Origin of the sequence: Kitasatospora sp. NPDC101447 (assembly GCF_044767225.1) — a bacterium.
GTDB lineage: Bacteria > Actinomycetota > Actinomycetes > Streptomycetales > Streptomycetaceae > Kitasatospora.
Genome location: NZ_JBIWNL010000011.1, coordinates 205,178 through 253,591, shown reverse-complemented (window position 1 = coordinate 253,591; position 48,414 = coordinate 205,178). Strand labels below are relative to the sequence as shown.

Annotated in this window: 45 protein-coding genes and 1 pseudogene (1 of these 46 running past the window's edge); 28 read left to right on the top strand and 18 right to left on the bottom strand. The window is 75.2% G+C overall.

All coding sequences use genetic code 11. The features are described from left to right. Positions 1–162: 162 nt before the first annotated feature. Complete coding sequence (locus ACIRST_RS18650) at positions 163–2,364, bottom strand: MMPL family transporter (RefSeq protein WP_402803157.1); 2,202 nt, start codon at positions 2,362–2,364, stop codon at positions 163–165. A 382-nt stretch (positions 2,365–2,746) separates the two neighbouring features. On the opposite strand from ACIRST_RS18650, the gene ACIRST_RS18645 reads away from it, so the two are divergent. From ACIRST_RS18645 to ACIRST_RS18635, 3 genes are read left to right on the top strand one after another with little or no spacing between them, the layout of a single operon-like run. Beyond that, the gene (locus ACIRST_RS18645) at positions 2,747–3,871 is read left to right on the top strand and encodes a DegT/DnrJ/EryC1/StrS family aminotransferase (RefSeq protein ID WP_350520863.1); all 1,125 of its coding nucleotides are present in this window, start codon (positions 2,747–2,749) and stop codon (positions 3,869–3,871) included. Positions 3,872–3,898: 27 nt separating this feature from the next. Next, positions 3,899–4,843 (top strand): NAD-dependent epimerase/dehydratase family protein, encoded by a 945-nt coding sequence (locus tag ACIRST_RS18640; protein WP_350520864.1) that lies wholly within the window; start codon positions 3,899–3,901, stop codon positions 4,841–4,843. 13 nt (positions 4,844–4,856) lie between these two features. Continuing rightward, the gene (locus ACIRST_RS18635; protein ID WP_402803155.1) at positions 4,857–5,948 is read left to right on the top strand and encodes a hypothetical protein; all 1,092 of its coding nucleotides are present in this window, start codon (positions 4,857–4,859) and stop codon (positions 5,946–5,948) included. 148 nt (positions 5,949–6,096) lie between these two features. Here ACIRST_RS18635 and ACIRST_RS18630 read toward each other — a convergent pair whose 3' ends face one another. The 5 genes from ACIRST_RS18630 to ACIRST_RS18610 form a co-directional block, all read right to left on the bottom strand. Further along, positions 6,097–6,834 carry a polysaccharide deacetylase family protein gene (locus ACIRST_RS18630; protein WP_402803154.1) on the bottom strand — a complete coding sequence of 246 codons (738 nt, stop codon included), beginning with the start codon at positions 6,832–6,834 and terminating at the stop codon, positions 6,097–6,099. Between the two features lie 7 nt (positions 6,835–6,841). Beyond that, positions 6,842–7,642, bottom strand: coding sequence for an SDR family NAD(P)-dependent oxidoreductase (locus tag ACIRST_RS18625; RefSeq protein WP_350520867.1), 801 nt, complete (start codon positions 7,640–7,642; stop codon positions 6,842–6,844). Positions 7,643–7,719: 77 nt separating this feature from the next. After that, positions 7,720–8,607 (bottom strand): DMT family transporter, encoded by an 888-nt coding sequence (locus tag ACIRST_RS18620; RefSeq protein ID WP_396546296.1) that lies wholly within the window; start codon positions 8,605–8,607, stop codon positions 7,720–7,722. A gap of 260 nt (positions 8,608–8,867) precedes the next feature. Further along, positions 8,868–9,788 (bottom strand): class A beta-lactamase, encoded by a 921-nt coding sequence (gene bla, locus ACIRST_RS18615; protein WP_350520869.1) that lies wholly within the window; start codon positions 9,786–9,788, stop codon positions 8,868–8,870. A 115-nt stretch (positions 9,789–9,903) separates the two neighbouring features. Beyond that, entirely contained in the window at positions 9,904–10,707 is an 804-nt protein-coding gene (locus ACIRST_RS18610) for an SAM-dependent methyltransferase (RefSeq protein ID WP_402803152.1), read from the bottom strand. Positions 10,708–10,943: 236 nt separating this feature from the next. On the opposite strand from ACIRST_RS18610, the gene ACIRST_RS18605 reads away from it, so the two are divergent. Next, on the top strand, positions 10,944–11,576 hold the full coding sequence (locus tag ACIRST_RS18605; protein ID WP_350520871.1) for a sigma-70 family RNA polymerase sigma factor: 633 nt from the start codon (positions 10,944–10,946) through the stop codon (positions 11,574–11,576). Between the two features lie 131 nt (positions 11,577–11,707). Then, a complete protein-coding gene (locus tag ACIRST_RS18600) occupies positions 11,708–12,373 on the top strand; it encodes a hypothetical protein (RefSeq protein ID WP_402803151.1) in 666 nt (221 codons plus the stop codon). A 74-nt stretch (positions 12,374–12,447) separates the two neighbouring features. On the opposite strand, the gene ACIRST_RS18595 is transcribed toward ACIRST_RS18600, so the two are convergent. The 5 genes from ACIRST_RS18595 to ACIRST_RS18575 all read right to left on the bottom strand — a co-directional run bounded on the left by ACIRST_RS18595 (position 12,448) and on the right by ACIRST_RS18575 (position 17,254). Then, the gene (locus ACIRST_RS18595; protein ID WP_402803150.1) at positions 12,448–14,103 is read right to left on the bottom strand and encodes a condensation domain-containing protein; all 1,656 of its coding nucleotides are present in this window, start codon (positions 14,101–14,103) and stop codon (positions 12,448–12,450) included. A 307-nt stretch (positions 14,104–14,410) separates the two neighbouring features. Further along, positions 14,411–15,100, bottom strand: coding sequence for a 4'-phosphopantetheinyl transferase family protein (locus tag ACIRST_RS18590; protein ID WP_402803149.1), 690 nt, complete (start codon positions 15,098–15,100; stop codon positions 14,411–14,413). After that, a complete protein-coding gene (locus ACIRST_RS18585) occupies positions 15,097–15,876 on the bottom strand; it encodes a hypothetical protein (RefSeq protein ID WP_402803148.1) in 780 nt (259 codons plus the stop codon). Before ACIRST_RS18585 ends, ACIRST_RS18590 begins: the two co-directional genes overlap by 4 nt. A 4-nt stretch (positions 15,877–15,880) precedes the next feature. Then, the gene (locus ACIRST_RS18580) at positions 15,881–16,171 is read right to left on the bottom strand and encodes a phosphopantetheine-binding protein (RefSeq protein WP_363573322.1); all 291 of its coding nucleotides are present in this window, start codon (positions 16,169–16,171) and stop codon (positions 15,881–15,883) included. Positions 16,172–16,321: 150 nt separating this feature from the next. Then, positions 16,322–17,254: a 3-oxoacyl-[acyl-carrier-protein] synthase III C-terminal domain-containing protein gene (locus ACIRST_RS18575; RefSeq protein WP_350520877.1), complete on the bottom strand. Its 933-nt coding sequence runs from the start codon at positions 17,252–17,254 to the stop codon at positions 16,322–16,324. Positions 17,255–17,423: 169 nt separating this feature from the next. On the opposite strand from ACIRST_RS18575, the gene ACIRST_RS18570 reads away from it, so the two are divergent. The 4 genes from ACIRST_RS18570 to ACIRST_RS18555 all read left to right on the top strand — a co-directional run bounded on the left by ACIRST_RS18570 (position 17,424) and on the right by ACIRST_RS18555 (position 20,841). Then, positions 17,424–17,723 carry a hypothetical protein gene (locus ACIRST_RS18570; protein ID WP_350520878.1) on the top strand — a complete coding sequence of 100 codons (300 nt, stop codon included), beginning with the start codon at positions 17,424–17,426 and terminating at the stop codon, positions 17,721–17,723. Next, on the top strand, positions 17,720–18,865 hold the full coding sequence (locus tag ACIRST_RS18565; RefSeq protein WP_402803147.1) for a glycosyltransferase: 1,146 nt from the start codon (positions 17,720–17,722) through the stop codon (positions 18,863–18,865). The genes ACIRST_RS18570 and ACIRST_RS18565 overlap by 4 nt, the downstream gene beginning before the upstream one ends. Before the next feature lie 175 nt (positions 18,866–19,040). Next, positions 19,041–20,036 (top strand): ATP-binding cassette domain-containing protein, encoded by a 996-nt coding sequence (locus ACIRST_RS18560; RefSeq protein WP_402803146.1) that lies wholly within the window; start codon positions 19,041–19,043, stop codon positions 20,034–20,036. A 40-nt stretch (positions 20,037–20,076) separates the two neighbouring features. Beyond that, the gene (locus tag ACIRST_RS18555; RefSeq protein ID WP_350520881.1) at positions 20,077–20,841 is read left to right on the top strand and encodes an ABC transporter permease; all 765 of its coding nucleotides are present in this window, start codon (positions 20,077–20,079) and stop codon (positions 20,839–20,841) included. A gap of 153 nt (positions 20,842–20,994) precedes the next feature. Here the strand turns inward: ACIRST_RS18555 and ACIRST_RS18550 are convergent, their stop codons facing one another. The 4 genes and pseudogenes from ACIRST_RS18550 to ACIRST_RS18535 form a co-directional block, all read right to left on the bottom strand. Continuing rightward, entirely contained in the window at positions 20,995–22,281 is a 1,287-nt protein-coding gene (locus ACIRST_RS18550; RefSeq protein WP_402803145.1) for a PLP-dependent aminotransferase family protein, read from the bottom strand. Next, positions 22,278–23,234: pseudogene (locus tag ACIRST_RS18545) on the bottom strand (alpha/beta hydrolase); the annotation flags it as partial. The pseudogene ACIRST_RS18545 and the gene ACIRST_RS18550, both read right to left, overlap by 4 nt. Before the next feature lie 79 nt (positions 23,235–23,313). Continuing rightward, complete coding sequence (locus ACIRST_RS18540) at positions 23,314–24,105, bottom strand: class I SAM-dependent methyltransferase (RefSeq protein ID WP_402803144.1); 792 nt, start codon at positions 24,103–24,105, stop codon at positions 23,314–23,316. Positions 24,106–24,149: 44 nt separating this feature from the next. Then, on the bottom strand, positions 24,150–25,244 hold the full coding sequence (locus ACIRST_RS18535) for an alpha-hydroxy acid oxidase (protein ID WP_402803143.1): 1,095 nt from the start codon (positions 25,242–25,244) through the stop codon (positions 24,150–24,152). Between the two features lie 184 nt (positions 25,245–25,428). Here ACIRST_RS18535 and ACIRST_RS18530 point away from each other — a divergent pair, with 184 nt between their 5' ends. The 12 genes from ACIRST_RS18530 (at position 25,429) to ACIRST_RS18475 (ending at position 37,339) form a co-directional block, all read left to right on the top strand. Beyond that, a complete protein-coding gene (locus tag ACIRST_RS18530) occupies positions 25,429–26,871 on the top strand; it encodes a class I adenylate-forming enzyme family protein (protein ID WP_402803142.1) in 1,443 nt (480 codons plus the stop codon). A gap of 62 nt (positions 26,872–26,933) precedes the next feature. Further along, positions 26,934–27,209, top strand: a complete 276-nt coding sequence (locus ACIRST_RS18525; RefSeq protein WP_350520887.1) for a phosphopantetheine-binding protein — start codon at positions 26,934–26,936, stop codon at positions 27,207–27,209. Continuing rightward, positions 27,206–27,562, top strand: a complete 357-nt coding sequence (locus ACIRST_RS18520; protein ID WP_402803141.1) for a hypothetical protein — start codon at positions 27,206–27,208, stop codon at positions 27,560–27,562. Before ACIRST_RS18525 ends, ACIRST_RS18520 begins: the two co-directional genes overlap by 4 nt. 53 nt (positions 27,563–27,615) lie before the next feature. Further along, positions 27,616–28,779 (top strand): beta-ketoacyl synthase N-terminal-like domain-containing protein, encoded by a 1,164-nt coding sequence (locus ACIRST_RS18515; protein ID WP_402803140.1) that lies wholly within the window; start codon positions 27,616–27,618, stop codon positions 28,777–28,779. Between the two features lie 13 nt (positions 28,780–28,792). Beyond that, the gene (locus ACIRST_RS18510) at positions 28,793–29,320 is read left to right on the top strand and encodes a hypothetical protein (RefSeq protein WP_402803139.1); all 528 of its coding nucleotides are present in this window, start codon (positions 28,793–28,795) and stop codon (positions 29,318–29,320) included. Between the two features lie 193 nt (positions 29,321–29,513). Continuing rightward, a complete protein-coding gene (locus ACIRST_RS18505) occupies positions 29,514–31,130 on the top strand; it encodes a class I adenylate-forming enzyme family protein (RefSeq protein WP_402803138.1) in 1,617 nt (538 codons plus the stop codon). Further along, positions 31,127–32,383 (top strand): beta-ketoacyl-[acyl-carrier-protein] synthase family protein, encoded by a 1,257-nt coding sequence (locus ACIRST_RS18500; protein ID WP_350520892.1) that lies wholly within the window; start codon positions 31,127–31,129, stop codon positions 32,381–32,383. The genes ACIRST_RS18505 and ACIRST_RS18500 overlap by 4 nt, the downstream gene beginning before the upstream one ends. Before the next feature lie 51 nt (positions 32,384–32,434). Further along, positions 32,435–33,421 (top strand): 4-hydroxyphenylpyruvate dioxygenase, encoded by a 987-nt coding sequence (gene hppD / locus ACIRST_RS18495; protein WP_402803137.1) that lies wholly within the window; start codon positions 32,435–32,437, stop codon positions 33,419–33,421. Between the two features lie 30 nt (positions 33,422–33,451). After that, on the top strand, positions 33,452–34,366 hold the full coding sequence (locus ACIRST_RS18490) for a phytanoyl-CoA dioxygenase family protein (protein ID WP_402803136.1): 915 nt from the start codon (positions 33,452–33,454) through the stop codon (positions 34,364–34,366). A 104-nt stretch (positions 34,367–34,470) separates the two neighbouring features. Further along, on the top strand, positions 34,471–35,538 hold the full coding sequence (locus tag ACIRST_RS18485) for a thiamine pyrophosphate-dependent dehydrogenase E1 component subunit alpha (RefSeq protein ID WP_402803163.1): 1,068 nt from the start codon (positions 34,471–34,473) through the stop codon (positions 35,536–35,538). Further along, positions 35,535–36,503 carry an alpha-ketoacid dehydrogenase subunit beta gene (locus tag ACIRST_RS18480; RefSeq protein ID WP_402803135.1) on the top strand — a complete coding sequence of 323 codons (969 nt, stop codon included), beginning with the start codon at positions 35,535–35,537 and terminating at the stop codon, positions 36,501–36,503. Before ACIRST_RS18485 ends, ACIRST_RS18480 begins: the two co-directional genes overlap by 4 nt. A 47-nt stretch (positions 36,504–36,550) precedes the next feature. Then, positions 36,551–37,339: a DUF3050 domain-containing protein gene (locus ACIRST_RS18475; RefSeq protein ID WP_402803134.1), complete on the top strand. Its 789-nt coding sequence runs from the start codon at positions 36,551–36,553 to the stop codon at positions 37,337–37,339. Positions 37,340–37,393: 54 nt separating this feature from the next. Here ACIRST_RS18475 and ACIRST_RS18470 read toward each other — a convergent pair whose 3' ends face one another. Continuing rightward, complete coding sequence (locus ACIRST_RS18470; RefSeq protein WP_402803133.1) at positions 37,394–38,743, bottom strand: acyltransferase; 1,350 nt, start codon at positions 38,741–38,743, stop codon at positions 37,394–37,396. Between the two features lie 173 nt (positions 38,744–38,916). Between ACIRST_RS18470 and ACIRST_RS18465 the strand changes: the two genes are divergently transcribed. The 5 genes from ACIRST_RS18465 (at position 38,917) to ACIRST_RS18445 (ending at position 44,049) form a co-directional block, all read left to right on the top strand. Further along, the gene (locus ACIRST_RS18465) at positions 38,917–41,283 is read left to right on the top strand and encodes an FHA domain-containing protein (RefSeq protein WP_350520898.1); all 2,367 of its coding nucleotides are present in this window, start codon (positions 38,917–38,919) and stop codon (positions 41,281–41,283) included. 141 nt (positions 41,284–41,424) lie between these two features. After that, the gene (locus ACIRST_RS18460; protein ID WP_350520899.1) at positions 41,425–42,039 is read left to right on the top strand and encodes a hypothetical protein; all 615 of its coding nucleotides are present in this window, start codon (positions 41,425–41,427) and stop codon (positions 42,037–42,039) included. Then, positions 42,036–43,103, top strand: a complete 1,068-nt coding sequence (locus tag ACIRST_RS18455) for a serine/threonine-protein kinase (protein ID WP_402803132.1) — start codon at positions 42,036–42,038, stop codon at positions 43,101–43,103. Before ACIRST_RS18460 ends, ACIRST_RS18455 begins: the two co-directional genes overlap by 4 nt. Next, positions 43,091–43,465 (top strand): DUF1304 domain-containing protein, encoded by a 375-nt coding sequence (locus tag ACIRST_RS18450; protein WP_350520901.1) that lies wholly within the window; start codon positions 43,091–43,093, stop codon positions 43,463–43,465. Before ACIRST_RS18455 ends, ACIRST_RS18450 begins: the two co-directional genes overlap by 13 nt. An 86-nt stretch (positions 43,466–43,551) precedes the next feature. Beyond that, on the top strand, positions 43,552–44,049 hold the full coding sequence (locus tag ACIRST_RS18445) for a hypothetical protein (RefSeq protein ID WP_350520902.1): 498 nt from the start codon (positions 43,552–43,554) through the stop codon (positions 44,047–44,049). 15 nt (positions 44,050–44,064) lie between these two features. On the opposite strand, the gene ACIRST_RS18440 is transcribed toward ACIRST_RS18445, so the two are convergent. Next, complete coding sequence (locus tag ACIRST_RS18440) at positions 44,065–45,417, bottom strand: streptophobe family protein (RefSeq protein WP_402803131.1); 1,353 nt, start codon at positions 45,415–45,417, stop codon at positions 44,065–44,067. A 201-nt stretch (positions 45,418–45,618) separates the two neighbouring features. Between ACIRST_RS18440 and ACIRST_RS18435 the strand changes: the two genes are divergently transcribed. Together ACIRST_RS18435 and ACIRST_RS18430 are read left to right on the top strand one after the other, a co-directional pair. Beyond that, positions 45,619–47,139: a DUF6777 domain-containing protein gene (locus ACIRST_RS18435; protein ID WP_402803130.1), complete on the top strand. Its 1,521-nt coding sequence runs from the start codon at positions 45,619–45,621 to the stop codon at positions 47,137–47,139. Positions 47,140–47,388: 249 nt separating this feature from the next. Beyond that, a complete protein-coding gene (locus tag ACIRST_RS18430) occupies positions 47,389–48,216 on the top strand; it encodes a nucleotidyltransferase domain-containing protein (protein ID WP_350520905.1) in 828 nt (275 codons plus the stop codon). A gap of 101 nt (positions 48,217–48,317) precedes the next feature. On the opposite strand, the gene ACIRST_RS18425 is transcribed toward ACIRST_RS18430, so the two are convergent. Next, positions 48,318–48,414: the final stretch of an LCP family protein gene (locus ACIRST_RS18425; protein WP_402803129.1), read on the bottom strand. 1,655 nt of this gene lie beyond the right edge of the window; the window shows 97 of its 1,752 coding nt (coding positions 1,656–1,752); the start codon falls outside the window, past its right edge; it ends in the stop codon at positions 48,318–48,320.

Below are 48,414 nucleotides of genomic sequence, written 5' to 3'. Positions count from 1 at the left end.
CGCCGCCCCCCACTCCCAATGGGGGGGGGGGGTCCCGGCGCAGGCGCTGCCGGGGGGGGTACTGGGTGGGGGTCGCGGGGGCGCGCGTCGGGGGCGGGGGGCGCGCGCGGCGCCGGCCCCTGACTGCAACGGTAATCGGTGGGCGTGCGGATCCCGGCCGGGCTAGACCGTGACCGACTCCCGGATCGGGGCCGCTTCGGCGGCGGGCGTCTGCAGCTTGCTGCCCTCGACGTCCACGTCCGGCACCAGGCGGTCGAGCCGGCGCGGCAGCCACCAGGCGCGGTGGCCGAGCAGGGCGAGGACGGCCGGGACGATGGTCATCCGGACCACGAAGGCGTCGAACGCGACGGCTGCGGCGAGCCCCAGCCCCATCATCTTGATCATCGGCTCGCTCATCCCGATGAAGCCCGCGAAGACGGCGATCATGATGAAGGCCGCGGCGGTGACCACCCGGGCGTTGTGCCGGAAGCCGGTGACGATCGCCTCGCCGGGCTGCTCGCCGTGGACGAAGCCCTCGCGGATCCGGGTGACCAGGAACACCTCGTAGTCCATGGCGAGGCCGAAGACCACGCCGATCATGAAGATCGGCATCATGCTCATCACCGGGCCGGTCTGCTCCACGCCGATCAGGTCGGCCAGCCAACCCCACTGGAAGACCGCGACCACGGCGCCCAGGGCGGCGGCCACCGAGAGCAGGAAGCCGAGTGCCGCCTTCAGCGGGACGAGCACGGAGCGGAAGACCACCAGCAGCAGCAGGACGGCGAGGCCGACGACCAGGGCGAGGTAGGGCACCAGGGCGTCCGTGAGCTTCTGCGAGACGTCGATGTTCATCGCCGTCGTGCCGCTGACCAGGACCGTCGCGCCGGTGGCCGACGTGAGGGAGGCCGCGTCACCGCGGATGGTGTGCACGAGGTCCTTGGTCGCGGCCTCGCTCGGGCCGGTCGCCGGTATCGCGTTGAGCAGGGCCGTGTCACCGGCCTTGTTGAACATCGGCGGCGTCACGGTGACGACGCCCTGCAGGCCCGAGAGCTTCTTGGACACCTCGTTCGCCGCGGCCTTCGGGTCGGCGACGCCCTTGGCGTCCACCAGGACGGTCAGCGGGCCGTTGAAGCCGGGCCCGAAGCCCTCGGACAGCAGGTCGTAGGCGCGGCGCTGGGTGGTAGAAGTGGGCTTGGCCTCGTCGCCGGGCAGGCCGAGCCGCAGGTCGAGCGCGGGGGCCGCGAGGACGCCCAGGCCGATCACGCCGCCGAGCAGCACCGCGAGCGGGCGGCGGAGCACGAACCGCGCCCAGCGGGAGCCGCCGTTCTCCTGGGTCGACGCCCGGTCGGCGTCGCCCCGGGCCTTGCGGACCTTGCGCGGCAGCACCTTGCGGCCGATGAAGCCGAGCAGCGCCGGGACCAGGGTGAGCGCGACCAGCACGGCGATGACGACCGTCCCGGCGGCGGCCATGCCCATCTTGGCCAGCATCGGGATGCCGACCACGGAGAGCCCGGCGAGGGCGATCACCACGGTGAGGCCGGCGAACACCACGGCGGAGCCGGCGGTGCCGACGGCCCGGCCGGCCGCCTCCTGCGGTGTCCGGCCCTCGGTCAGCTCGGCCCGGTAGCGGGAGACGATGAACACCGCGTAGTCGATGCCGACCGCGAGGCCGAGCATCATGGCGAGGGTGCCGGTGGTGGTGGACAGGCCGAGGACGCTGCCGAACGCGGTGATCAGCGCCATGCCGAGGCCGACGCCGACGACCGCCGTGAGCAGCGGCAGGCCGGCCGCGACCAGCGAGCCGAAGGTGATCACCAGGACGACGGCGGACAGCGCCATGCCGATCGCCTCGCTGCTGCCGCCCGCGTCGGGCTTGGCCATCAGCGCGTTGCCGCCGACCTCGACCTTGAGCCCGGCGTCCCGGCCGTGCTGGGCGGCCTGCTCCAGCGCGGTCGTGGCGCCCTTGGACAGCTCGCCCGCCTTGGCGGCGTAGCTGACCGTCGCGTAGGCGGTGGTGCCGTCCTTGGAGACCGCGCCCGCCGTGAACGGGCTGACCGCCCCGGTGACCTGCTCGGCGTGCGCGAGCTCGTCGACCGTCCGCTCGACCGCCTGCTGGTTGGGGGCGGCGGTGATCTTCTGACCGGAGGGCGCGACGAACACCAGCCGGGCCGAGGCGCCGTCGGCGTGGCCGCCGGGGAAGCGCTCGTTCATCAGGTCGAAGGCCTTCTGCGCTTCCGTGCCGGGCATCGAGAAGCCGTCGTCGGGCGCGGCGGGCGCCTTGGCCGCCAGGACTCCGACGGCCGCCAGCACGGCGACCCAGAGCAGGGTCACCAGCCGGCGCCGGACGAAGGCCCATCGGCCCAGACGGTAGAGGAACGTGGCCACGGGAGAGCGGACTCCTTCGGTGCGGTGCTCGGTACAGGGCGCGCCGCGGGCGGGCCGTACGCCCCCTGAGGGCGCGGTCCGCCGCAGCGTGACCAATCCTTGATCGGCGGGCCCTGCTCCGTCGTCGTCCCTGCGCAGGCCGTTTGCGTACTGCGGACGCAGTACGGCCCTCCCCCGTACGGAGGAGCGCACGCCCGGCGCCGGGAGTAGCCCTCCTACCTGCGGAGGAAGCAGTCGGGTTCACCCGTGCGGGCGGCGACGACGGGCCGTGACCCGGCCGGGCGAAGTAGCGTGATGTGCCTGGCCCGACCGCCGTCCGTGCGGTTCGGGACGACCCGACCTGATCGGTGCTGCCTGAGCAGCCAGCCGCCGGAGGTGCCCCATGGGCGTTCCAGCCGCCCGCATCGTGTTCGACGAGAGCGACCGCGCGGCCGTCGCCGAGGCGGTGACCGAGATGCTCACCACGGGCGCCCTCACCCTCGGTCCCTGGACCGAACGCTTCGAGCAGGCCTTCGCCGCCGAGCACGGCGCCTCGCACGCCGTCGCGGTGAGCACCGGCACCGCGGCGCTGGAGGTGATCCTGCGCACCGTCGACGTCCGGGGCCGCGACGTCGTCGTCCCCGCCGTCAGCTTCTACGCGACCGCCGGCGCGGTGGTCCACGCGGGCGGGCGCCCGGTGTTCGCCGACGTCGACCCGGCCACCCTCGCGCTGTCCCCCGACACCTTGGCGGCAGCCCTCACCCCGGACACCGCCGCCGTCGTCCTGGTGCACATCGGCGGCCTCGTCACCCCCCGGGTGGACGCCCTGCGCGCGCTCTGCGACCAGCGCGGCATCCCGCTGGTCGAGGACGCCGCGCACGCCCACGGCAGCAGTGTCGACGGGCGCGCCGCCGGGACCTTCGGGCTGGCCGGGGCCTTCTCCTTCTACCCGACGAAGGTCACCACCAGCGGCGAGGGCGGCATGATCCTCACCGAGTCGCCGGAGCTGCGCGACGAGGCCCGGATCTACCGCGACCAGGGCAAGGGCTCCTTCACCACCAACCACCACGTGCTGCTCGGCTACTCCTGGCGGATGAGCGAGCTCCACGCGGCGGTCGGCGCGGTGCACCTGCGCCGGCTCAAGGAGTTCATCGAGACCCGCCGGGCCGTCGCCCGCCGCTACGACGCGGCGCTGGCCGGGCTGGACGGCCTGGCACCGGTGCTCGAACCGCCGGGCTGCCGCGGCAACTACTACAAGTACGTGGCGCTGCTGCCGGCCGGCACCGACCGTGCGGCCTTCAAGCGGGCGGTCGCCGAGGAGCACGGCGTGCGGCTGTCCGGCGAGGTCTACGACCTGCCGCTGCACCTCCAGCCGGTGCTCGCCCCGTACCGGCGCGGGCCGCTGCCCGCCGCCGAGGACCTCTGCGCACGGCAGGTCTGCCTGCCGGTGCACTCCGACATGACGGAGGACGAGACGGAGCAGGTCATCGAGGCCGTCTCGACCGTGTACCGGCGGCTGGTCGGCTGAGCCGACCGGAGTGAAGGGAGCAAGAACGTGCGGATAGCCGTCACCGGGGGCTGCGGATTCATCGGCTCACACGTCGTGGACCACCTCATCGCGGCCGGCCACGAGGTCCTCGCGGTGGACATGACCGACCAGTACCTCAACCCCGACGCCGAGCACGCGCGGATCGACGTCCTCGACCTCAAGGCCCTCACCGCCGCGCTGGCGGGCAGCGAGGTGGTCTACCACCTCGCTGCGATGGCCGACGTCGAGCAGGTCTCCGCCGATCCGGTCCGCGCCGTGCGGACCAACATCGACGGCACCGAGGCCGTCCTGGAGGCCGCCCGGCGCAGCGGTCTCAGCCGGACGGTGCTCGCAAGCACCGTCTGGGTCTACGGCGCCGCCCTCGCCGGCGAGCAACTCGGCGGCGAGGAGCAGGAGTTGGACGAGCACGTACCGATCGAACTGGAGCACAGCGGCCACCTGTACGTGGCCACCAAGCTGGCCGCCGAGATGCTCGTGCACAGCTACCGCGAGCTGTACGGGCAGCACTTCACCATCCTGCGCTACGGCATCCCCTACGGGCCCCGCATGCGCGACGAACTGGTCGTCGCCCGGTTCGTCCAGGCCGCACTGGCCGGACGCCCGATCACCATCGCCGGCGACGGGCGGCAGAGCCGCAACTTCGTCTACGTCGAGGACCTCGCCGACGCCCACGTGCGCGCCCTCTCCCCCGCCGCCGAGGACCAGACCTTCGCCCTGGAGGGCTCGACCGCCGTCTCCGTGCGCGACATCGCCGACACCGTCGACGGCCTGCTCGGGCCCGTGAGCATCGAGCACATCGGCGGCCGCAAGGCCGACTACACCGGGCGGCGGATCTCCTCCGCCCAGGCCAAGCGGCTGCTCGGCTGGTCGCCTCGGACCAACTTCGCCGAGGGCGTCCGGCGGTACGCCGACTGGTACCGGGCCGCCACCGCCGCGTCCACCGCCACCTGACCGGGGCCGCCCGATGCCGCACGCCCTGCTGATCTCCGGCTCCCTCGGCCAGGGCCACGACGTGATGGCCCAGGCCTGCGCGGACACCCTGCGGGAACGCGGCTGGACCACCGACACGGTCGACGCGATGGCCCTGCTCGGCGAACGCTCCGGCGCGGCCGGCGAGGCCGTCTTCCGCCGGCTGCTCGACCTGCCCGGGGTGTACGACGCGTTCCACTTCTCGGCGCTGCGGACGGGCGCGCGGATCGCGCTGCTCGCGGACGCGGCCGCCCGCACCCGGCTCGTCCCGGCGCTGCGGAAGCTGGTCGAGGCGCAGCGGCCGCAGCTGGTGGTCTCGGTGTTCGCCACCGCGACCTCGGCGGTCAACCGGCTGCAGGAGTGGGGGCAGGGCCGGGAGTTCCGGCACTTCGTGTTCTGCACCGACGTCACGCCGCACCGGCTCTGGGTGCAGGAGGGCACGGACCTGTTCCTGGTCACCTCGGAGGTCGCCGCGTGCGCGGTGCGGCGCTACCGGCCGGACGCCGACATCGCCGTCGTGCCCGCGCCGCTGCGGCAGCCGTTCTACCGCCCGCCGGAACGGTCCGAGGCCCGCGCCGGGCTGGGCGTGCCGGCGGACGCCCGGTGCGTGCTGCTGATGTCCGGCTCCTGGGGGCTCGGGCCGCTCGCCCGCGCCGCCGTCTCCCTCGCCGCGGCCGGACCGCACGTGCTCGCGGTGGCCGGACACAACCGGGAACTGGAACGCCGCCTGCGCGCCGCCGCCCGCCGCGAACCCCGGCTGCACCCGTTCGGCCACACCGACCGGGTCCCCGCACTGATGACCGCCGCCGACCTCGTCGTCACCAGCTCCGGCGACACCTGCAGCGAGGCCCGCGCGCTCGGCCGGCGACTGCTGCTCCTCGACGTGGTCCAGGGGCACGGGCGCGACAACCTCCAGCACGAGCTCGAACTCGGCCACGCCGACGTCACCTCCGCCCACCCCGCCGAGGTCGTCCGCAACGCCCTCGCGGCGCTGAAGCGCCCCTCCCCGGCGCCCTCGCCCGGCGCCGACCCGGAGGGCTGGCGCGCCGGGTTCGGGGAGGCCCTGCGACGCGTGGGACTGGGGTAGCGGGCTCCGACCGAGCCGACCAGGGTCGGGTCCGGCCCGGTCAGGTCGGGTCCGGTCAGGTTGGGCCCGGTTAGGTCGGGTCCGGTCGGGTCCGGCCCGGTCGGGTCGGCTCCGCTTCAACGGCGTTGCTGCCGAAGGGCGTCGAGCCTCACCGCCGGTCCGTGCGGCCGGGCACCCCGTGGTCGCGGAGCGGGCCGAGGGTGAGGTGCCGGGCGCGGCAGTGGGCGGCGATCAGGGGCAGGGCGGCCAGGGTGGCGCGCCAGGAGTCGGGGGCGGAGGTGCAGTCGGAGTCGTGGAGCAGGAGGGTCGCGCCGCCGGCCAGGCCGGGGCGGGCGGTCGCGTAGACGGAGGCGCCGGTGGCATCCGCCGTCCAGTCGCGGCCCCAGGCGGTCCACAGCACGCTGCGCAGGCCGAGGCGGCGGGCGGCCAGGGCCGGACCGGCCGTCAGGACGCCGTACGGCGGGCGGTACCAGAGCGGGCGGGCGCCGCACAGGCCGGTCACCGCCTCCTCGGTGCGGCGCAGCTCGCGCAGGTCGCGCGCGGGGGCCGGGTACCACTGCTGCCGGTGGAACCAGCCGTGGACGGCGACCTCGTGGCCCCGCCGCACCAGCTCGCCGCCGAGCTCGGGGGCGCGTTCCAGCATCGCGCCGAGCAGGAAGAAGGTGGCGCGGACGCCGAGTTCGTCCAGCGCGTCGAGGACGTACGGGGTGCTGCGCGGATCGGGGCCGTCGTCGAAGGTCAGGGCTACGTGGCCCGGGGCGGTGCCGTGGCCGGCCATGCGGCGGGCGACGGTGCGGCGCAGCGGTGGGAGCCGGACGGCGGCGGGGGCGAGGTGCAGGAACTCCGCGGCGGCCGCGGCGGCGAGGGCTCCGGTCGCGATCCTCACCCCGGGCTCACCCGAAGCGGGAGGCCATCCGGCGGAACACGCCCGGCGCGACACCGTGGATGCGGGCCGGGAAGCCCAGCCAGTGCGGCACGTAGAGGCGGTCGCGCTCGGTGGTGATGCTCGCGACGACGGTGTCCGCGACCCGCTCCGCCGAGACGGGGCGCGGCCGTTCGCGCTGGTACGGCGTGCCGCGCCGGTCGAAGAACGGGGTGTCCACCGCGCCCGGGAGGACCAGGCGCACCCCCACGCCCGTTCCGCGCAGCTCGTACCAGAGGCTCTCCGCGAACATCGTCAGCCCGCCCTTGGTGGCCGCGTAGCCCGACTCGTCGCGCACGCCGACCTGACCGGCCATCGAGCCGAGCAGCACGATCCGGCCGTGGCGGCGCTCCAGCATGCCGGGCAGGAGGAGGCGGACCAGGCGCAGCGTGGCGGCGAAGTTGACCTCGATCATCCGGTCGAGGGTGTCGGAGGGGGTCTCCGCGAACGGGCCGCGCCAGCCGAGGCCGGCGCTCGCGACCAGGGCGTCCACCCGGCCGGCCTCGGCCAGGGCGGCCTCGGCGAGGCGGCGCGGACCGTCCGGCTTGCTCAGGTCCTCGGGCAGGGCCAGGCCGTCGGTGCGGTCGGCGAGCTCGTCGAGGCGGGCGCGGTCGGTGCCGGAGACCAGGGTCCGCCAGCCCGCACCGGCCAGCCGGAGGGCGGTGGCGAGGCCGATTCCGGAGGAGGCGCCGGTGATCAGCGCGACCGGGCGCTCGGTCGGCGCCGACCGCCGGGATCCGGGGTGGGGTTCCGATCGGGGGTCCTCCGCCATCGCGCACCTGCCGCTCTGAGGCCAGTCGCCGTCCGATTTGTCCGGCAAGTCACCTTCGCACGGCGGCGCCGACCGGGCTACCGGGGCGGGACCGCCTGCTCCGCCCCGGCGCCCGGGTGCGGCCTCACCAGCTCGGCCGACTCGCCCTCCAGTTCGCCGAAGCGGGAGAGGAGGAAGGTGCCGCCCACCGCCACCGCGAAGCCCGTCAGCGCGCACCACTCGAACCCGGGACGCGCGGCGTCGCCGAGCGCCACGACGCCGACCAGGGCCGGGCCGAAGGTCTCGGCCACCGTCCCGGCGGCGGTCGCGGCCGTCACGGTGCCCCGCTGCAGCGCCAGGGCGTACGCCAGGTAGCCGCCGAGACCACCGGCGACCAGGGCGTAGGTCGCCGGGTCGGTGAGGATCGCGAGCAGGCCGGAGGCGTCCATCACCCGCACCGCCAGGCTGGTCACCCCGAAACCGACCCCGGCCAGCAGGCCCAGCCCGGCGGCGGCCGCCGTGCCGTTCCGGCGCACCAGGACGAGCGTGGCCGGCAGCATGACGGCGGTGGTCGCGAGCAGCGCCCAGTGGAAGGCCTCCGGGGCGTGGTTGCGCCCCTCCTTGCCCGAGCCCAGCGCCAGCAGGGTCAGGCCGACGACGACGGCGAGGATGCCCGCGACGTCGCTCCGGTGCAGTCGCGCGCCCAGCAGCCAGACGGCGGCCAGCGCGGTGACGGCCAGACTGGCGTTGGTGACGGCCTGCACCAGGAACAGCGGGAGGCTGCGCAGGGCCACGATGCTCAGCACGAAACCGACGATGTCCACCAGCGTCCCGACCAGGAACTGCCACGACCGCACCAGCGCGGCCAGCAGCCCCGCCCGCACCCGGTCGGCCCGCGGGGCGGACCGCGCACCGCGGGCCTGGAAGACCGCCCCGAAGCCGAAGCAGACGGTCGCGACCAACGCGGTGGTGAGTCCCAGCAGCATGCGTCTCCCAGCGTCGCGGGGCAGCATCGGTCCACCACCAGTCTGTCCCCGGCGTGGCGGGGGCGCACGGGTGGGGCGGGACGGGCGTACGGGATCAGCCCGGCGGACGGCGGCGAGGCCGGGGCCGCGACGGCGCGCCGCCGGGGGAGGTCGAACCGGGAGGAGGAGCGGAGGGCTGGGAGGAGCGGCCTGTGCCGCACGGAACGGGGCGGCGGGGGCTCGTGGCCCGCCGCCGCCCCGGCACCTGCGGGCGGGTCGGGCTAGCCGAGCACGGAGGCGAGCAGCGCCGCGGTCTCGGCGACCACGGGCTCGTCCCGCACGGCGGCCTCGTCGGGCTTGGTGGTCAGCACGGCGAGGACGACGGGCGCGCCGGACGGGGTCCAGGCGATGCCGACGTCGTTGGCGGTTCCGTACCGGCCGGAGCCGGTCTTGTCGGCGAGGGCCCAGTCCGCCGGGAGGCCCTTGCGGAAGCGGTTCGTGCTGGTCGTGTTGCCGCGCAGCCAGGTGGTGAGCTGTTCGCGCTTGGCGGGCGGGAGGGCGTGGCCGAGGGCGAGCCGGCGGTAGGTGCGGGCGATGGCCCGCGGGGTGGTGGTGTCGGTGCCGCGGTCCGGTTCGGCGGAGTTGAGCTCGGGCTCCCAGCGGTCCAGGCGGGTGGTGCGGTCACCGATCGAGCGGCAGAAGTCGGTGACGGCGGTCGGGCCGCCGAGTTCCCGGAGCAGCAGGTTGGCGGCGGTGTTGTCGCTGTGGTCGATGGCCGCCTTGCAGAGCTCGGCGACGGTCATGCCGTCCGCCAGGTGGTCCTTGGTCACCGCCGCGCTCTCCTCGCCGCCGGACCGCGTGATGTCCTCGGCGGTGTAGTGGATCCGCCGGGCGAGGAACTCGCCGTTGCGGTCGAGGTCGCGCAGGACGGCGGAGGCCGCGAGGGTCTTGAAGACCGAGCACATCGGGAACGCCTCGTCCGCGCGGTAGCGGACCGTCCTGCCGGTCGAGACGTTCCGGGCGAACACGCCGAGGCGGACGCCGTGTTCCCGCTCCATCGCCGCGAGCAGGCGGTGGGTGTCGGGCCCGCTCTCCGCGTACGCCGCACCGCCGGTCGAGGCCGTGACGGCGACTGCTGCTCCGAAGCCGAGCCCCAGGACCGCGCGGCGGCTGTGACGGAATTCCGACGACTGTGTGGACATGGTCCCCCTCTATCCGGACATCGCGGCCGGAGCCGCTTCCTGAGTCACAGGACGCGCCGCACGCCTCGATGGTTCGTCAACGGCGGAAATCGGGGGCGGGAACGACCCGAACGGGTCAGGACCGGATGGCCACCGCCGCGTACGCGGATGCCTCCGGGGCGGAGACCGGCGGATCGTCGGGGGCCGGGCGCCACTGGGGAGTGGGGACGACGCCCGGGGCGAGGAGGGTCCAGCCGTCGAAGAAGCGGGCGAACTCGGAGCGGGTGCGGGCCTGGACGGCGGTGCCGGCGGACTCGTAGATGCGGACCAGGTCGGCGATGTCCGTGGGCGCGAAGTCGGGGGTGACGTGGGTCATCACCAGGGCGCTGCCGGGGGCGAGGACGGACTTGAGGTGCTCGACGAGCTCGTAGGCGCCGTGGGCGTCGGGCACGAAGTGGAGCAGCGCGTTGAGGGAGAGCGCCACGGGGCGGCGGAGGTCGACGGTGTCGCGCAGCCCGGGGGCGTCGAGCAGCCGGGCGACGTCGGTGACGTCGGCCTCGACGTAGGCGGTGCGGCCCTCGGGGGTGCCGGTGAGCAGCGCCTGGGCGTGCGAGAGGACGATCGGGTCGTTGTCGGCGTACACGACGCGGGCCCCGGGCGCCACGCGCTGGGCGACCTCGTGGAGGTTGGGCGAGGTGGGGATACCGGTGCCGATGTCGAGGAACTGGTCGAAGCCGGCCTCGGCGAGGGCGCGGGTGGAGCGGTGCATGAAGGAGCGGTTGGCGCGGGCGCCGCTGCGCAGCCACGGCGCGACGGCGAGGGCGTGCCCGGCGGCCTCGCGGTCGGCGGCGAAGTTGGTGAAGCCGCCGAGGAAGTAGTCGTACATCCGGGCCGAGTGCGGCACGTTCAGCCGCAGGTCCACCCCGTCGTAGAGACCCATCGCGTTTCCCCCTCGGTCCATCGTTCGCATGCCGGCAACCGATCGCATTGCTGCCCACGGTAACCGGGTGCCAATCACCGCCGGATCGATTCAACGAGCCGTCGTATCACATGAGATGACAATCAGTGTTCGCTTTGCAGCCTGGAGTGACAGGCCTGATGGAATGAGGATGGGCACGGACAGCCCGACCCTCGGGTGGCCTGGCGAGCAGCCGACGGCCACGGAAAGCAGGCTCGATGACGATCGACAGGGGTGCCCCCGCGCGCGGGTACCGGGGCGGGACGGCAGTGGACTGCACCGGCGGGGCGGGCCCGGACCGGGGGCTCGGCGGAGACCTCGGCCTGCGCCTGGACCTCACCTACGCCGCGTTCTGCGAGACGCACGAACCCGCTTGGCACGCCCTCGCGTTGACCAGGATAGGCAGTCGGGCCGACGCCGCGCTGGTGGTCGCGGCGGTGAAGGCCGACCTGGCCCGCTGCTGGCCCCAGGTGCTGCGGTTCGAGGAACCGGCCGCGTACACCTGGCGGTTGGCCAACCGGCACGTCGCGGACTGGGTCTCCGCCGAGGAGCCGGTGGAGGTGGAGGCGGTCACCTTCGCCGCGGTGATCAACGCGTTCAAGCAGGTGGCCAAGGGTCTGCTGCAGAGCGAGGCGGACGAGGTGCGGCTCTACGCGGCGATCCTCGAACTCCCGGACCGGCAACGGGACGTGGTGATCCTGCGCTACCTGCTCGGCCTGCACGTGAAGGTGATCGCGGCATACCTGGGGCGTCCGGTGGCGACGGTGCACTCCAATCTGCGGCACGCCCGCGAACGGCTGGCGCGCCGGCTCGGGGTGGGCGAACTCCCGGACCGCGGGGGCGAACTGTGACGGACCGGCGGGCGGGCGGGTCCCCGCGCGGGGCGCACGCGACCGGCGGGCCGGGGCCGACGGGCGGGGCGCGCACGACGGACGGGGCGCACGGCACCGGCGGGGCTCGCGGCACGGGCGGGGGGCGTGCGGTGATCCAGGTGCCCCGGCCCGAACGCGCCCACGCCGAGCGGATCGCGGAAGTGCGCCAGGCCCGGCTGACCGCCGCGCCGACCCACCTGCCGTCGGAGTACGAACAGGCCTCCTTCGAACTGGGCCTGGTGGTGGCCCTGGTGCTGGGCGCGCCGGACGCCTCGCGCGGGCTCGACCTGCTGGTGAACGCGCGCCGGATCCAGCCCGAGGGAGCGGAGGTGTTCGGGGCGCTGCTGTACGCCACCGGCAAGGAGGAGGGCGCCGAGTTCTGGTGGCGCTTCGCGGCCGGCTCCGGCAGCGGGACGGCCGCGTACTGCCTGCACCTGCACCACCTGATGCTCGGCGAGACCGACGACGCCGACTACTGGCGGGCCTGGTCGGACCAGCTCTCCTCGGCCGAACGCCCACCCGGGCCAAGGCCGTTGCGGATGAGCAGACCGCTGCTGCCGGCCGACGTACGGCGCGACATCCTGTCCCGGGTGCACCGGGGGCTGGCGCCGCAGCTGCCGCCCGCACTGGTCGCGGTGATCGACCGGCTGCCGCTGCAGGGCGAGGACGCGGAGGAGGTCCCGAGCCCGTGGGGCCTCACCTCGGGGGCCACCTCCGCGTGCTCGTGGGACCTCCCGTGGGGGCTCGGCGACGACGACGGGGACCCGACCCGGTGAGCGGCGGGGCTCGTCGCCGTTCGCGCCGAGGACCCGTCGGAGTGAGCGGCCCGCGCCCGCCCGGGATCATCCCTTCAGGTGAGTGCGGACAGCCGGGCGACGATCTCCGGATCCCGCCCGCTTCCGGCCTCGATCTCCTCACCGTCCGCCGTCGCCCGCCGGACGACGTAGTGGTGCGGCGCCATCGCGGTGTCACGGCCCGGCAGGGCGGCGACGACGGCGCGGTGCGCAGTAGCTGGGTCGAGCGCGGGATCGTCGGTGGCGATCTCGGCGACCAGCCTCCCCTCGGCCAGCGACAGTCGGTGCGGGCCGACGGCGGCGTCCACGAGGGCGCGGACGGCCGCGAGGTCGATCCAGGAGCCGTCGACCAACCGCCACTCGCCGCCGGGCCGTTCGGCCGGCGGGCCGAGCACGGCGGGCAGGTCGGCGAGCAGCACCGGGCCTTCGGCGGCCGCCGCGAGCAGGGCGAGCAGCGCCCGGGCGAACCCCTCGGTCTCCTCGGCGTCGAGCACCTGGGGGCAGGCGACCAGGACGAAGTCCAGGCTGCCGGTGATCCGCAGGATCGCCAGCATCAGCCGGACCGGCAGCGGCGGGCCGGGCAGCGGGGTCAGCTCGGGGTCACGGGACGGGGGCGGCTGGGCGTCGGCGACGGCCGGCGGGACGGTGAGGCTCAGGTCGTTCACGACCACCTGGCGGGCGAACCGGGAGCCGCGCCGGTGGGCGACGTCCTCGACCAGCTGCCAGACCTGCTCGGCGTCCAGGATGCTGTTCCAATAGGCTTTCAGCGACGCCGACTTGGCGCGGCCGATCAGCTGGTCGAGATCGGCCGCATCGGTGTCCAGCAGGATCAGCGCGTCCTGCGCGAGGGTGCCGACGTGGTCGATCAGCTCGGCCTGGTGGCGGTTGGCGGAGAGCGCCGACATGACCAGGCCTCCCCGCCGGCCAGCCCGGTGGGCGACCAGCGCGGCGAAGGCGGCGAGCAGGACCACGGACGGGCTGGCGCCGACCCGGCGGCAGACCGCGGCGAGGTGCCCGGCCGCCGAAGCCGAGCGCACCATCAAGGCGGTGTGGTCGCGGGGCGGGCCGGTGACGCGCGGGTCCGCGAAGACGGTCTGCGGGGCGCCGCCCAGCACCCGGGCCCAGTGCCGCAGTCCGGCCGCCGCCTTGCGCCGGCCCTGCCGGCTCTGCTCCGCGGCCGCCAGCCGCAGCGGTGTCGGGGCCACGACCGGCGGCAGCTCCCGCCCGGCGGCGAGGGCGCACCAGTCCTGGATCAGCACGGCGGTGGCGGCGCCGTCGGCACCCGCGTGGCAGACCACGGCCACCAGTCGGAGCAGCTGCTCGCCCCGGGCGACCAGGGTGAACCGGATCCGGGGCGCCACCGCCAGGTCCAGCGGGACGGCGACGTCGGCCCGCCCCAGCTCGCCGGCCAGGGCGTCCAGCCGGCCGTCGTCGTGGCCGTCCGCCTCGACCACCGCCACGGTGAAGCGCCCGCTCGGGTGCACCACTTGGCGGACCGGGAAGCCGTCCGGGCCGGGGCCGGGCGGGAAGGACGTGCGCAGCGACTCGTGCCGCTCGACCAGCAGCCTCAGGGCCTCCAGGCCGGCCGGGACCGAGGTGCCGGCCGGCACCGGCCACACGGAGTCCTTGTTGATCCGCTCCGGGGCGTCGCTCCGGATGCAGCGGATCATGTTGTCCTGGCCGCGGGTCAGCGGGCCGGATCCGCTGCTCACGGCGGCGAAGCGGACTCCGACCTGCCTGGCGGCCGGTCGCGGGTCGATCGGGGCCGTCCGGCGCGGGGCCGTTTCGGGTGCGGTCGATTCGCGTGCGGCCGCCTCGCGTGCGGTCGATTCGCGCGCGGCCGCCTCGGGGAGGGGCGTTTCGCGCGGAGCCGCCTCGCGGGCAATCAGGTCGTGCGGAGTCACGTCGTACGCGCCTTTCGGCTCGCCGGGAGGGGCTCAGCGGGGGGGGTGTGATCGGGACGCTACCAGCGGCCCGCCGGACTGGTCCAGACCAAAGCCCGCTCGATTCAGCGGACCGTCAACTCTGCTGCCATACACAGGAGTTGACATGTAACGGCGGATCGCCCAGTGCCGCCACGGCAGCCCGGAACGGCCCCGGGACGGGCACGTCGCAGACCCTCGCCGGGCCGGCTCCGAGCCCGCCGGGGTCGGCCACCAGCACCGGGGACGTCCCCACCACGGACACGCCGAAGGACTGCGTCAGCCGTCCGCCGTACGCCTTCACGCAGGCCTCGCGGCGGCACCACAGTCCGGTGAAGCGGGCCGCCCGCTCGGACGGCTCGACGGGTTCGGCGACGAAGCGCTCCTCCTCGAACGGGAACCAGCGCGCGGCCATCCGCTCGGCCGTCCGGGCCTCGTGCAGTCGCTCGACGTCGACGCCGACCGCCCGCTGCTCGGCCAGGGCCAGCACCGCGAGCGTGCCCGAGGCCGACCAGCTGACCCGCAGGCCACCGGCGTCCGCGGCCTCGGGCTTGCCGTTCGGCCCGCGCCGCCAGCGGACCTCGGCCGGTGGACGGCCCAGCCGGGCGCCCACCAGCCGCCGGACGGCGCCGCGCACCACCGTGAACCGGTCGCGCAGCACCGGGTCCATGCCGTCGGCCCGCGCGCGTTCGTCGGCGTCGAGCAGCTGCCACAGGTCGGCGACGACCGCCGCGGGCCGGCCGGTGTCGATGAGCCAGCACTCGACCTCGCTCACGGCCCCGCTCACGGCAGGACCACCGTGCTGAGCACCCCGAGCCGACGGTCGTACCCGGCGAGCAGGGCCGGCCGCTCCTCCCGCCGCCAGCGCGGCAGGTGTTCGGCCAGCCGCGCCCAGAGGCCGGTGAAGGGCTGGGCGGGCTCCCCGGTGCCGAAGCCGCCGTCGTGCAGGACCTCCGCCCGCGCCCCCAGCTCCCCGGCCCGGGCCCGCACCGCGTCCTCGGGCGGACCGGCACCGGTCACCTGACGGACGGCCAGCCCGGCCCCGGCTTCCTCCTCGCACACCAGCACCACCGCCGCGTGCCGCTCCGGCAACACGACCGGCTCCGACGGCCGGTAGTGCAGCGCGGTCTGTTCGGCGAGCACCACCACGGCCCGACGGCAGCCGCCGGTGCGGTGGTGGTCGGCGGCCAGCCGCAGGGCGGTGAACGCCGCGGCGGTGCCCTGGTCGCAGATCGCGAAGGCGAGCGGCTCGCCCGGAACGGACCGGCTGAGCGCGAGCGAGGACGGCGCGCCGGGGCGGACGTCCGGGGTGTCGAAGGCGAGGACCAGCAGGTCCACCGGCTCGTCCTCGGCGAGTGCCTCGCGCAGCAGTCCGGCGGCCAGCTCCTCGTAGGAGTGGCCGACGCCCTCGCGCAGCAGGTCCTCGCGCAGCGGCAGGCCGTACGGGCGGACCAGGTCGGAGACGAACACCCGCAGGTCCGGATCGAGCGAGGTCTCCGAGCGGCCGTCGAAGCGGCGGGCGAGCGCCCGGGTGATCCGCAGGCCGGAGGGGCCGGGGGGCACCCGGTCAGTCCTCGGGGATGACGTGCCCGGCGACGTAGTCGGCGAGCCTGGTGACCGAGCGCAGGTCGTCCTCGGTGATCTGCTCGACGTCCACCTGGATGTCCAGCGACTCTTCGAGCTCCAGGATGAGCTCGATGGTGCCGGCGGAGGTGAGGCCGAGGTCGTCGAAGAGGCAGGCGTCCTGCGGGATCTCGGGCAGTTCGCGCTTGAGGACGCGTGGCAGGAGTTCGCCGATGCCGTGCAGGATGCGCTCGCGCAGCTCGGGGTCAGTGGTCTGGACCACGGGTTCTGACATGGGGGTACCGTCCCGTCGTACGTGGGAAGTGCGCCCGGAGGGCTCTGGGGTGTGGCCGACGGTCCCGGGCGACCGACCGGTCGCCGGCTGGCCGTCGGCTGGTCGCCGACTGGTCGTCGGTAGGTGCGCCGGCCGGTCATCGGCGCGTCGTCAGCACTGCATCGCCATCGCGGAGAAGGTGGCTCCGACACCGGCGGCGGCGATCAGGTAGCGGTCGCCGCGGCGGAGCAGCCCCCGCGTGATGGCGGTGTGAAGATTGATGAGGCTGTCTGCAGCGAAACTGTGCCCGACCGACCGCACGTTGTCCAGCACGACTTTCTCGACCGGGTAGCCGAGGCGGCGCGCGATCATCCGCCAGGACGCCTGGTTGACGTTGTGCGGGAGGATCGCCGCCAAGTCGGAGAGGCCCAGACCGGCCCGGTCGAGGGCGGCCTCGATCGCCTCGACCATGACGTCCGGGTACTCGCGCTGGTAGCGGGCCAGCAGGTCCGGGTCCCCGGCCAACCGGCCGTCGAACTCGGGGCGTTGGCGCACCGCGAAGGAGAGCACCCGGTGCCGCTCGCCCCCGGCGCTGACCAGGCAGGCGGCCGCGCCCTCGGCGAAGATGCCGGTCTCCGGCACCACCTGGGCGTCCCTGGTGAAGGTCTTCTCCCCCGCCAGGACCAGTGCGAGCGCCGCCGGGTCGGGTTCGGACGCGAGCAGCCGGCCGGCCAGGTCGATGGCCAGCAGGCCCACCGCGCAGGCGTGGTGGGTCACCGTGAAGGCGTTGGCGTGCCCGAGGCCGCGCGCGGCGAGCAGCTCGTGCAGGGGGTTGAGCGGGTGGGGCACCGCCACCGGCATGCTGCGGGCGTGGATCACGAAGCGGATGTCGCGTTCGCGTCCGCGCAGGTCCGGCAGGCCGTCGAGGGCGGCTTCGAGCAGGTCGGGCAGCGTCCCGGTCGGATCCAGGCGCAGCTGGTCCAGGCCGTGGAAGCGGCGGAAGAGACGGAGTTGACGTGGGGTCAGGCCGATGCGCTCGCCCACCGCCTCGATGGGGACGGCGTGCGGGGGGAGGTGAACGGCCACTGCCTCCAGTGCGGTCACCCGGGCTAGTATTCCGACGCCCGCCGGGTCGCACAAGTGATCTCGAATCCGAGACCGGACCCGGGGCCGTCTTCGAACCCCTCTCGCGACCGCGTTCCCGGAAGCCGTCAACTGCGCTCCGGTGCGGTCGCGTTCACCCCCGCGCCGTCGAGCAGGTGGGAGATCCCCCGTGTCGCATCCCGAACCCCCGTCCTCCGCCGTGCCGTTGGATCCGGAGCTGGTCGCCCTCGTGGTCGAGGTGGCCGGCGCGCCGCCCGGCTGGGCCCGCCACGTCACCCCGGACGCCCGGCTGGACGGCGACCTGCTGCTGGACGAGGCCGAACTCGCCGCGCTGGCCGGGCGTCTGCGCGAGCGCTTCGGCCCGGCCGCCGACCTGGCCGCGCTGCGCGCCGGGCTGGACCTGGCCGGGCTGGAGGCGCTGACCGTCGCCGACCTGCAGCGGCTGCTCCCCGAGGAGGGCGCCCGGTGACCCGGTTCCTGCTGGTGATGCCCCCGCTGACCGGACACGTCAACCCGGCCGCGGGCATCGCCGCCGAACTGGCCGCGCGCGGCCACGACGTCGCCTGGACCGGTACGGAGTCGGTGCTGCGCCCGCTGCTCGGCGGTGACGCCCGCGTGCTGGGCACCGGCACCCGGGCGTTCCGGGCGCAGGGCGGGCACGGGCTGGCCGCTCTGCGCTCGCTCTGGGAGGGCTTCATCGTCCCGTACGCGCGGTTCACCGCGAAGCCGCTGGACGCGGTCGTGCGGGAGTACCGGCCGGACGTGCTGCTGGTGGACCAGCACACCCCGGCGGGCGCGCTGGTCGCGCACCGGCACGGCCTGCCGTGGGCGAGCTTCGCGCCCGGGGCGATGGAACTGGGCCGCCCCTACCGTGCGTTGCCGCAGGTCGAGGCGTGGATGACCGGGCTGCTGCGCGGGCTGTGGGAGCGTGCCCGGCTGCCCGGGGCGGAGTACGTCGACCCGCGCTTCTCCCCCGCGCTGGTGCTGGCCACCACCGGTCCGGCGCTGACCGGCCGCGCCGCGCCGCCGCACCACGCGCAGGTCGGGCCGGTGATCGCGGCGCGGCCGCACGATCCGGGGTTCCCGTGGGAGCGGCTGCTGCCGGGCCGGCGGCGGGTGCTGGTCACCATGGGGACGCTGGCCGGGGAGCTGGGCGCGGCCTTCCTCGCCCGGGCCGTGCGGGCACTGGAGCTGTGCGGCGAGGACGTGCAGCCGGTGTTCGCGGCGCCGCGCGGGCTGCTGCCCGCGCTTCCGGCGCGGGCGGTCGCGGTGGACCGGGCGCCGGTCGCGGCGCTGATGGCGCGCGGCGAGCTGGACGCGGTGCTGTGCCACGGCGGGATGAACACCGTGGGCGAGGCCCTGGCGCACGGATTGCCGCTGGTCACCGCGCCGATCCGGCACGACCAGCCGTTCGTGGCCGCGCAGGTGACGGCGGTCGGGGCCGGACTCCGGGTGCCGTTCGCCAGGGTCACCGCGGAGCGGCTGGCGGAGGCGCTGGGGACCGTGCTGGAGGCAACGGCCCATCGGGAAGCGGCGGTTCGGGTCGGGACGGACCTGCTGGCCGGAGGCGGTGCGGTGGCCGCCGCGGACCGGCTGGAGGCACTCGGCTGACCGCCTCGGCCGGGAAGTCCCCTTAGCAGAACCGGAGATCACACGTCCATTGGTCTAGGCCATTGTTTCCGGGTGGGAGTTCACCCTAGGGTGTCGCAGCAGCACCGCCCTCCGCAGGTGCCGAGCACCGCCTTCCCAGGTGCCGTGGCAGCCCATCCCCGTACGGGAGTTCCGGTTGATCGAGACCACGGGACTGCGCAAGTCCTACCGCAAGAAGACCTCCCGCCGCAGCGGCGACAGCCGGAGCGTCGACGCCGTGCGCGGCATCGACCTGGCCGTCGCCGCCGGCGAGATCTACGGCTTCCTCGGCCCCAACGGCGCCGGGAAGACCACCACCCTGCGCATGCTGGCCACCCTCATCCGCCCCGACGACGGCCGCGCCGTCATCGCCGGGGCCGACCTCTTCACCGACCCGGCCGGGGTCCGCCGCCGGATCGGCTACGTCGCCCAGGGCGGCGGCACCACCGACAACGTCAGCGCCCGCGAGGAGCTGGTGCTGCAGGGCCGGATGTACGGCGCGGCCAAGGCCCAGGCCGTCCGGGCCGCCGAGGACGCGCTCAAGGCCTTCGACCTCGGCGAGTTCGGCGACCGGCCGTGCGCCACCTACTCCGGCGGCCAGCGCCGCCGGGTGGACATCGCCCTCGGGGTGATCCACCGCCCCCGGGTGCTGTTCCTGGACGAGCCGACCGTCGGGCTGGACCCGTCCGGCCGGGCGCACGTCTGGGAGGAGATCCGCCGGCTGCGCACCGAGGGTATGACCGTCGTGGTCACCACCCACTACCTGGACGAGGCCGACGCGCTCTGCGACCGGGTCGCCATCGTCGACCACGGCCGGGTGGTGGCCGAGGGCACGCCCGAGGCGCTCAAGCGGGAGATCTCCGGTGACGTCGTCCTGCTCGGCCTGGCCGCCGGGGAGGGCGCCGTCGAGCGGGCGGGCGAGGTGCTGCGCCCGCAGCCGTACCTGCACCGGCTGGAGCCCGACGGGGACCGGGGGCTGCGGCTGTACCTGGAGGACGGCGCCGCGGCCGTCCCCCGGCTGCTGCGCGCCCTGGACGCGGCCGGCGTGACACCCGGCACCGTCCAGCTCCAACGGCCCAGCCTGGACGACGTGTTCCTGGCCCGCACCGGACGCTCGCTGCGCCAGGCCGGCCCCGCGGCCGACACCCCATGACCCGCCGCCACCCTGCCCCGTCCGACCCCCTGGGGAGACCGTGAAGCTCGCCCGCGACACCTGGCTGGTCTTCCAGCGCCAGCTGCTGCTGATGATCCGCACCCCGGTCTGGATCGCCGTCGGCATCATCCAGCCCCTCTTCTACCTCCTGCTGTTCGCCCCCCTGCTGAAGAAGGTGCTCGCCCCCGAGGGCGCGAACAGCTACGCCGACGCCTACCAGGTGTACGTGCCGGGCCTGTTGGCGGTGCTGTGCATCTTCGGCGGGCTGTTCACCGGCTTCAGCCTGCTCGGCGAACTCAAGGCCGGGATCATCGAACGCTCCCGGGTGACCCCGGTGAGCCGGCTCGCGCTGCTGCTCGGACGGGCTCTGCGGGAGATGGTGGCGCTGCTGGTGCAGGCCGTCCTGATCACGCTGATCGCGCTGCCGTTCGGCCTGCGGGTGAGCCCGCTGAACCTGCTGCTCGCCTACCTGCTGCTGGGACTGCTGGCGCTGATGACCTCGGCGATCTCCTTCGGCATCGCCCTGATGGTGCCGGCCGACGCGGCGATGGCGCCGGTGGTCAACACCATCGCGCAGCCGATCGCGCTGCTGTCCGGGGTGCTGCTGCCGCTCACCCTGGCGCCGCAGTGGCTGCAGCAGCTCGCCCGGTGGAACCCCTTCTACTGGGCGGTGGAGGGCATGCGCGCGCTGTTCTCGGGGCACGCCGGGGACGCCGCGGTCTGGCAGGGGCTGCTGGTGGTCGTGGTGATGACCGCCCTGGCGGTGTACTGGTCGGCCCGGCTGTTCTCCACCCGGGTGCGCTGAACCCGGACACGCCGAACCGGGCCGCGCTGAGCCGGGCCGGGCCCGGAGACGGCAGAGGGAGGGGCCCGGCTCGCCATGAGCCGGGCCCGTGGGCGTGCGTGCGCTCAGGAGGCGTGCACGCCCACGCTGCGCACCCGCTCAGGAGGAGCGCACTCAGGAGCCGATGAAGGCCGCCAACTTCGCCACACCGTCGATGATCTGAGCCTGCGTCAGCGAACTGACGGAGAGCCGAAGGCGGTGCTCGCCGCCGCCGGCCGGGTAGAACGGCGCCATCGGTGTCCACAGCACCCCGTGGTCGCGGGCGCAGCGCTCCATCGCCGCGTCGTCGGCGGTGAAGGGCACGGTCAGCACGGCGAAGAAGCCGCCGTCCGGCCGGTTCCAGGAGACGCCCAGGCGGCGCCGCTCGGAGGCCGGGAAGTGCCGGTCCAGCTCCCGCAGCAGGGTGTCCAGGCCGGCCGCGTAGTGCGCCGTGGCACGGGCGTTGGCGGCGCGCAGACGGCAGTCGTGGGCCAGCAGCATGCCGCCGATGACGGCCTGGCTGAGCGCGGGCGTGTTGACCGTCGTCATGCTCTTCAGTTTGGCCAGCTCGTCGGCGAGCAGACCGCTGCGCCCGCCGGGGCCGGCCACCTCCTGGTCGGCGACGACGTAGCCGAGCCGGGCGCCGGGGAAGCAGGTCTTGGCGAAGGATCCCAGGTGGACGACCCGGCCGCGGCGGTCCAGCGCCTTGAGCGTGGGCCGCAGGCCCGGGGTGCGGGCGAAGAAGCCGTACGGGTTGTCCTCGATGACCAGGAGGTCCTCCTCGGCGGCCGCCTCCAGCAGCCGGGTGCGGGCGTCGACCGGCATGCTGGTTCCGGAGGGGTTGGCGAAGTCCGGGACGACGTAGAGGGCGCGCGGGCGGCGCCCCTCGGCGCGGACGGCCCTCGCGGCGGCGAGCACGGCCTGCGGGTCGGGCCCGCCGTCCGGGCCCTCGGGGACCGGCCGGGTGGTCAGGTCGAGCACCCGGGCGGCGCCGGTGACGCCGACGTAGCAGGGCGAGCTGACCAGCAGGACGTCGTCCGGGCCGGCGCAGAGCGCGCGCAGGGTGAGCAGCATGCCCTCCTGGGCGCCGACGGTGAGCACGAGGGACGCGGGGTCGACGGTCAGGCGCTCGTCGTTGGCGAGGGTGCGGGCCACCAGGTCGGCGATGATGCCCTTGGTGGGGCCGTACTGGAACAGCGTGCTGCGCACGGCGTCCCGGTCGAGCCCGCGCTCCGCGAGGTGGGCGAGGAAGCGCTCAAGGTGGGCCGGGACGTCCTCGGGCTCGAAGAAGCCCTCGTAGGGGCGGCCGGGGGCGAAGGAGACGGCCCCGGGGTAGCGGGTGGTGACCTCGTTGAGGAAGGTCATCGCGTCCAGCAGCGGGTCCGCGAGGGAGGCGTGCAGGTCTTCCAGCCGGAGCCTCACCGAAGGGCCTCCCGCAGCCGGCCGGCGGCGTGCGCCTGGGCTTCGGCGGCGGCGTCCAGGGTCCCGGTCATGGCGAAGAAGCCGTGCGGCACGCCCTCGTAGCGGCGCAGCTCCACCGGGACCCCGGCGGCTCGCAGCGCCTCGGCGTACTGCTCGCCCTCGTCGCGCAGCGGGTCGTACTCGGCGGTGAGGACGGTCGCGGGCGGCAGGCCCGCCAGGGTGGCGGCGCGCAGCGGGGAGGCGTACGGGGAGGCGCCGTCGGCCGGGTCGGCCAGGTAGTGGCCCCAGTACCAGGCGACCGAGCGGCGGTTGAAGAACAGCGGGTCGTCGTGTGCGCGCAGCGAGGGGGTGTCGGCGCCGTGGTCGGTGTTGGGGTAGACGAGCAGTTGGTGGCGCAGGGCGGGGCCGCCCTCGGCGCGCAGCAGGAGGGTCAGGGCGGCGGTGAGGTTGCCGCCGGCGCTGTCGCCGCCGACCGCCAGGCGCTCGGGGTCGACGCCGAACTCCTCGGCGCGTTCGACCAGCTGCCGGAGCGCGGCGCGGCAGTCGTGCAGGGCCGCGGGGAAGGGGTGTTCGGGGGCGAGCCGGTAGCCGACGGAGGCGGTGACGCAGCCGACGGCGTTGGTGAGGCGGCGGCAGACGGCGTCGCTGGTGTCGGGCGAGCCGAGGGTCCAGCCGCCGCCGAACAGGTAGAGCAGGGCGGGCAGTGGGCGGCCGGGCGGTTCGGGGCGGTACAGGCGCAGGGCGAGTTCGCCCTCGGGGCCCTCGATGCGGTGTTCCTCGACGGCGGCGACCGGTTCGGGGGTGCCGGCCGCGGCGCGGATGTCGGCGAGGTCGGCGGCGCGGGCTTCGGCGAGGGTGAGGGTGTAGAGCGGCGGTGCGCCGCTGCTCGCGCGCCGGGCGCGCAGGGCCTCGGCCTGGGGGTGCAGGGGCATGGGTGGTCCCGTTCTGGAGCGGGGGGTCGGTGGTCGGCGGACGGTTCGGGGACGGTCGGTGAGCGGTTCCGGGGCTGGTCGGGCGGGTGGTCGGGGGTGGTCAGCGGTCGGCCTCGACGTAGATCGTCTCGTCGGTGCGGAAGGCCGTGTCGAGGTCGGCGACGTCCGCCCGGGCGCCCTGCCGGTAGGCGCAGGGGCGGATCCGCTCGGGCGCGAAGCCGGCCAGGGTGAGGACGTGCCGCAGCTCGTCCAGGTCGTAGATCCACTGGTGGCCGTAGTGGCGGAAGATCTGGTTGACCAGGAAGGCCGGGCGGGCCGGCATCGGCGGGCCGAAGCCGAGGGTGGTCAGGCGTCGGCGGTGCTTGGCGAGGAAGCCGTCGCCGGTGGCGTAGCCGACCAGGTAGCGGGCGAGGTCGGGGGTGGTCAGGCGCAGGACGCCGCCGGGGCGCAGCACCCGGCGGGCTTCGCGCAGCCAGCCGACCGCGACGGGCATGGTGACGTGCTCGATGAGGTGCTCGGCGTACACCCAGTCGACGCTGGCGTCCGCGAAGGGCAGCGGCTCGGAGACGTCGAGCCGGGTGAACCAGCGGTCGCCGTCGACGCGGTACAGGGTGCCGGGCTCGGCGGTGGCCTGCGGCCCGCCGCCCGGCGAGGTGCACAGGGCGGCGAGGTCGGTTCCGAGGCCCTGCGGGTGGGCGGTCCGGAACGCGGCGAACTCGATGCCGGTGAGGCCGAGTTCGCGGAAGTCCGCGTGGTCGTGCGGCAGCCCGCCGGGGTGCGCTTCGAGCGTGTCGCAGGTGGCGACCTGCGCGCTGAAGGCGTCCAGGCGGGTGGCCAGGCCGTCGGGATCGTCCCAGTCCCAGCCGGGGAATCGGTCACTCTGCTCGGTCATCCGGGTCTTCCTCTCGAAGGTACGTGGCGCGGGTGCCGCGCGGTTCAGCCCGGGGCGCAGGGCCAGGGGGCGAGGGTCGTGCGGTCCAGGTCGGCGAGCCGGGGGCGGCCCAACAGGGCCATGGTGTGCTCCAGTTCCTCGCGCAGCAGGCCGAGCACCCGGTGGACTCCGGCTTCGCCGTCGGTGGCGAGGCCCCAGAACGCGGGACGGCCGACCAGCACGGCGCGGGCGCCGAGGGCGAGGGCGACGGCGATGTCCGCGCCGGTGCGCACGCCGCCGTCGAGCAGCACGGGCAGGTCGGCGGGGACGGCGTCGACGACCTCGGGCAGGGCGGCCAGCGCCGGTACGGCTCCGTCGAGTTGGCGTCCGCCGTGGTTGGAGACCAGGACGGCGTCGGCGCCGTGCTCGACGGCGAGCCGGGCGTCCTCGGCGGTGAGGATGCCCTTGAGGACCAGCGGCAGCCGGGTGCGTTCGCGCAGCCAGGCGAGGTCGCCCCAGCTCAGGGTGGGGTCGAACTGCTCGCGGGCGTGCTCGGCGATGCCCGAACTGCCCTTCGCGGCACGGTGGCTGGCCGTCATCAGGGCCGGGTCCAGGTTGACCGCGCGGACGGTGGGCGGGACGGCGAAGCCGTTGCGCAGGTCGCGCAGCCGGCGGCCGATCCGGGGGGCGTCCACGGTCAGCACCAGGGCGTGGTAGCCGGCCGCCTCGGCGCGTTCCACCAGGGCGGCGAGGACGGCGCGTTCGCGCAGCCAGTACAACTGCAGCCAGAGCGGGCCGGTGGCGGCCCCGGCGATCTCCTCCAGGGTGCGGCTGGCGAACATCCCGGCGACCAGCAGGGCGCCGGCGCGGCCGGCGGCGCGCGCGGTGGCGGTCTCGCCCTCCGGGTCGACCAGGCGGTGGTAGGCCATCGGGGCGATGCCGAGCGGGAGCGCGAGCGGTGCGCCGAGCAGGGTCAGTGCCGGGTCGCAGTCCGAGACGTCGACCAGGGTGCGCGGGCGCAGCGCATAGCGCCCGAACATCTCCCGGTTCGCCGCCAGGGTGCGTTCCGCCCCGCTGCCGCCTTCGATGAAATCCCAGATTTCCGGGGAAAGTTGTTCGCGCGCCGTGCGCTCGATCCCGGCCAGAGTGAGTACTCCCACGGGCGTTCCTCGTTCCCGGACGGCCACGCGCGGGCCGGTCCCGGTTCGGCAGCGTAGGAGCAACGGGCACATTGGTATAGACCTTGATTTGACCAAACGTCTGTGCCATGGTCTGGCAACGGAATTGACCGCTTTGGTTGTGAACGGCGTTCATGTCAAATCCCCTCACTTGTGTGGAGCCGCGTTGACCGGCTTTTCCTCTCCACTTCCGCCTTCCGCGGCACCGCCGCACTCCGACGCACCGGACGACTGGGTCGATCGCCTGCTGCTGGCCGGCCCGGGCGGCGAGGAGTGCCTGCGCCTCGGCGCGCCGCTCGACCGGGACGCCCTGCGTGCCCTGGTCGACGAGCAGTCCGTACGGCTGGCGACGGCCGGGCTGGGCCCCGGCGGGACGGCGGCGCTGCGGCTGCCGCCCTCGGTGGCGTTCGTCGCGGTGCTGCTGGCATGCTGGCGGATCGGCGCCCAAGTCGCCCTGCTCGACCACCGGTTGACCGACCACGAGATCGACGCGGCGGTCGCGCGGCTGGCCCCGCAGGTGCTGGTAGGCTCCGCCCACCGGCCCGCGGCGGCACTGCGCGGCTTCTCCGAGGTGGAGCCGGTGGCCGTCCCGCTGCCGGACGGACGACTGGCCCGCACCGGGCACGCGTTGATCCAGCTCAGCTCCGGATCGACCGGCCCGGCCAAGGTCATCGCCCGGACCGCCGGCGACCTGCTGCGCGAACTCGACTGCTACCGCAGGCTGGTGGAGTTCCCCGGCGAGGGCGAACGAGTCGTCCTGCTCTCCTCGGTCGTGCACGTTCTCGGCCTGGTCGGCGGGCTGCTCAACGGCCTGCACGCCCGTGCCGCACTCACCGTGCCGGAGCGGATGACGGCGGCGGGCATCCTCGCCGCGGTCGCCGGCTCCGACCGGCCGACCACCGTCATCGGAGTGCCGTTCCACGCCGAACTGCTGGCGGGGACGGTCGCTCCCCCGCCGCTGCCGCGGCTGCGACGGATGATCGTCGCGGGCGAACTGGTCCGCCCGGGCCTGCCCGCGCTGTTCACCGAGCGCTACGGCGTCCCGCTCGGCACCATGTACGGCATGACCGAGACCGGGGTCATCGCCACCGACCTCGACGGCACCCTCCACCCGGCCAAGCGCCCCGTCCACGGAATGCGACTGCGCCTGGTGGAGGGCGAGTTGCAGCTCTCCGCGGCGTCCTCCCCGTACCCCGGCCTGGACGACCCGACGCGCTGGTCGGACGGCTGGCTGCACACCCGGGACGCCGCCGGGCTGGACGGGAGCGACGGCCTGGTCACCGTGCTCGGCCGACTCGACTCCCAGGTGTCGATCGGCGGTCTGAAGGTCGACCTCACCGAGGTCGAGCAGACCCTCACCGCACTGCCCGGGGTCCGCGAGGCCGTGGTCGTCTTCGACGACGGCGCGATCGAGGCCTACCTGGCCACCGAACCCGACGCCGACCTCGCCCTGCTCCACGCCGGACTGGAGCGCCGCCTCGCCGCCTACAAGCGGCCGCGCCGCCTCGCCCTGCTCCCCGTCCTCCCCCGCACCTCCACCGGAAAGCTGCTGCGCGACCCGGCCGCCCTGCGCGGCTCCGCCACGGCCGGCGCGGCCGCCGCGCGCTGACCCGGCGCCCCGCCGCGCACCCCCGCACGTACGCACCAGAACCCCGACAAGGAGCCACCACCATGCAGGACCGCATCCGCGCGTTCGTCCTCGCCGCCCTGACCGACATGCAGTACGACGTCTCCGAGGCCACCGGTGACACCGACCTCGGCCCGGCCGGGCTGGACCTCGAATCCCTCGCGCTGGCCGACCTCTCGGTGCAGGTCGAGGACGAGTTCGGGATCAAGTTCGACCTGGACGAGATGGAGACCACCGCGCTGATGACCCTGGACGAGTTCACCGCCGACGTCGCCCGGCGGATCGACGCCCTCGCCGCCACCTCCGGCAGCGCCGCGTGACCGGCGCCCCGCGTCCGGACGACCTCCCGGAGCGGGCCGAGGTGCTCACGATGCTGGCGGCGTTCGGGCAGCGCGCCGCCGACACCGTGCCCGAGGAAGTGGGATCGCTCGAACTCACTTGGCTCGTAGCCGAGTTCGAGCAGCGCTACGGCCTGCAGCTGGACCTGGACGACGAGCGCTTCGGCGCGGTGCGGACGGTCGACGACGCGACCGCCCTGCTGCGCGACGCCGTTCTGAGCGAGCGCGCCGTCCTGAGCGAGCGCGCCGTCCTGGCCGAGCGCGCCGTCCTGGCCGAGCGCGCCGTCCTGGCCGAGCGCGCCGGTCCGGCCGAGCCCGCGGGCGCCCGGCCGTGAGCGGCGTCGCCACGGGCGCAGGACCTCCCGGGCCGCTGGGCCGGGCGGGGCCGGTGGTCACCGGTGTCGGCGTGCTCAGCGCCGCCGGGCGCGGGCTCGCCGCGCTCACCGAGGCCGCCGCCCACGGCAAGGCCGCGTTCGGCCCGGTCACCCGCTTCGACGTGCGGACCCGCCGCACCAAGCGGGCCGCGCTGCTGCCCGACGCCCTGCTGTCCGGTGCAGCACTGCCGAGCGCGCCGCCGACCAGCCCCCCTGCGCCCGGCTCCGGGTCGGCGCCCGCCTCGCCCGCCCCGGCCGTGGCGGTGCTCGACGCGATCGCCCAGGCCTGCCACCAGGCCGGCCCGGGCGCCACCGAGGGCACCGCACTGCCCGTCCTGCTCGCGCTGCACAGCGACGAGCGGACCCGCGCCACCGTCGACGCGGTGGCCGCCGGGCTCCGCGCCGGCCGGACGGCCGCGGGCGTCAGCCGGGTGTACACCGGCGCCTGCGTCGCCGCCGCGACCGCCGTCGCCGACGCCGCCGCGGCGGTGGCCACCGGACGGCACGAGCGGGTCCTGGTCGCGGCCGTCCACCTGGTCGAGCCGGGCGTGTTCGCCGTCTTCGACGCCGGGCGCGCACTGGCCCACGACGGCGAGCTGCGCCCGTTCAGCGCCGGACGGACCGGCACCCTGCTGGGCGACGCGGCCGCGGCCGTCGTGGTCGAGGCCGCCGCGGCCGCCGAACGCCGCGGTACGTCCGTGCTCGCCCGGCTGGCCGGCTGGGGCCGGGCCGGCGACGCCCACCACGTCTGCCGCCCCGAACCGGACGGCACCGGGGTGGCCCGGGCGATCGAGGCCGCGCTCGCCCGCGCGGGCGTCGCACCGGCCGAGGTCGGCTACGTCAACGCCAACGGCACCGGATCCCTCCTGGCGGACCTGGCCGAGGCCCGCGCCCTGCGGCGGGTGTTCGGCCCGCACACCGGGCACCTGCCGGTCAGCTCCAGCAAGTCCGTGCACGGGCACGCCCTGGAGGCCTCCGCCCTGCTCGAACTCGCCGTCCTCGTCGGCGCGTTGGGCACCGGAAAACTTCCGGTCAACGCCGGCTGGCTCGGCCCCGACCCGAACGTCGGCCTGGACCTCGTCCTGGACGGCCCGCGCACCGCCCGCCCCGCCCACGCGCTCAGCCTCAACTCCGCCTTCGGCGGCGCCAACACCGCGCTGCTGCTGGCCCCGGGATGACACCGACACCACCATGACCACCGCTGCCGACCACACCCACGGCCTGCGGGTCCTCGCCGAGGCCCGCCGCCCCTCCCCCGGCCTGACCGGGCCACCGCCACCGCTGCCCGGCTTCGCGGCCTCCGGCTTCAACCCGCTGGTCGCCGACACCGCCGACCGCTGCCTGCGCGAGCACCACGGCCCGCCACCCGCCCCCGGGCGGACGGCCCTGCTGCTGGCCAGCGCGAGCGGCGACCTCGCCACCGCGCGGGCCATCGATCAGAGCGCCGAACCCGGCCGACGGACCGGCCCGCTGCTGTTCTTCCAGTCCAACCCCAACGCCGTCCTCGGGCACATCGCCGCCCGCTGGGGCCTGACCGGCCCCGTCGTGGCGATCTGTCCGGCCGCCGCCGAACCCGGCCGCGTCCCGGCGGAGGCGTACGAACTCGCCGCACTGCTGCTCGCCGACGGCGACGCCGACCGGGTGCTGGTCGTCGCCGCCGAGCAGACGCCCGACGGCGACCACGCCGCGGCCGTCCTGCTCGCGGGCCCGTCGGCCTGAACGCGCCGAACGGGCCCCGAACGTCCTGAACGCCCCGCCCGCCCTACAAACCCCGAACGCCCAGCACGAGCTGCACCCCCTGCACGCCCAGAGCAGTCCCGAGCGCCCCTGCCGCCCGCGCGCGGCCGACCGACGCTGCCATCCGATCAGCCGCCCGGGCCGTCCACCGGCCCCGAGGGAGGGATCCACCCCCGTGACCATCCGCAGTCTCCGCACCCTGCTCGCGGACGACCCCGACGTCGGCGCCGGCAACGTCCTGACCGCCCGGATCGCGCTCGGGCAGGACGTCGACGAGCCGCTGCTCACCTTCGACACCCCGGTGGACCACCACCCGGCCTGGCAGCCGCTCACCCTGCGCGAGCTCGACCGGGCGGTCCGGGCCCGGGCCGCCGCCCTGCACGCGCTCGGCGTCACCCGGCGCGACCCGGTCGTGGTCTACGCGAGCGACGCCGCCGACCACGTGCTGGCCTTCCTCGCCCTGGCCCGGCTCGGCGCCGTCCCCGCCCTGCTCAACCCGAACCTGGACGGCGAGCGCGCCGCCCGCTACATCTCCCGCCTCGGCGCGACCGGCGTCCTCGCCGACCCGGCCCACCTCGCCGTACTGGCCGGCCACGAGCCCGGCGCTCCCCTGCTGCCCGAGATCGGCACCCTCGGCGCGGGCGACCCGGACGACGCCCCGGAGCCGTACCGGCACTGGTCCGGCGATCCGGTGGCGATCACCCATTCCTCCGGCACCACCGGCCTGCCCAAGGCCGTCGTCCACTCGCACGCGAGCCTGTACGCAGCGATCCGCCACCGGCTGCGGCTGCCCCGCCCGCAGGGCCAGGACCGCATGCTCAGCGCCCTGCCCGCACCGCACGCCGCGACCCTGATCGCGCTCAACCTCGCGCTCAGCTCGCACACCCGGCTCGCCCTCCTGTCCCGGCAGTCCGGCGACGGCGTGCTGGAGGCGATCGAGCGGTGGCGGCCCACCGGGGTGGTCGGCTTCGCCGCCACCTGGGCCGACCTGGCCCGCCACGACCTCACCGCCCGGGACCTCACCTCCGTCGCGCTCTGGTGGAACACCGGCGACTGCGCGCACGAGGTGCACATCCGCCGCCTGATCGCCACCGGCAGCCGGGAGACCGTCACCCGTGCGGGCCGCGCCCGCGTCCCCGGCTCGCAGTTCGTGGACGGCCTCGGCTCCACCGAGATGGGCCACTCGCACTTCTTCATCACCCACGGCCCCGGCACCGAGCGCTACGGCCGCTGCGTCGGCCGCCCGCACGCCTTCGTCGACTGCGCGGTGCTCGGCCCGGACGGCGAACCGCTCGGCCCCGGCGAGGTCGGCGAACTCGCCACCGCCTCACCGACCTTGGCGCTCGGCTACTGGAACGACTCGGCCACCACCTTCCGCACCCGGGTCCGCGGCCGCTTCCTCACCGGGGACCTGGTGTACCGGGACGAGGACGGCTACTACTACCACGTCGACCGGGCCGTCGACTCGGTCGAACTCGGCGACGGCGGAAGGCTGTTCACCGCCATGTCGGAGGAGCGGGTGCTGGCCGCCCACCCGGACGTGCTGGACTGCACGGTGGTGGCGTTCCGGGACGGCGAGCGGGTGGTCACCGACGTCCTGCTGCTCCTCGCCGAGGGCGCCGACCCGTCGCTCGACCGCACCGCGGCCGTCCTCGCCGCCCTGGACGGGCCCACCGCCGCGACCGTCCGCCGGGTGTCGGTGGTCTCCGGGGACGACATCCCGCTCGGCCCGACCGGCAAGGTCCGCAAGGTCCTGCTGCGGCAGCGCCACCTCTCGGCGGTCGGCGCATGACCGGCCGCGAGGGCGCCGTCGTCACCGGCATCGGCCTGGTCACCCCGCTCGGCCGCAAGCCCGCCGAGGTGTTCGAGGCGCTGACCGCCGGCCGCTCCGGCATCCGCGCCGTCCCCGAGGGCCACGCCGCGCACGGCTGGCTGCCCGCCGCCGGGATCGCCCCCGCCGTGGACGGCCGGGAGGTGCTGCCGCCCACCGAGACCCGCTGCGTGGACCGCTTCGTGCTGCTCGGGCTGGCCGCCGCGGACGACGCGCTCGCCGACGCGGGCCTGGTGGTCGGCCGGGACGCCGACCCGCACCGCACCGCCGTGGTGCTGGCGACGGGCGGCGGCGGGCTGGAGACCTTCGAGCAGCAGTCGCACCGCCGGCTGGAACGCGGCCGCCCCGGCGTCAGCCCGTACCTGCTGCCCGGCATGCTCTCCAACATGGCCGCCGCCCGGGTCGCCATCAAGCACGGCATCCGGGGGTACAGCTCCGCCGTGGTGACGGCCTGCGCGGCCGGCGCCCAGGCGATCGCCGAGGGCCTGCGGCTGATCCGGGCCGGCGACGCGGACGTGGTGGTGTGCGGCGGCACCGAATCCTCGCTGCACCCGACGATCGCCGCGGCCTTCACCAACGCCCGCGCACTGGCCCAGGGTTGGGACGAACCGGAGCAGGCGAGCCGGCCCTTCGACGCCCGGCGCAACGGCTTCGTGCTCGGCGAGGGCAGCGCGGTGCTCGTCCTGGAGAGCGCGGCGCACGCCCGGGCGCGCGGCGCCGGCGGCTACGCGGAGGTCATCGGCTGGGGCGCCTCCACCGACGCCCACCACCCGACCATGCCCCGGCCCGACGGCACCGGTGCCGCCGACGCGATGCGCGCCGCGCTCGCGAGCGCGGGCCTGGCCCCGGGCGACATCGACTACGTGAACGCCCACGGCACCGGCACCAAGCTCGGTGACGTGGCCGAGACCGCGGCCCTGCACGCCGTCTTCGGCGCGCACCGGCCCGCGGTCAGCTCCACCAAGGGCGCCACCGGCCACCTCCTGGGCGCCGCAGGCGCGTTGGAGGCGGCGGTGACCGCTTTGGCGGTGGCGAGGGGGACGCTGCCGCCCACGCTCAACCTGACCGACCCCGACCCGGCCTGCGACCTCGACCACGTCCGGGGCAGCGCCCGGTCCGCCCCGGTGCGCGCCGCGCTGAGCAACGCCTTCGCCTTCGGCGGCCACAACCTCAGCCTGGTCCTCGGCCCCGCCCGGGCCGGGGCCGCCGGATAGCGCGCCGGCCCACCGATCCACCACCTGCCATCCCTCCGGGGGGAGATCCCGATGTCCGTCCAGACCATCACCCACGCCGAGTTCCACTGCGCCGACGCCGACAAGACCGCGGCCGGGCTCTGCGCCGACTACGGCTTCACCGCCGACGCCCCGGCCACCGCGCCGGACGGCACCCGCACCGTCGAACTGCGCCAGGGCACCATCCGGCTGCACCTGGCCTCCGCCGCCGACCCCGAGCACCCGGTCGCCGACTTCGTCGCCCGGCACGGGGACGGCGTCGCCGTCCTCGCCCTGGGCTGCACCGACCCGCAGGCCGCACTGGAACGCGCCGAACGGCACGGCGCCCGCGTCCTGGACCGCGCCGGCGCGCTGCTCGCCGGCTTCGGCGACACCGCGCTGCGCCTCGTCCCGCTGCCCACCGACGGGCCCGCCCCCGAGCCGAGCCTGCTGGACGCGCTCGACCACGTCGCGATCTGCCTCCCGGCCGGCGAACTCGCCCCCGCCGTACGGTTCTGCGAGGCCGCGCTCGGATTCCACACGATCTTCGAGGAGCACATCGAGGTCGGCGAGCAGGCCATGGACTCCAAGGTGGTGCAGAGCCCCTCCGGCGCGGTCACCTTCACCCTGATCGAACCCGACACCGGCCGCCGGCCCGGCCAGATCGACGACTTCCTGGCCGCCCACGGCGGCGCCGGCGTGCAGCACCTCGCCTTCAGCACCCACGACATCACCACCGCCGTCCGGACCGTCCGCGCCCGCGGCGTGGAGTTCCTGACCACCCCGGGCGCCTACTTCGACGTCCTGGCCGAGCGCTTCGGCGAGACGGCCATCCCGGTGGAGACCCTGCGCGACCTGCACGTCCTGGTCGACCAGGACCACGGCGGCCAGCTGTTCCAGATCTTCGCCCGCTCGACCCACCCCCGGCGCACCTACTTCCTCGAACTGATCGAGCGCCAGGGCGCCGGCACCTTCGGCACCGCGAACATCAAGGCCCTGTACGAGGCCATCAAGCGGCACAGCTCCGCCGCCTCCGCCTGACCACCCCGCACCCCCGAAGGAGGCCCGACCATGACCACGACCGCCGAGTTCCGGCTCACCGAGGCCGAGCGCGCGCTGCTGCCCACCCCCGACGAGGTCGCCCACTACCGCGAGCACGGCTGGTACCTGTCCCGCCGGCTGTTCGGCGACGAGGAGCTGGACACCCTGCAGGCCGCCACCGAGCTGTACTACACCGGCCACCGCGACCGCGAACTGCCCGTCCGTCCGCCCAGGTTGGCGTCCTGGCAGCCCTCGGACGGTCCCGTCCAGCGGCACAACGACTACGTCCACTACGAGAGCGACGCGATCGGCGCCGTCCTGCGCAAGCCGCTGGTCGGCGCGGTGGCCGCGCTGCTCGCCGGCACGGAGGAGATCCGGATCTTCCAGGCCACCCTGATCTACAAGCCGCCGGTGCCCGGGGAGCCGAGCAACCGGGTGCCGTGGCACTTCGACAAGCACTACTGGCAGACCTGCACCTCGCAGGAGATGCTCACCGCCTTCATCCCCTTCCACGACTGCCACGAGGAGAACGGCACCATCACCATGGTCGACGGCAGCCACCGCTGGCGGGAGCTGCCCTCCGGCGAGGACTCCACCCGGCACTTCGCCGACCGCGACCGCTCCGAACTGGACGGCATCCTGGCCGCCAACGCCGCCCACAACGGGCAGCAGGTGACCAAGGTCCCGATGCCGATCCCGCGCGGCCACATGTCCTTCCACCACTGCCGCACGTACCACGGCAGCGGCCCCAACCTGGCCTCCTACCCGCGCCGCGCCGTCTCGCTGCACCTGCAGGACGCCGCCAACGAGTACCACCGGCACGACCGGGCGGACGGCAGCCCCGTGGTGTACAACCACGACGTCCTGGTGCGCCGCACCGCCGACGGCCGGCCGGACTACGCCGACCCGCGGTTCTGCCCGGCGGTCTGGCGGGGACGGCCGTGACGGCTCCCCCGGACACGGCCACCCCGGCCGCAGCCCTTCCCCCGGAGGCGGTGCGCGCGCCGGGCGTCCCCGCCCCGCTCGGCACGCCCGCCGAGCGCTACCGGATGCTGCGGCTGATCCGCGGCTTCGAGGAGCTGGCGCTCGGCCTGGTGAAGTCCGGCGCGATCCCCGGCGGCATCCATCCGTACATCGGGCAGGAGGCCGTCGCGGTCGGTGTCTGCTCGGCGCTGGGCCCGGCCGACCGGCTCACCAGCACCCACCGCGGCCACGGCCACGTGCTCGCCCGGGGCGCCGCCCCGCACCGGCTGCTCGCCGAACTCCTCGGCCGCGTCGGCGGGTTGAACGGCGGCCGGGGCGGATCCATGCACGCCGCCGACCTCTCCCTGGGCATCCTCGGCGCCAACGGCATCGTCGGCGCCGGCGCCCCGATCGCGGTCGGCGCCGCCTGGGCGGCCCGCCAGGAGCAGGCCCGCCAGGAGCAGGCCGGTCGGCAGACGCAGGCCGGTCGGCCGGCGCAGACCGCCCCGCGGCAACAAGCCGACCCGCAGGCCCAGACCGCCCCGCGGGCGCGGACCGGCCAGGAGCCGCCCGGGCGAACCCCGGTGGCAGTGGCCTTCTTCGGCGACGGCGCACTCAACCAGGGCGTGCTGCTGGAATCGCTCAACCTCGCCGCGATGTGGCGCCTGCCGGTGCTGTTCGTCTGCGAGAACAACGGCTACGCCACCACCCTGCCCGCCGCCACCGCCGTCGCGGGCAGCGCCACCGGCCGGGCGGCCGCCTTCGGCATCCCCGCCGAGGAGGTGGACGGCATGGACACCGAGGCCGTCCGCGCCGCCGCCCTGCGCGCCGTCGAGCGGGCGCGCGACGGCGGCGGCCCCGGCTTCCTGGAGTGCCGCACCTACCGCTACGAGGGCCACCACACCATGGAACGCCGGATGAAACTGCGCTACCGCACCCCCGAGGAGGTCGAGGCCTGGCGCGGGCGCGACCCGCTCCCCCGGGCCGCCGCCCTGGTCGACCCCGCGGCGCTCGCCGGGCTGGACCGATCGGTGGCCGAACAGCTCACCTCCGCCGAGGAGTTCGCGCTCGCCTCCGAACACCCGGACCCGGCGCGCGCATCGGACCACCTGTACGCGGACGGGCTGCGGGCCCGGGCGGGAGCGACACCGTGACCAGGCTCTCGTACACCAAGGCGCTCAACCGGGCGCTGGCCGACGAACTCGCCGCCGACCCCGCGGTCTGCGTCTTCGGCGAGGACATCGGCGCCGGCCTGGCCGGGCCCACGCTCGGCCTGCTGGACCGCTTCGGCCCGGACCGGATCGTCGACACCCCGCTGTCCGAACAGGCCTTCACCGCGATGGCGGTCGGCGCCGCACTGGCCGGCCGACGCCCGGTGCTGGAGTTCCAGATCCCCTCGCTGCTGTTCCTGGTCTTCGAGCAACTCGTCAACCAGGCGCACAAGTTCTCCCTGATGACCGGCGGCCAGGCGGCCGTGCCGCTGACCTGCCTGGTCCCCGGGTCCGGCTCCAGGGACGGCTGGGCCGGACAGCACTCCGACCACCCGTACAGCCTGTTCGCGCACGCCGGCCTGAAGACCGTGGTGCCCGCCACCCCGACGGACGCCTACGGGCTGCTGCGCTCGGCGATCCGCGATCCGGACCCGGTCGTGGTGTTCGCGCCCGCCGCCGCCCTGCCGGTGCGCGAGACCGTCACCCGGGAGCTCGCCCCGGTGCCGCTCGGCCGGGCCCGGATCCACCGCCCGGGCACCGACGTCACCGTGGTCGCCCTCGGGCACCTGGTGCACGGCGCGCTGGCCGTGGCCGAGGAGGTCGCGCCGGACGTCTCGGTGGAGGTGTTCGACCCGCGCACCGTCCACCCCTTCGACTGGCAGGCACTGGCCGACTCGCTGCAGCGCACCGGCCGGCTGGTGGTGATCGACGACTCCAACCGCAGCTGCGGCTTCGGCGCGGAGGTGCTGGCCACCGCCGCCGAGGAGCTGCGCCTGATCGCCCCGCCGCGCCGGATCACCCGGCCCGACGGCGCCGTCCTGCCCTTCGCCCCGGCCCTCGACCGGGCCGTGCAGCCGAGCCGCGACCAGCTGCGGCACGCGCTGTACGCCGTCATGAAGCACCCCTGACCGGCCCCCGATCCCGCAGCACACCCCGTGACCGACAAGGAGCCCGCATGTCCGCCAACCGCTACCACTGGGACCGCTCCCACCCCGGACTGACCAGCCTGCAGCAGGCCATCGACCCCCTGCGCCGCGAGGTGGTCGGCCATTCCGTGTACGCGGCGCTCACCGACATCGAGCGCGTCCGCACCTTCCTGAACAGCCACGTCTTCGCCGTCTGGGACTTCATGTCGCTGCTGAAGAGCCTGCAGCGCGACCTGACCTGCGTCGAGGTCCCGTGGGTGCCCGGCGGCCCGACGGCCAGCCGGCGGCTGATCAACGAGATCGTGCTGGTCGAGGAGAGCGACGAGCTCGGCGAGGGCTACACCAGCCACTTCGAGCTGTACCTGGACGGCATGCGCCGGGCCGGCGCCGACCCGCGCCCGGTGGAGGCGTTCCTGGCCCTGCTGGGCACCGGTTCCGCCGTGCCGGAGGCGCTGAAGGCCGCCGACGTCCCGCAGCCGGCCGTGAACTTCACGAGCACGACCTGGTCCGTCATCGAGAACGCCCCGGTGCACTGCCGGGCCGCGGCCTTCGCCTTCGGCCGCGAGGACCTGATCCCCGAGATGTTCGCCCAGGTGATCGCGATCGACGACCCGGACGGCCTGCTCACCGTCTTCAAGGACTACCTGGCCCGGCACATCGAGGTCGACGGCGAGCAGCACACCCCGATGGCGATGCAGATGCTGATCGACCTGTGCGGCGACGACCAGGCCAAGTGGGACTCCTGCGCCGTGACCGTCCGCACCGCGCTGCAGGCCCGCTCCCGGCTGTGGACCGGGATCGAGCGGTCCTTCCGGTAGCGTCCGGCGCCCGGACGGCGCTCAGACGGCGCTCGGACGGCGCTCGGACGGCGCTCAGATCACCTTCGGCAGCACGGCGGCCGACGCGGGCGGCTCGTCGGCCGCCGTCCGGAAGCGGTGCAGCGCCGCCCGGCCCTCCGCACCGCGGACCCGGGCGGCGAGCCGGGCCGGCAGCACCACCGTGGTCAGCCACCCCTCGCCGCGGAACCCCTCGACCGTCCAGCAGACCCACGGCAGCGGGTAGTTGGCGGCCGGGCTGAAGAACACCGGGCGCTGCCCCTGGAAGCGGACCGCATAGGCGCCGAAGCGGCTCCAGTTGGAGAAGCTGAACCGGCGGGCCTGCGGGTCGAAGCCCAGCGGTACGCACTCGCGCAGCCGCGAGCGGCCGAGCGCGGCCAGGAAGCCGAGGTTGGCCCGGAGGTTGAGGTGCGCGGTCGGGAACTCCTCGACCGCCGCCCGCAGCGCGCCGGCCAGCGCCGCCGGGCCGTCCCCGGGCCGGTGCGGCACGTGCACCTCGCTCAGCAGGTTGCCCACCAGGGCGGGCGAGAGGCCGAGCCAGCGGCGCGCGTTGACCGGGACGGTCAGCATCCGCTCGGCGTCGTCGCCGTCCAACTCCCGCAGGGTGGCGAGCAGATGCGCGCACAGCACGTCCCCGGCGGACAGTCGGCGCCCGGCCGTGGCACCGAACTCCGCGCGCATCCGGGCCACTTCGGTGTCGGTGAAGGCGATCTGGACGGTCCGGTTGGCGCGCGGCCCGGCCGCCACCTCGCGGGCCAGCAGCTCGGCCTCGGCGGGCGCGGGCACCCGGAACCCGGGCCGCCCGCAGTCCTCGGCGGGCAGCGCACCGTCCAGCAACTCGTCCTGGTCGGAGACGAGTTCGGCCTCCGGGAGCGGTTCCCCCTCGACCGCCGCCGACCAGATCCGCAGCAGCAGCATGAAGCTGTGCAGATCGCCGATCGCATGGTGCCAGGAGCAGCCGAGCAGCGTCCCGCCGTCGGCGGTGCGGGTGACCCGGACGGTGAGCAGCGGGGCGCCGCCGGTGCGGGCGCCCGGTGCGTCCAGCCGGTCGACCAGTTCGGAGCCGGCCGCCGTGACCCGGCCCATCGCCTCGGCGAGCGTGCCGTCCACGGTGTAGACCTCCAGTGGCACGCCGGAGTCGTCACAGACCGCTTCCAGGGCCCCGTCGACGGTGCGCAGCCGCCCGGCGAAGACCGGCACCCGTTCCAGGGCGCGGGCCAGGCCGGCGGCGAGCCGGTCGTCGTCCAGCGGCTGCTCGAAGCAGAGCACGACCGAGACGGCGAGGTCGGCGAGCATGGTGTCCATCAGGCCGCAGCGCAGCACCCGGCCGGTGGCACGCCCGGCTCGGACGGTCCGGGATCGGCGCAACCGGGGCCAGATGCTCATGGGTTCCGTTCCGAAGCACTCGATGCCACCCGGCGACGCCCGGCACTCGCCGACGCCCGACGCCCGGCGACGCGCGGGCACGCCGAACGATAGTGCCGCCGCGGCACAGTGGTCCAGTCCAATCCTGTGGTCCGGGAAGGCCGTTCGCGCCCACCGGCGATAGAATTCCCAGCATGGGAGAGCGCGTCGGCGCACTCACCGCGCCACCCCTCGTCCTGGTCACCGAGACCGACTCCCAGCTGATCGACCCGACCCGGGCCTATCACGTCGGCCGCGACCCGACCAGTGAGATCGTGCTGGACGACCCCCGGGTCTCCTGGCACCACGCGATCCTGCGCGCCACCGACGGCCACTGGCTGCTGGAGGACGTCGGAAGCACCAACGGCACCTTCGACGACGGCCACCGGGTCAGCCGCGAGGACGTCGGCCCGGGCACCCGGCTGCGGTTCGGCGATCCGGCCGACGGCCCGTCCGCGACCTTCGCCGGCCTGCCCGCCCCGGCGCCGGACGAGCGCACGGTCCTGGTCGCCCCGGAGAGCTCCGGCGTCTTCCGCAGTCCGAGCGCCGTCCTCCAGCTGCCCGGCCGTACCGTGCGGATCGGCCGCTCGCCGGACAACGACCTGGTGCTGGACGACCTGGTGGTCTCCCGGCACCACGCCGAGCTGCGCGAACTGCCCGACGGCAGTCACGAGATCGTCGACCTGAACAGCCACAACGGCACCTACCTCAACGGCCGCCCGGTCAAGCGCGGCCCGGTCGGCCCCGCGGACATCGTCGGCATCGGCCACTCCGCGCTGTGCCTGGTCGACGGCCGACTGGTCGAGTACACCGACACCGGCGAGATCTCGCTGGACGTCCAGCACCTGGTCGTCCACGTCGGCCCGGACCGCCGGGTCCTGCTGGACGACGTCAGCTTCCCGCTCCCCGAGAAGACCCTGCTCGCGGTGGCCGGCCCCAGCGGAGCGGGCAAGTCCACGCTGCTCAACGCGCTCACCGGGCTGCGCCCCGCCGACCAGGGCACGGTGCTGTACGACGGACGCGACCTCTACCGCGACTACGCCGAGTTGCGCCGCCGGATCGGGCTCGTCCCGCAGGACGACATCCTGCACACCCAGTTGACCGTCCGCCGCGCGCTCACCTACGCCGCCGAGCTGCGCTTCCCCGGCGACACCGACCCGCAGGAGCGGGAGGCCAGGGTCCTGGAGGTGATCCACGAACTGGGCCTGGACGAACGGGCCGACCAGGTGATCGCCAGCCTGTCCGGCGGCCAGCGCAAGCGGGTCAGCGTGGCCCTGGAGCTGCTGACCAAGCCCTCCCTGCTCTTCCTCGACGAGCCGACCTCCGGGCTGGACCCGGGCATGGAGCGCTCGGTGATGCGGATGCTGCGCGGGCTGGCCGACGACGGCCGCACGGTGGTCGTGGTGACGCACAGTGTGCTGAGCCTGAACGTGTGCGACCGCCTGCTGGTGCTGGCCCCGGGCGGCCGGACGGCCTACTACGGGCCGCCCGGCGAGGCACTCGACTACTTCGGTCAGGACGAGTGGCCGGAGGCCTTCGAGGCCTTCGAGAGCGACACCGAGGGCGTCGCCCGTGACCGGTTCCGGGCCTCGTTGCAGTACCAGCGGTACGTGACGGCCGAGGCGGCCCACCCGCCGCACGACGCCGCGGCGGCCGCGCCGACGATCGGCCACGAGAAGCCACAGAGCTGGCTCTCCCAGCTGGGCACGCTGGTGCGCCGGTACTCCGCGGTGCTCGCGGCCGACCGGCTGTTCCTCACCGTCATGATCGCGCTGCCGTTCATCATCGGCCTGATGTGCCGGGTGATGGCCGGCTCCCGGCTCACCGACGAGAACGCCATCAACTGCCTGCTCACGCTCTGTCTCGGCGGTGTGCTCACCGGTTCGGCCAACTCGGTGCGCGAGATCGTCAAGGAGCGCGCGATCTACCGGCGGGAACGCGTCGTCGGCCTGTCCAGATCGGCGTACCTGGTCTCGAAGGTGGTGGTCCTCGGGGCGGTCACGGTGGCGCAGGCCGCGGTGCTGACCGTGGTCGGCCTGGGCGGGGTCAAGCTCTCCGCCGAGCCCCGTCCGGGCTCCCCGCCACCGGTGACTAGCGGTGTGCTGATGCCGCAGCTGCCCGAACTGATCATCGCGGTCGCGGTGCTCGCGTTCACGGCGATGATGCTCGGCCTGGTGGTCTCCGCCGCCGTCGACAAGGAGGAGACCACGATGCCGCTGCTCGTGCTCCTCGCCATCGTCCAGATCGTCCTCAGCGGTCTGATGCTCAAGCTGGTCGGCGTGCCCGGCCTGGAGCAGTTCGCCTGGCTGTTCCCCTCGCGGTGGGGCCTGTCCTCCATGGCCCGGACGGTCCAGTTGAACGGGCTGACCATCCCGTCCCCGATCACCGCGGACCCGATGTTCCGCCACGAGCGCACCGGCTGGCTGGTCGGGATGGGCGCGATGCTCGGCCTCTCGGTGGCGTACGGCCTGGCGGTGCTGGCCCTGCTGCGGCGGCACGAGCCCTCGGTGATGCGCAAGTAGTCCGGCGGCCGGCCCGGGCGCGGGCGTGCACCCGCGCCCGGCGCCGGGTCGGGCCGCCGCCGGTAGAGTGGGAACCGACCCTGTGGTGCGAGTCGTGCCGCGCGCGGCGGGGGTCGCGCGGCGGAGGAAATGTAGCCGCCCATGGACGAGTTCGTGTTCAGCCCCACCCACGTCGCCCCGCCGGGCGGACTGGCCTCCTGGACGGCCCCGGACCCGGCACGGCCGTCCGCGCGGTTCGACGCGCTGCTCCCGCTGCAGCTGCTCGGCCGCCAGGGCGACTGGGCGCAGGTCCTGTGCTCCAACGGCTGGAGCGCCTGGGTCGACGGCCGGCTGCTGGTCGCCCTGCCGCAGCCGCCGCCCGCCGCCGGGGGCCCGCCCGCCCGGACCGCCGATCCGCGCCCGGCGCTCGCCGAGGCCGAGGCCGCGCTGGCCCGCTACCGCGCCCTGCTGGAGGACCTCGCGGCCGGGACCCTCGACCTGGAGGCGTTCCGGGAGCGCACCCGCGGCCTGCGGGTGGGCCTGGTGGTGGACGGCGAGGCGCTCTGGGTCTTCGACCCGGTGCACGACCGCTGGTGCTACTGCGACGGGCTGCAGCTGCAGACGTACGCGGCCACCGACCGGCAGCCGGCGCCCGCCGCACCGGAGCCCTCCCCGCGGCACACGCCGACCCCGGCACCGGCGCAGTCGCCCGCGCCCGGGGCGTCGCCGTCGCCCGTGGGCGGCCCGTACGCGCCCACCCAGGCCGGCGAGCCGTGACCTCCGCCGAGCAGCCGTCCGCCCCGAGCCTGCCCGCCGGCCTGGTCGGGCGGAAGGTCGCGGACTACCGGCTGGAGAGCGAGATCGGCCGCGGCGGCATGGCCGTGGTCTACCGGGCCAAGGACCTGCGGCTGCGCCGGACCGTCGCGGTCAAGCTGCTGGCGCCCGAGCTGGCCCGCAACGAGGTGTTCCGGCAGCGCTTCATCCACGAGTCCGAGGCCGCGGCGGCGATCGACCACCCGCACATCATCCCGGTGTTCCAGGCGGGCGAGCACGACGGCATCCTGTTCATCGCGATGCGCTACGTCGAGGGCGGCGACCTGCGCGCCCTGATCAACCGGGGCGGCCCCTTCCCGGTCGAGCGCACCACCCGTTTGGCCCTGCAGATCGCCTCCGCGCTGGACGCCGCGCACGACCACGACCTGGTGCACCGGGACGTCAAGCCGGGCAACGTGCTGGTCGCCGCCGGCACGGACAGCGAGCACCCCGAACACCTGTACCTGGCGGACTTCGGGCTCACCAAGAAGTCCCTGTCGCTCAGCGGGCTGACCAGTGTCGGCCAGATCGTCGGCACGCTGGACTACGCGGCGCCCGAACAGATCTCCGGCCGGCCGCTGGACGGGCGCTGCGACCAGTACAGCCTCGGCTGCGTGGTCTTCGAGATGCTCGCGGGCACCCCGCCGTTCCGCCGGGAGAGCGACCTCGCACTGCTCTGGGCCCACCTCAACGACCCGCCGCCGGCGCTGGAGGAGCACCGGCCCGACCTGACGGCCGCGATGACGGCGGTGGTCGCCCGGGCGCTCGCCAAGACGCCCGAGGAGCGGTACGCGAGCTGCCTGCAGTTCGTCGCCGAGCTGCGCGCGGCCACCACCGCGGCCGACGCCCCCGACGCGGCCCGGTGGGGCGGCGGCGGGCCGCCCACCCAGGTCGTCCCGGCGTTCGACCCGCGCGTGCCCCGCGCGGTGCCGGAGCCCCCCGCCTGGGCCTCGCCGGTCGTCCACCCGCCGCCCGCGTGGCCGTCCCCGTTCGCGTCCGGAGGGAGCCGCTCGTCATGGATGCCGTGAGCCAGGTCTTCGCCATGGTCGCCGCCGCGATCCACCTCGTCGCGTGGCCGCTGGAGAGCTTCCTCTACGGACACCCCCGGGTGCGCTACCTGCTCACCGGCAACACCGCGGACGCCCCGGAGGTCCGGCTCTGGCGCTTCAACGTGGGCTTCTACAACCTCTTCCTGGCCCTCGGCCTGGTCACCGGCCTGGTCCTGCTGCACTCCGGCCACGGCGGCTCGGGCCGCGCGGTGATCCTCTACATCGCCGCCTTCATGGTCGCGGGCGGGATCACGCTGTTCGTCTCGGAGCCCAGGCTGTGGCGCGGGGCGCTCGGCCAGGCCGTCCCGGCGGCGGTGATCCTTCTGTCCGAGGCCTTTTGACGGGACGTCATCTGTTTCACCGGCCGCGGGCACGGCTACAATCCGCCTGCCCCGTGACGGTCGCGGCGGCGTCTGGGGGTGGCACGGTGGCACAGTCCACGATCGGCGACAGATACGTGGTGAGCCTCGGCTGCAGGGTGAGCGTGGAGCACGGACCCACCACGACGAGGGTCAGGTGGAGCGTCTCCCACGTGCCGCAGGGCGGCGCGCCGCGGCCCGCCGAGGGGGACCGCGACATCGCCCTCATCTGCCCGCGGTGCCTCCGGGCGTTCTCCGTCCGGGTGGAGAGCGCCGCCCGGGCGAGGGCCAAGCAGCTGGTGCACCGGGCGCTGGGCTGGCTGCTGCTGCTCTCGCTGCTGGCCACCGTCCCGATGCTGATCCACCTGGGCGGCCAGACCGTCGAGGAGGGCGACGACCGGAGCACCCAGAACATCGGGCTGCTCTTCGCCCTGGCCGCCGCGGGCGTGATCATCGGCCCCTCGCTGCTGTTCAGCGCGAAGATGCACAGCGGCGTCAGGAAGCTCCGGCACGTCCGCGACGACGGCACCAGGACCGCCCTGGTCCAGGGCCACCGGCTGTTCTGAGCCCCGGCCGGCCCGTCAGCTCTCGGCCGGCTCCTCCTCGGTGACCTCTCCCCGGTGCCGCACCCGGGTGGCGAGCAGCGCGCCGAGGGCGCCGGTGACCAGGCCCCAGCCCGCCGCGAGCGGGACGGCCGTCCACAGCGAGGGGCGCAGCGTGAGGCTGCCGCTGCCGAGGCCGGCCACCGGGTTGGAGCCGCCGAGGACGGAGCCGATCAGATCGTCCAGGCCACCGCCCTCGCCGAGGCCGACGCCGAGCACGGAGAGCCCGTACTCGGCGTCCATCCGGGTCCACAGGCCCACCAGCAGCATGGTGACGGCGGCGGCCAGCGCGAACCGGACGGCGTGCTGCCAGAGCCGGACGGTGCGGGGCGAACGGCGGGCCGCGAGGAAGGCGGCCGCGAGCAGCACGACGGCGGCCAGCGGCAGCAGCCACCAGGCGCGCGCGTCCTGGTCGGCCAGGGTGCCGAGGTCGACCGTCGCCTCCTGTCCGTCCGGCACGCGCAGCACCTCGGCGAGCGGCTTGGGCACGGGCAGGCCGAGTGCGCCCTTCAACCGGCCGTGCCACTCGGCGCCGAGCCCGAGGCCGAAGGCCATCCAGGCGAGGTCGGGCAGCGCGAGCAGCACCACCGCCATGGTCTGCCGGGCGTTGCCGTTGACGACGGCGGTCAGCACCCCCGCCACCGCGCCGATCGCCAGGTACGCCAGCAGCACCGTCCAGAGCGCGAACGCAGCCGGTCGGACGGCGAGTTGGTGGCGCACCAGGCCGGGCGGCAGCGGCGCCCGGCGGGACACCGCGAAGGTGGCCGCGAGCACCGCCAGCAACCACGCCAGACCGATGCCGACGGTGCTCGGGCCCTCCGCGTGGAAGCCGACCTCCGGGGTCAGCCCGAGGGCGCCGCCGATCGACTGCGCGAGGTCGCCGCCGAGCGGGACGACGAAGCTGTGCCGGGCGGCGAGGGTCAGCAGGACGAGGGCGAGCACCCACAGCACGACCGTCCGGGCGAGCCGGCCCAGCAGTTCACGCCCGCCGGCCACCGCGCGGAAGCGCAGCTGACGCAGCAGCACCTCGGCCATCGTGACCGCGCCGACCACCGACACGGTCAGCGGCATCGCCGTGATCCCGGCGTCCACGGCGGCGAAGCCGCCCGCGCCGCCGTCGAGTTGGACGGACCCGCCGACGGCGAGCGCCAGCGTCGCCGCGACCACCGAGGCGAAGCCGCCGTCGGGGAGGTCGGCGGCGCCGGCCAGCCAGAGGCCGAGCGCGGCCACCGCCGCCATCGCGACCACCCCGGCCAGCACGACGGCGAGCGCGTCCAGCCAGCCGCGGACGGCGCCGGGCGGGCCCGCGGCCCGGGTCGTGGGCTGCTCCATGCCGCCTCCTGGTCGCTCGACGGGCCTCCGGCTCTCGGGCCCGCTCGGCTTCCAGGGTGGCCGACGCCCGGGGCGCACGCTCGGCGACGCCCCGGGCACCTGCTGTTGCGGCGGGCGGTGCGCCGGGAGAGAAAGGGAAGCCAGTGGCAGGAGCTTCCCGTGCCGAACGCGATCGCCGGCCGCCTGCGAAACGGAGCCTCGATGACCTCCCAACCACCGCCGTCCGGACCACCGACCGAGCCGCCGTACGGCCCTCCCTCCGGCCCCCCGTCGGGCCCGCTGGCCGGTCCGCCGTCCGGTGGCGGCACCTCCGGGCCGTCGTCCGTGCCCCCGCCGCCCTCGGGCCCGCCCGCGGACTCCGGGCCGCCCTCCGGTGGTGGCAACGGTTCCAGTGGCTCCGGGGGCCGGCCGCACCGCCCGTGGTGGCGCTCCCCGAAGGGGCTGGCGCTGGCGGCGGGCACCCTGGTGGTGGCCGTGGTGGCCACCGTGGTGATCGTCGGCAACCAGGGCAGCAAGACCGAGGCGATCCCGGCCGCCAACGAGGTCGCCCTGCAGGCGCCGGCGGACCCGGGGCCCGCCCCGTTCACCCCGTCGGTGGAAACCCAGGGGATGACGGCGCCCGCTCCCGCCACCTCGGCGGCGCAACAGCCCGGCGGTACCACCCACCCGGGCGGCGCAACGTCCGCGGGCAGTACGTCGGCCGCCCTGCACAGTGTCGAGGGCAGCTCCGCGGGGCTGTACGGCGGCGCGATGGGCAAGTCCAGCTGCGACACCGAGCGCCTGATCGGGATGGTCTCGACCGGGGACACCGGCCGTGCCTGGGCCGCCGGCGCCGGCATCGCGCAGGCCGACATTCCCGGCTACCTGCGCTCGCTCACCCCGGCGTACCTGCGGGTGGACACCCGGGTGACCAACCACAGCTACAAGGGCGGGGCCTCGGTCGAGTACCAGTCCGCGCTGCAGGCCGGGACGGCCGTCCTGGTGGACGCCCAGGGCGTGCCCAGGGTGCGCTGCGCCTGCGGCAACCCGCTGGGGCCGCCGAAGCTGATGAGCAACGCCAAGTACACCGGGAAGGCCTGGACGGGCTTCCAGCCGTCCTCGCTGATCGTGGTGGTGCCGGCGCCGCAGCCGGTGACCGCGATCGTCCTGGTGAACATCGACACCGGCGGCTGGTTCGCCCGGGCGACCGGGCAGATCCGGATCGTGGACAAGCCCGTCGAACCGCCGAAGGGCCCCCTCGCGCCGGGCGTGCCGCCGCCCGCGGTGTGGAAGCCGACCACGCCGTCGGGTTCGCCGGCCTCCGGGACCGCTTCGGGCGCCACGACGTCCGGGGCCACCACCTCGGGTGCCACGACCTCCGGGGCCACCACCTCGGGCTCGACCACCTCCGGGTCCACCACCTCGGGTGCCACGACGTCCGGCGCCACCACCTCGGGCTCGACCACCTCGGGCTCGACCACCTCCTCGGGCGGGCCGTCGTCCTCCTCGGCGACGACCTCCACGGGCACGCCGTCCGCGACGAAGTCGACGGCGAGCACCGCGCCCTCGACCGCCACCACCACGGCCACGACGGCCACGACGGCCGGCAAACCGACCACCACCGTCACATCGGCCGCGACCACCGTCACGACCAGCGCGAAGTCGACGGCCGCGGCCTGTGCGACCACGGCGCCGTCGACCCTCCCGCCGTGCCCGACCACGCAGGCGGCCACGCCGAGCTGACCGGGCGTCCGGCTCCGCCCCGCTGCCACCGTCCGACTCCCGGCCGGTGGCAGCGGCACGCCTCCGGGCCCGCCAGTGGCCGGTCCTCGGTCATCGGTCGTCGACGGCCGCCCCGGGTGCCCGTGCCGATCCCCGCGCACGCCCTCCGTGTTCGTGTGCGACGGATGCTTGCACACGGCACCGACAAGCCACCGGGTGGCCGGATATCTCGCTGGTCAGCCGGGCCGGTGGTGCGGCAGAGTGCCCCCCATGACCACCACTCAGGGCCTGGACGCCGCCGGATTCATCGCCCGGGAGGGCTCGCTCACCCGCATGCCGGCGCCGTTCGCCCCGGTGGTCGGCGCGGCCCGCGAGCGGATCGCCCGCGTCTTCGGCCCCGACCGGCTGCACAGTGCCTACCTCTACGGCAGCATCCCGCGCGGCACCGCCCGCCCCGGTGTCTCCGACCTCGACCTGCTGCTCGCCCTGCACCACGAGCCCACGGCCGCGGACCGGGCCGACGCCGACGCCCTCGAAGCCGCGCTGGACGCCGAGTTCGCGCAGGTCGACGGCGTCGGCGTGCTGCTCTTCGGCACCGGCACCCTGCTGAGCGAGCTCGAACGGCACGATCTGGGCTGGTTCGTGGCCTGCCTGTGCACCCCGCTGCTCGGCGTGGACCTCGCCACCCGGCTCCCCCGCTACCGGCCCACCTCCCTGCTCGCCCGGGAGACCAACGGCGACCTCGCCCTGGCCCTCCCCGGCTGGCGCAAACGCGCGGCCGCCGCCACCACGGACGCCGAACTCCGCGCCCTCACCCGCGCGGTCACCCGCCGCATCGTCCGCACCGGCTTCACCCTGGTGATGCCCCGCTGGGGCGGCTGGACCAGCGACCTCACCGCCTCCGCCGAGGCCTTCGCCGCCTACTACCCGGAGCACGCCGACCGGATGCGCCTGGCCGCCGCCACCGCCCGTACTCCGGCCGCTGACCGCGCTCCCGCCGTGGACCGGGGCGTCCTCACCATGCTCATCGACGACCTGGGCCCGTGGCTCGCGGCCGAGTACACCGCCGTGCACGGCGAGAAGGCACCCCGCCCCTGACCCGCGCCGCCGCCGGACGGCCCGACCGGACGGGGCCGATCAGACCGGCCGGGCCGCCCGACCGGACGGGCCCGACCAGCGGCGGCGGGGCCACGATGCCCTCAGTCCACGCAGGGGATCCCGCCCGCCTTCACCGGCGGCCCCTGCATCGGCAGGCCCGCCGCCGGGTCGCCGGACGGGGCGCCCGTCGCGGCGGCG

Bases quoted from the DNA above. Each gene is read 5' to 3' on its own strand.
- ACIRST_RS18485 (WP_402803163.1), top strand. From the start codon at position 34,471: ATGCTGCGGCTGATCCGCGGCTTCGAGGAGCTGGCGCTCGGCCTGGTG.
- ACIRST_RS18465 (WP_350520898.1), top strand. From the start codon at position 38,917: ATGGGAGAGCGCGTCGGCGCACTCACCGCGCCACCCCTCGTCCTGGTC.
- ACIRST_RS18440 (WP_402803131.1), bottom strand. From the start codon at position 45,417: ATGGAGCAGCCCACGACCCGGGCCGCGGGCCCGCCCGGCGCCGTCCGC.
- hppD (WP_402803137.1), top strand. From the start codon at position 32,435: ATGTCCGTCCAGACCATCACCCACGCCGAGTTCCACTGCGCCGACGCC.
- ACIRST_RS18510 (WP_402803139.1), top strand. From the start codon at position 28,793: ATGACCACCGCTGCCGACCACACCCACGGCCTGCGGGTCCTCGCCGAG.
- ACIRST_RS18605 (WP_350520871.1), top strand. From the start codon at position 10,944: ATGACGATCGACAGGGGTGCCCCCGCGCGCGGGTACCGGGGCGGGACG.
- ACIRST_RS18460 (WP_350520899.1), top strand. From the start codon at position 41,425: ATGGACGAGTTCGTGTTCAGCCCCACCCACGTCGCCCCGCCGGGCGGA.
- ACIRST_RS18625 (WP_350520867.1), bottom strand. From the start codon at position 7,642: ATGGCGGAGGACCCCCGATCGGAACCCCACCCCGGATCCCGGCGGTCG.
- bla (WP_350520869.1), bottom strand. From the start codon at position 9,788: ATGTCCACACAGTCGTCGGAATTCCGTCACAGCCGCCGCGCGGTCCTG.
- ACIRST_RS18620 (WP_396546296.1), bottom strand. From the start codon at position 8,607: ATGCTGCTGGGACTCACCACCGCGTTGGTCGCGACCGTCTGCTTCGGC.
- ACIRST_RS18540 (WP_402803144.1), bottom strand. From the start codon at position 24,105: ATGACCGAGCAGAGTGACCGATTCCCCGGCTGGGACTGGGACGATCCC.
- ACIRST_RS18635 (WP_402803155.1), top strand. From the start codon at position 4,857: ATGCCGCACGCCCTGCTGATCTCCGGCTCCCTCGGCCAGGGCCACGAC.
- ACIRST_RS18470 (WP_402803133.1), bottom strand. From the start codon at position 38,743: ATGAGCATCTGGCCCCGGTTGCGCCGATCCCGGACCGTCCGAGCCGGG.
- ACIRST_RS18525 (WP_350520887.1), top strand. From the start codon at position 26,934: ATGCAGGACCGCATCCGCGCGTTCGTCCTCGCCGCCCTGACCGACATG.
- ACIRST_RS18450 (WP_350520901.1), top strand. From the start codon at position 43,091: ATGGATGCCGTGAGCCAGGTCTTCGCCATGGTCGCCGCCGCGATCCAC.
- ACIRST_RS18490 (WP_402803136.1), top strand. From the start codon at position 33,452: ATGACCACGACCGCCGAGTTCCGGCTCACCGAGGCCGAGCGCGCGCTG.
- ACIRST_RS18500 (WP_350520892.1), top strand. From the start codon at position 31,127: ATGACCGGCCGCGAGGGCGCCGTCGTCACCGGCATCGGCCTGGTCACC.
- ACIRST_RS18645 (WP_350520863.1), top strand. From the start codon at position 2,747: ATGGGCGTTCCAGCCGCCCGCATCGTGTTCGACGAGAGCGACCGCGCG.
- ACIRST_RS18430 (WP_350520905.1), top strand. From the start codon at position 47,389: ATGACCACCACTCAGGGCCTGGACGCCGCCGGATTCATCGCCCGGGAG.
- ACIRST_RS18435 (WP_402803130.1), top strand. From the start codon at position 45,619: ATGACCTCCCAACCACCGCCGTCCGGACCACCGACCGAGCCGCCGTAC.
- ACIRST_RS18610 (WP_402803152.1), bottom strand. From the start codon at position 10,707: ATGGGTCTCTACGACGGGGTGGACCTGCGGCTGAACGTGCCGCACTCG.
- ACIRST_RS18580 (WP_363573322.1), bottom strand. From the start codon at position 16,171: ATGTCAGAACCCGTGGTCCAGACCACTGACCCCGAGCTGCGCGAGCGC.
- ACIRST_RS18475 (WP_402803134.1), top strand. From the start codon at position 36,551: ATGTCCGCCAACCGCTACCACTGGGACCGCTCCCACCCCGGACTGACC.